A 47,209-nucleotide genomic window follows, 5' to 3' on the forward strand; every position below is an offset into this window, starting at 1 on the left:
TCTGAGACTCGGCCAGACAGACGAAAGACGCGAAAAGCAAAACGTGAAAAATCAGGCTTTTAATGGCTCTATCCTTTGCTGTTCTCGGGATCAAAGTCAGTAAGGATAGACAAAAGAAAATGACGGGGATTTCCCATAGGTTGGAGGGCTGCACTGGGCAAAAAGTCGCCGCGAAGCGGCCTACCTTGATGAAATGGACTTCAACACCACGACCGGTCAGTGCCTGAACAATCTGCCGTAAGTCATCAAGGTTTCTGGCAAGCCTGTCCATGCTATGGACATAAACAACGTCATCAGAGCGAGCAAAGGACATAAGCTCTTCCAACTGGAGGCGTTGGGCATTTTTGCCGGACGCCTGATCAGTAAAAGTGCGATCCAGATCGATACCTTCCAGCTGTCTTTCTGGATTCTGGTCATATGCACTGACTCTGATATAACCAATCCGCTGACCTTTCATTGCATTTTCCTCAAAGTGTCAGGTTAGGTTCTTTGACCCTGAACATTATCTGTAAAGAATTATATTCTCAAACCCTAAATAGGCACCTTGATCTGTATCAGACTGACGTCAGGTTAAGGTATACCCAAATATGACAAAAAATACGATCAAAGTAAGAGAACAACGGCTACGAATGAACTATTTTCACTCTTCATTTCGCATAATATAAGGATACTGAAAATGATAAAGTTACAAGTAGCACTTCTCACCTTTCTGAGTGTGATTGCAGCTTCTGGAGAAGCCAATCAACAAGCTGACCAGCAAACAATAGTATTCACCAATAGCTCTGTTTTTGTGGATGATCTGGAGATTATCCAGCCAAATGGAGGACATATTGAAACCGATATTTCTGGAGCAACAGTTTTAAGCCCTAATCGCACTGGGTGGATAAATTTTCGCCTAACTATTCATGAAGATGATAACAGCACTGTTATTCTTCCATCAGGCCAAAGCATCCCTGTATCAGACCTCTATTCCTTAACCCGCAATCAAGCATGGTTTTGGATGCATTGTGAGGGAGCCGGTTGCCCTGAAGGTGGAGATATAGGCCAGGTATTTTTTTCTCATACCCGCAAAGGTGATGAGGTACGCGAAAGACACTTTATTGCCAATCAACTGAATTTCAGTTCACACAGTCACCCGTCAGAAGAGAGCCTTCCGCTTTCTGTTATTTATATTTCGGTTCCTCATTTAGGCAAGGAGGGTCAAGATTTTTTACAAGATTGTGATAGTGAATACATATGTAGTGACTCTACAGGATTAAGTGATGATGCCCATGACATGCAGTACAAAAAGAAGGGAGCTGGTTTTCAAGCAGGCGAATTGCCATTATTTAATCAAATAGATAGAGTCGCGCAACTGCTATCCATCTCATCACCAGGTAGTGGATTCGATGGATTGCCGGTGATCAGATCACAACGAGCATCATTTGATAACTTACTCCCTTCCTACAGCAAAAGGGACTATATGGAGCAGGTTATTCATCACAGAGATCGAGTAATCCAGATTAATATGCTCTTCCTGCCCATTACCTCACCTGTGCCAGAAGGCGCTTCGCCAATAACACTCCTTCAACCAATGCAGGTGATAATGAACTGGCTTCCCGGGGAACTGCGCAACGCTAATGAGATATACGCTGTTCATTCAGGACTTTTCCGTGCCGCTGGTTTAAAAGCAACATCATTTCAAAACTTTCATTCTATTTTTATAACAGAGAATGGAGAGTTAAAAACGCAGAAACTGTTGGACTTTTGGGAGCAAAATCTTGGGGATATGTTAGCGGAAAAGCTAAAGCCTGTTTTGACTCAAATGAGATTGCAACAACCCGATCATGTAGTTAATGCTTTTCATCAGCTAGTTACAACGAAAGATATGAAAAAGGTGGAAGAAGTCGTTGTTCATTCGAGAGAATCTCATGTTCATCGTATACTGCACAACACCCACCAAGCAAGTCATGGTGGAGGGCTCGCTGATCTCGTTTCCGAAAAAACGCCAGAACTTTTTGGCACTAAAGATGGAAAGGACTTGGGAATTTTAGGTGTTGCTGTTAGCGGACCAGATGGAGGTATGTCCGTGGTCAAGAAAGACAAAGAAAGCGCCTCTAAAGTAAAAGGCTCTGTAGCAATAATCCATACTCTGGGAAGTTCTGGTGATGTTGCGATAGAACGAAGAGGAACTTATCAAAAGGACGGGAAGGAAGTGACTGCATTTGAAGACATGGCAGCACAAACCCGTGAGCATAGCCACAAAAAACCTAAAGACGATGACGAGCCTGGAGGTTTTTCATTAGGTTTTGGTGTGTCGAAATAATCTTGTCCTAGATTCGAACAGGAGGTCTGGAGCTTAGAGTAACTTTTCGTTCCATTGGGCTTCAGACCCCTATTAAAAGCAAGAAGCGCCAGCCCATTTGAAGAGAAAGTGAGAGGACTGCTCACGGTGCTGGACAGTCATTACTCAAAACTGTTGGAACATGCACTGTCTCACTACAGAGCAGTGTTACTTTTTGCCTTACTGGTGTTTTTCAGCCTGCCCTTACTGTTTCAGGTAATCTCCACCAGCTTTGCTCCGGATGAAGACCAGGGCTCTTTTCTGTTTATGGCCAGTGGCCCGAAAAACGTCAACCTCGACTATGTGGACACCTACATGCAGGAATACAGTCGCAGGGTCAGAGATATTGACGGCATTAATTCAATCCTCACTATTTCAGGGGTTCCGGCAAGCTATCAGGGCTTTGGGTTTATTATGGAAAAACCCTGGGATGAACGCGGTAAAAAGCAAAGCATGGACGCACTGATTGCCGAGGTAAAAGCCAAAACAGCCGATGTTCCGGGCATGACGCTTTCAGTATTTCCCATGCCAGCTCTGCCAGGCCCTGGTGGCGGTTACCCGCTACAAATGAGTATTAAAAGTAACAGTGATTATTTGAGCATTTATCAGTTAGCTCTACAGATTAAGGAAGCAATGGATAAGAGTGGGAAATTCTTCCTGACAGAGTTGGATCTGACCTACGATGCCGGAAAAATCATCACCAAGGTTGATCATGACAAGGCCGGCTCCTATGGCATTTCCATGCAGGAGATTGCCGACACCCTTTCAACCTTGCTGGCCGACGACAACATCAACTACATCAATGTTGACGGCAGAAGCTACAAGGTTATCCCACAAACTGAACGACAGCATCGACTGACCCCGGAAATGTTAAGCGGCTACTATGTGCGAACGAACGATGCCGCGTCTGGTAAAAACAGGGAGGTACCGCTTTCCAACCTGATCACCTACAAAGTGGTAGGCGACACCCCTTCCCTCAAACAGATGGATCAGGCCAATGCCATTACAATAGGTGCAGTCCCACTGCCCAGTGTCCCTATTGGTGACGCCATCAAGATTGCTGAATCGGCCGCAAACTCAATATTGCCAAAAGGTTTCATTTACGACTTTCAGGGAGAGTCCCGGCAATTTATCTATGAAGGGTCTTCTTTATACTTCTCATTCGCCCTGGCACTGATCATCGTCTTTCTGGTGCTCAGCATGCAATTCGAAAGCTTTCGGGATCCTTTGGTAATTATGTTTTCTGTACCACTGGCGCTCTCAGGCGCACTCACTGTCATGGCCTGGGGGGCAGCCACCATGAACATTTACACCCAGGTAGGCCTGCTAACCCTGATGGGATTGATTACCAAGCATGGAATACTGATCTGTGAAGTGGCCAAAGTGAGACAGATAACCCTTAACGAAGATAAAAGAGAGGCTGTATTCCAAGCCGCAAGAATTCGCCTCCGCCCTATTCCATGACCACACTGGCCATGATGGCAGGGGTTGTACCTTTGATCACCGCGAGCGGTGCAGGTGCTGTATCACGAATGAATATTGGAGTGGTGATCTTTGCAGGCCTTGGTTTGGGGACCCTGTTCACCCTGTTCGTGCTCCCGACGGTTTATACCATCCTTGGTGCAGAACATAAGCCAGTCAGAGAGTATCAAGAGCCTAACCCGGATATTTCATAAACGTGCTCCCGGTCTCGATTGCCCTTTGCCGCTCTAAGAAAGTTTGGCTCGGTCGACCGTACTCCCCGGTACGGCGCTCCCTCGCAAAATTCCTTAGAGCGACAAAGTTCTGCGTGAGACTCGGGGCAGTTTATGAAATATCCGGGCTAAGAAGATTCAACCGAGATAAATCCACACTTTATTGCCGTTTGAGCCAATTAATACTATTATTTGACTCATATGATGAGCCGAATAGGCTCAGTATTTGGCTCATTTTTGTACGGAAGCATACAAATGACCGATTATTCATCGAATAAGTGGATCTGGCAAAATAGTGACTGGCCTGAATTCTACTGGCAAGAAGAAGCTGTTTTCCCTCTGCTCAGAAATGTTCGTTTCAGCCTGGGAATATTATTAGGCAAAGCCAGTACCACTCAGGGAGAAAAAGAAGAGGCTTCTGCGCTCAATACGCTTCTGGAAAACATCATAACCTCTTCAGCTATCGAAGGTGAGCGTCTTAATGCTCAGTCCGTTCGATCCTCATTAGCCAAAAGGTTAAATCTGGAAGGTACTGAGGATGCGGCCTACCCCACTTCAGAGAGGACTGAAGGTCTGGCAGAAATGATGCTGGATGCCACCAGCAATCTGGATACCCCTCTCAGCCTGAATCGCCTTTATCAATGGCACCACTGGCTGTTTCCAAATACTGAGTTCTCTCTTAATACGGTGCAAGCAGGTCAATTAAGAGGAGAGGAACCCATGCAGGTGGTATCTGGGCGCATTGATCGTCCGACGGTTCATTTTGAAGCACCGCCCAGAAACCTATTGCAACCTGAATTGTCGCAATTCTTTAACTGGTTCAATGACAGTAAAAACGACCCAAAATGCGACCCATTGCTTCGTGCTGCAATCAGTCATTTCTGGTTTGTAACACTGCATCCCTTTGATGATGGTAATGGACGATTAACCCGGGCTATCACCGACCTTGCTCTGGCGCAGGCCGATGCCCAGAGTATCCGGTTATATACCATGTCACGCGTGATCCTGGAAAACAGGAAGGCGTATTACCATATATTGGAAAAGTCTCAGCGCGGGGATATGGACATTACCCATTGGCTGCTCTGGTTTTTACAAATGCTCGAAGAGACCATCCAGGTATCTTTGACAAAAATAGATCGAACACTGCAGAAAACACGATTCTGGCAACAGTTTCATGGTGCAGGACTCTCGGATGAACAGGTTAAAGTACTCAACCGATTACTGGACGGCGGTCAAAATGGTTTTGAGTCAGGTATCAGTGCGTCCCAATATCAAAAGGTGGCCAAAGTCAGCAAGGCAACGGCTACCCGACACCTGTCCGACTTATTAAACAAAGGTTGCATTGAAAAACTTCCAGGGGGTGGGCGAAGCACCCGGTATCAGGTGATTAGCAAGTAAATCAATTCGGCTGCTGAGCATACTGAACTGTGCGATTATCAGGAACAATAACCCTCTTGCCAAAAGGTACCTTTTAAGGTCTATAATTAAGTACCTTAAAAGGTACAATATAAGGATACTTTTATGCGAATGGATCAAATAAAGCCGGTCAGCTATTTGAAGAAAAACACCTCGGCGGTGATCAACGAGGTTCGAGAGAACCGCCAACCTATGGTTATAACCCAAAATGGTGAAGCCAGCGCAGTCATTCTTGATGCGGACAGTTACCAGCAACAACAAGAACTGCTGGCACTGCTAAAAATTCTGGCTACCGGTCAACAACAAGTTGAACAGGGCGACACCTCTTCAGCTGATGACTTTTTCAACAAGCTGAAACAACAGATAGAGTCAGGCGAGTTATAGCCTATGGAAAAGCCAAAGCAGGAGTCTGGTCACCCATTATATTCTGTTCACCTCACCCGATGGGCACAACAAGACTTACAAGATATCAGCAAATTTCTACTTAACAGAATCGGAAATCCTGGCCAAGTCCTTGCATGGCTGGATGACTTGCACAGTACCATAAGAACACTAAAGACTATGCCAGATCGAGGGCACTGGGTCCCAGAAATGCTTGCTGCAGGCATGAAAACCCACCGAGAGTTATCACACCCTCCCTATCGAATTATTTATCAGATTCAAGCTAAAGCAGTGTTTATATTTACAGTCATTGACAGCCGCAGAGATTTGCAAAGCTTGCTAAAGAAACGACTACTGGAATGGCACTGATAGACAATTCACAGCCCAAAACCTTTTAAACAGTTAGCGTGCCTATCTGATTTGTTAGCAGCACCCTGCAATATTCAACATAAAGAAGTGTCTAACAGTCAAACCTTCGATACTAGCCAATTGGACCGAGATGGAATATGGATATCAGGCAGGCTGTAACCCCCCCCTTCACAACAAGGAAATCAAAACCTTGCTAATGCAGGCTCTAGCACTGCTCGCAGATGCTTTGATCGTATCGTCCACTGCTTACGTTCACAGTCTTGCATTCGCCACCAGGAAGCATCGGAATCTGGCCCAAATACTGTTACCCCTTCGCAGGTTGACCCCATTGAAGTCTCACCTCATTTACTCATTCCGAAGTTACCTTTGTATTTAGATATGACCCAAACGGTTATTTCATATCCCAATGAAGACACGGAGGAAGTTGAACACTACGCTCTTCAAATTCATGGCCGGACATTTACAAGAATTGATGGCAACCAAAAAGATGAAGAACTGTCAGCTTTATTGCTGGAAAGACCAGAATCCATAGAGCTCTGTGTTCAAACGAATTCAGGCCTCATTCAATTTACTCCCGACGAAGCACTCCAAACCCGATTGCGTCTATTAATCAATGAAGGTCTGGATGGTCGTATCCCCATGCGATTCTCAACCAAAACCTGGTCAGTTCCTAAGCCCGGATGCCTGGAGATGGCAAGATTTCTGAAGTATGGCTATACAGCCAGCCCCCATAAGATTTATGAAAAACAACCATGGAACCGATCAGAATCGTTGACTGAAAATCAGATGGTCTACCTGTTTGACGCTGACGAAAAATTTGTACACGCCTATATCCACTTAAAGGAAGGACTGTGTGTCAGCAAATTCGGTCAGGGGAATGCCTACTTCCATAATATTGACCAGGCTAAGGAGTACTATGAGAAAGCCACGGGAAAGGCTCTCTCTGAATGGTTACCGGTTCCTGTGGTTTTTATGCGGCCAAAGGCCTCATCCTCCCCCCCCTTCTAGTATGATTATGTTAAATATTTTTCGCGACCACTGTCATTGAATAACTATTTAATATATGTCTAATGTCGGATATTATCATGTGGAGTCTTAAATCACCGTCATAAGCCCTTAGTCAGTATAAAAAACGCTTTTGTTAAGTGATCTAACTCAGTATAAATGGCACAATTTAGTCACATAATTTCTAGATTAAGCTTTCAATGTTACTACTCTGAGACTGTCGCCAGTTCAGCTTTCATTCCGCTTTTAGAGTCTAGGGCGGTAGCGTGTTTGCGATTAAATTAGACCATACCAACGAGCCATGTGCTTATGAAGCTCCGACAACTATTAGCGCCACTATCCAGGTCATCGGCCGAAGCAGTGAGAACGCTTGGTAATTCCACAGGGAATCCTGTTAAAGATTACCTGTATATCAAAACCCCCATTGAGACCGATTTTCAGCGATACGTTGAAAGCTCAAACTCCCCGGAAACCATCATTTTCTTATGTGGTTCCAGTGGTGATGGAAAGTCAGAAATTCTGACCAAATTTTATGACCAATACGAACAGGAGTTTCGATTCCATCTGGATGCCACCCATAGCTTTCAGCCAGATATGAACGCGATTCAGACTCTGGATAATCAGTTTTCTCTCCATAAGTCGGAAGGCAAACCCATCATTGTCGGCATTAATGTTGGTATGCTCGGAAACTACGCTGAAGAAGGTACAGAAGAACATCTAGATATTATTCAGTCCATAAAAGCGTTTCTGAACGATGATAAAGACAGCCTGTACCCTCATCATATCTTCCTTAATTTTGAAGACTACCCGAAATTCAGGCCTGAAGAAGATGGTGTTACTGCTGATTTTATCGAGAAGCTGCTGGTTAAGCTGACTCAACCTACGGATAAAAATGATTTTTATCAGGCCTGGCTCAAAGAGAAAGATCATTACCCAGAGACACTGCATGCCAACTATGAAATGTTGCAGATGCCGGAAGTGCAAAAAGTTATTGTTCAGAGCCTGCTAAAAGTACGCCTTAAATATGATCAGTTCCTCACAGCACGAACGCTGCTTGATTTTATCTACTCAGCCCTGACCGGACCCGGTTATCTTTTCGATAATATTTTCACCAATACAGCGACAGAGCTAACCAGCGCACTGGTCCATTTTGACCCTTGCACCATTCGCTCCAAAGATATCGACATTTTTCTGATCCAGAGGTCAATGAAGGTCAAGGACGATGAATTTAACTGCTTTAAAGATGATATCCGGCATTTGATCAATGAGGACAATATGGATATTGGCTCCTGGATACGCTGCTTCTATTTGCTTCAGGAAAAGCCCCTAGGTAATAACTACCACCATCAGTTCAGATCAAGCTTTGCCCAGGAGCTTTATCAAAAATACATAGAAATATGGCGGTTGCATGATCAGTTTGATATTAAAGATAAGAATCACCAAAATACATTGCGGAACTTCTACCTGAAAGATTTGCTGGAAGCTATTTTCCGCTTTGCCAACCGTCTTGCTCCTGAGCTTAGACAAAAACAGTGGTATTTGGCTGATTACAATGGATACTGCCTGTCTACCCGTGCAGTCATCAAAGATAATCTGAAAGCCCTGCCACATAACCGCTCCAAGCGATTGGGGCACTTCAATGCTATGTTGATGCTGGACGAAAAACCTCTAGAGCAACCGCTGCAAATCAGTTCCAACTTCCTGGAACTGATTATGAAAATCAACAGTGGCTACCGTCCGAACAAGCACGATAAAAACAACATTGTGATTCTGGAAGAGTTTATTGATTACATTACCGGCCTACTCAGAGCTACAAATAAGATTAAAATCCATACTTCCGAAGAGCATTGGTATCTATCAAAAGATGAAGATTACATCACCGTAGAGGAGGATTACTAATGAGTATTGCTAGTCGTTTAGTAGCCCTCGGTGAGATTGACCAAAGCAATATTGGTGATAACAACCTGAGCAACTATCTGCCCATTCGCAGTAAGAAAAACGTCCTCAATTACGACACCGTAGCGGGCAATGTTCTGGGCTTGTTGCTTGGTAAAAAGCTTCATGAATTTGATCAGACTGAATTCGAGGAAACCTGTCTGGATGAGCTATCCAGCAAACTCTCTGATGCAAGCATTCTGGAACACTTCAAAAGCATTTACTTCCATAATAATGCCCTGCTGAAAGTATCACCTGAATTTTTGTTACTCGGTCGTCAGGGCGCTGAAACCAAAGCCAGTGGACATCTTAGTGAAATTTTTCGCAATTTTCTGGCTCAGCAAGATCACCGCTGTGAGATTAAATCCAAAGCGAACTTTATCGAGCAAATCTTCTGGAAAGTTATGCAGAGGAATCTGAAGCCAGTCAAACAGGAAGCTTCCAAGGTAGAACCTTACCTGCCTTACGTTGCTGATTTGTTCGCCAAGGATATTCAGTTTCTGTGCAGTAAGTCCGAGTACTTGTTAAGTCATCTGGAAAGCTTTCTGGAGCTTTACAACTTTATTTACTGCTCTCAATTGGCGTTGAACATTAAGAACTTTAAGTTTGAAGTTCCACAAAATCGTCCGCTCTACTTTATTCTCGATACTGAAAAAGCCAGCCAGGAGCGCACACATATTCAGGATGATGGGTATCAGCACCTGTTCTCGTCATTTGGTACGGTCTTCCCTACCCTTTCGATGCTGGAAAACATCAACAAAGCGGGAAAAGAAGGTAAGAAAGGCAAAGTAGTTCCCCTGTGGCAATACACTCAGGCTTTGGAGTCTACAGATGTTACTGCTGAAGAGACCGCTGCAGCCATTCAACGCTTTGCCAATAACTTTCAGGAAAAAAGAAAAATTAAAGCTCGGGGTGCCGTCGATTTAACACCAAGAGTCCAGCTAAATCAGCTATTCCAGTATGCACTCGACCAGTTTGAGATCAAAAGGTACGACGCTGATGCCAGCCGACATGAGATCAGGGACGCTTACCAGAAACAGTTTGTTGAGCATATCGGCAAGCATTTTATCCAGAGTAGGGGTCGATCAGGGCGTGTACTGGTCATCAACCAAGACTTCCTACTTCTGCTGACCAATATTGCAATTGGCGACAATCGGCAGCTTCGCTTCCAGGAACTGCTTCAGGAATTCCGTCAGCGAGGTGTATATTTTGATAAACAATCCGAACAAACTCTGGTCGCTTTTTATGAGCGTGTGGGCAATGTAGACCGTATGAGTGATAGTGGAGATGCCGTCTATGTACGCAGTACAATTTGAACATTTTGCTGTAGAGCGTATTAAAGGCTGGCTCGACCAGAACGTTCAGGCCGGAGAGAAGTACCAGCTTCGCTCCACTAACCTGAATAATACCCAGCGGATATACGATGAAATCTGCAAATGTACCCAGTCATTCCTCTACAAGAGCCCAGAATACAAGGGCACAGATTACAAGGGCACAGAACTTCACTATTTTATGGTGAGCGGGATAAAAATCATCTTTGCCGCACACTTTGACGAGCAGGAAGCACCTGATCATTCTTTCAATGAAAACTACATTTCTCACTTAAGAGACTGCGTATCTGAAAAAACCGGGAAATTTGAAAATACAGCACTCTTTTTTATCCATAACAGCACATTAGATACGCTGGTCAAAAACGCCATTGATCTGGCTCATGGCGATATGCCATGGTCCGCACAAAGCATTGAGAAGCAGTTAGCAGAACTAATAGATGGTCAGCCACAGAACAATGCGGTTTTGGGTCATCTTCTGAAGATTAAAGCTGAACAGCTTAAAGAAGATGGCGGAAGTATGTTTGGCTTTATCCAGCTGTACGCTGCTATGACCTCCGGTGGCACGCCAGACCTGACTGAACTGGGTTTTCTACCCGATAAAGGTCTTTGGGAACTGAGTAAGCCTGCTCAAATAGAAAACCGCCTGAAAGACAACAAAGAGTTCCACGACAAGCTGGAACGAACCCTACAAAACCATCCAGAAGAAATCCATGATCGGATTCCTGAACTGGGTGAAGAGTTTATTAAAGATCATTTCTCCGATACATCCAACGATGAGTGGCGCACCCAGTTGGATATGGGCGATGTGATTACTGAGCGGCAAAAGCAGAAAGAAAACATCGTCAGCTTTTCCTCTGCCAGCTCAGAAGGTGCCAAGCTTACAGGCCCTCGAACAAAATCCGAGAAAGGTGCTGGCAAACGGGAAAGCCATATTATTCTTGAAGTCCCAAAAGGGAGCGAAACCTTTGACTTACGGCTGACTTTCGATGGTAACGATCTGAAAAAAGAACAGCTACAGCTGATTAATAACACAGAGCTGCGTAGGCTGAAAAATAGCCTTATCAAGGTTGCGGGTTCCGTTCAACGCCATGTTACAGTAAATGCGCCTTTTGATGGCTCTCCTACCTTCTTCACCCTGAAGGTAAAACGAACCAACAATAATGAGTGCTTCACCTTTCAGGTTCTGGTACTAGAAAAAGATAATTTCCATCTACCAGCCATTGAAAACAAATTTTTGGTCAAACCCAATCAAAGTGGCTTGATTCTGCAGACTGAAGATATGAGTCTGGAGCTGGCAGAGCAATCGGGCCCAGAGTTTGTACTGTCTGAAAATGATGAAGTTGTTGATGCCGGCGCATATAGCACTCTGAATTACCAGCAGGTCTACGAAGAATCTGAAGTTGTCTCCTTTAATGTTCAAAACAATGGACATTTGGTGAAATTCACCATTGAGGGGGAAGCCAGCCCGGTAACCCTGACATTGCCGATTCTGTTAGACACCGACCGTTTCAATGAACTGTTTAAAGACGATCGCTACGGACAGTTTATCAACGCCAAGGGCAAGGTCGTTATCGACCATAAGGAATCCAAGGTTCCGGGTATCCGATTACCCCTATTACGCCAGGAAGAAGAGTTCCTAACTGAGGGATTGATCTCTATTGGTCCTGATGCCGTAAAAGTAGAGCAGTTGGAGATCATTGCCCCTGAGTTATATGCCGTCTGGACAGCACTTTCCGACTATTTGAAAGAAAGAAAATCTCTACTATCTCTGGAATTCTGGGGAGACAAACTGACAGAACTGGTTAGAAACTATGTGCAAACATCGCTGAATTATCTCAATGCCATCCCAATGGAAAGCACCCTAAGCGATGACAACCGCATTGTTCTTGCGATGGGTATGGCAGAGTTTGAAGGTAAAAAATATCTCTCTCCTTACCACCCATTAATCCTGAGCTATTACCTGCAACTGGTCGATGAGATTCAGGCTGACAGCCAGCACAAATCTTTCCGTAATCTTCCGCCAGTCACTCTGGAAAGATTGAACCCCAAAGGTCTGCTGCCCTATGTCTACAGCAAAGGCAACCAGTTTAGTTATACCCAGAAAGTAAAAGAGAATCCTCTCTGGCTTGAAATTGTTCCCCAGCAGGAAACCAGCTACAGCTATGTCAGCACTCTGGTAAAGGAAAAGTCTGAAGAGTTTATCAAAACCTTCAGTGAGCTGTTCAAGCAGGTGGATGACGCGCCACTGATTATCAACTCCGTAAACAATAGCGATAACCGTGAAGTGTTTATGGGGCTGCTGGCCTATTTCAAAAAGAACCTGGCTGAATGTCATCCGGTTCACGTTAACCTGTATGACGATCAGTTCTGTGAAACAGAGTTCGATATCTTCGCAGAGATGAGTTCCCACGAAGAAATAAAACAGCGATATTCTCTGGATAAAGGTTCAGCCCGGGAACAATCAGAATATATTACCGACCTGCTCCGCACAAAACTGTCGTTTTCAAAGTTCAAACACAAAGATGTAGCTGAGCAGAACTACGCCCATCTGAGCTTCTTTAAGAACAACCAGAAGGTGACCACCTTCGAAAGCGATATCGACAAATTTACTTCCGGTATAGCTTGTCATGGGTTACTGAGTGGCGAAGCCTCTGTCTGTGAAAATAAAACCTTCCAGACAGCCTACGGCCTCAACAAAATCGATACTGATGGTCAACACCATCTGGAAATGTCTCGTCTTTATGGCCGGTTGCTTAAGCCATGCGTAGAGCCTAATCAGCAATACCACGCTCATTCCTCTATTGGTATCGCCGTCAGCGATTCCTTCAAGGAGCAGCTGGAACGTTCCTACGATAGTTCCATCTGGGCCACGATTATTGATCCTAAAGTGACCCTGGACTTTTTCCAGCAGGAACAAGACCTGATTCTGATTCACTATTCAGATCAGTACACCAACTCTGCTGGCTACGATGCAATTACCGTTACCCGTCAGTCCAAGTTGTATAAAAAAATGCTGAGTCAGCAGGGCGATCAGCTGATTGAAGAGTTTAATGCCTTCAATGGTGAGTGGCTGCTGAAAATGGTCACTGATCCGGAAAAAGAGAAGAAAGGTAAACTGGGCGTTGTTGCCAGCTGGAAGCTGGTGAGTGCCATGCTGTCACAGTCTGATCTTACCTGGATTCCGATTTCTATCGCTGAAATGGTCAGGGTGTCTGGCAATATCGGTCTGAAGATGGATAAACATGATTTTGCTGTTTTCCATAACAAAGATGGCTATAGCGGCAAGATGTCTGACGATATTCTGTTTGCAGGCTTTAAAGATAATAAGCTCACCCTTCTGCCCGTCGAGGTAAAAGCCGGCGAACATGGCAGCACCTCTCTGGAAAAAGCCAGAGAACAGGCTGACAAACTGCGAGCTTATCTAGTTGAACGTATTCTGGGGCCAAAAACTCTCGAAGGTCGTATCTACCGCAGCCTGTTTATCCGCCAAGTGCTGATGCAGATTGAAAAGTATCAACTCTATGAAGTGTTTGAGACTGATTATTTCAAGAAATTCCTGAATGATCGCGAGCAATGGCTGACGGGTGACTATGAGCTGGGAACCATTGAAGACTTCCCTGAAAAGATGGTTGTGGCACACCTGACCAGCCCAACCACCTTTCATACTAAGGAAACCTTCGAAGATGGCTTGTTGCAGCTGGAGATTCCTGATTATCAGGATCATTTAATCAGCACGCCCTATCAGAAACTGCTGCCCTGGGTACTTGAGCAAAATGTTCTTAGTATTTCTGAGCAATGGTTCCTTGGGCAAAATACCAAGGTCTCCCCTATTCCAGCCGCTAAAGCAGATGATTCAGTAACGACCATCGAACCAGATGAAGAAGCTGAAACTGTCACGGTAGAGCCTACCAAGACGACTGAAGCTGAAAACAAACCAGCAGTCATCGTCACAACGGAAACAGAAGCAAAATCGGGTAGAGTTCTGTTTGGCCGAGAGGAAATGACTCATCAACCCATTTACTGGGAGTTTAACCATGAGAAATTGCCAAACCGTCACTTGCTGATATTTGGTCGTTCCGGTCAGGGTAAAACGTACTGCATTCAGGGTATTCTGCAGGAACTAGCGAAAGCTGAGTGCAACTCCATGGTGGTGGATTACACCAATGGCTTTTTGCCGGATCATCTTGAGCCAGAGTTTCAGGCAGCTGTTAATCCGAAAACCCACTTGGTGGCGCACTCTCCACTGGCGATCAATCCATTCAGAAAGCAAAAGCAGCTGATTGCTGGAACTGAACTGGAAGATAAACCTCATGTAGTGGCAGGACGAGTTGCCTCAGTATTCAACTCTGTTTACTCCACCATCGGTGAGCAACAGTTGGCAACACTGAACAATGTGATTGAGAGCGGCGTTCAATGCTTTGGTGAAGACTACACCTTCCAGCAGTTGCTGACTCACCTGACAGAGGAGAGCAAAGTCGGTGAAGCTCTAGCAAACAAACTGTCCACAATGGTGAAAAGCAACCTGTTTGATACCCGTGCTGAAGGTGGCTGGGATGCTATTTATAACAGCACAGACTGTCATTCTCATATGATTCAACTGGCCAGTATTCCAAACGATGTTCAGCGACTGGCAACAGAATTTGTTCTCTGGGACCTGTATGCCCATGCATGCAGCACAGGCAACAAGCATAATCCTCTGCCAGTCGTTCTGGACGAGGTGCAGAACCTGAATCATCGACTGGATAGCCCTCTGGGCAAAATGCTGACTGAAGGCCGTAAATATGGTCTGTCTCTGATTCTTGCAACCCAGACCCTCAGCAACCTCTCCAAAGATGAGCAGGATCGCTTATTCCAGGCGGCTCATAAGCTGTTCTTTGCTCCAGCGGAAACAGAGATCAAGAAATATGCTGAGATTTTGGAAGTGACGGTTCAGGGTTCCAAGCGACAGCATTGGATTGAGCAGTTGAGCAAGCTTAAGAAAGGGCAGTGTCTGTCGGTTGGACAGCACTTGAATCAATACGGTGAGTTAGAACTCAGCGTGAAAAAAATTAATATTAGTAGCTTGGGAGAGCGGTAATATACTGCTCTTTGAATAACTGTAATAATTCGTCATGAAAAGTAATTATCGAAATTTTACGACACCATGACAAATAACACTTTTAGTTGGATTTAACTAATGCATTGATATCTATGCTGTAAATTATCAACCCCTTTAGTTTTAGCTACTATAAGAAGCATACAATCAAAATTTATTGGAGACATCAATGTCGCAAATATATGAGTTCATCGATCTCGAGCGTTTAAGATTAGATCACTACAACCCGAGACTACCTACAAGCCTTCATGAAAAAAGTGAAGACATCGTCATCAATTGGATGTTAACTGACGCATCTCTTGTAGAGTTAATGCTTGCTATAGGAAACAACGGTTTTTTCCCTGGTGAGCCACTTTTAATCATAAAGGAAGATGATGACTATATAGTTGTAGAAGGTAATAGAAGGCTTGCATCACTAAAATTGCTACAAGATCCATCAATTGCCGAAACGCAAAAGAAAAAAGTAAAAACTGTAGCAGAAGAAACAACTGAAAAACCAACCAAAATACCATGTATTATTTTTAATGAAAGGTCTGAAGTTAATAAGTACTTAGGTTATCGCCATATCACTGGAATTAAAGAATGGGATCTACTCTCAAAAGCTAGATACCTTAAAACACTATCTGATGATATAACATCTGAAGAACCAAAAAAAATGAAAAGCACTCTAGCCAAGGCAATAGGTAGTAAACCAGACTATGTTAACAGGCTCCTTATAGCTTACGACCTTTTCTTAGAAATAGAAAAAAACTCCTTCTTTCAAATAAGAAGTTTGAATGAAGAAACCATACACTTCAATTACCTTCTTGACTCTCTCAGGAGAACAAACATAAGAGACTTCATCGGTGTTGATATAAAAAGCAATCACCCTATAGAGGAATTAACGAATAACACTGACAAGAAAAACAACTTCAAGCAATTAATCCACTGGTTCTTTGATACTGCTGGAAGAATTAAAGTAGCCATCCGTGGTGATAGTGAAAGCTTAACTAAACTTGATGCGATTCTTGCGGATAAAATTGCAACGCAATATCTTTTTAGATCAGAAGATCTAGAGGAATCTTATGAGAAATTAAACAAAACATATGATTCATTTAATCACAACTTGTCTCTTGCAAAGAAAAATATTACTGCTGCTCTTAATCAACTTCCGAGCATAAAGGAACAGCATAGTATAGATATTGAGACCGCATCGGAAATTAGAGAAACAGCTCAAATGATAGTACTCAAACTTCAGGCAATAACCCCAGATCAGTGCGAGGGTTAAGATGTTTGATTTATCAACAGCTCCATCAGTATCCAGACGACTAAAACCATATTTTGTAGACTTTATTGAGATGCTTGCCTTAGTGCAAGATGAAGATGGAATATCAAAAGATGATGTAACAGAAAGGATATTAGATGAAGGAGAAGATGAAGAAGAACAAGATCAGCTCTTCATCAACGATTGCTATGAGCTTCTAGAGTGTCGTGCTGAAATTTATGGGGAAAGTTATCCCTTTTCTATCGAGCGAAATCAAACCATAAAAGTTAAAGACAACATATCAAATATTAATAGATACTATATATTTTTACTCTTGTGCTCGTATAGCTCAAAAGTAGATGATAACGCTTCTTTACGTCGGGATTTTGAACAAGTATGCGCTACTGCATTACAAGGTTATTTACCTCCATTGGCAGAGTGTCACGTATTTGGAAAATCAGGACTAGAAATTGAACGATATTCTGGTCATATTTCTCAAAAGCTCGAAAAGTTAGCTAGAGACTTGGGTGTAAATATTGATTTTGAGGAAGATGACTTCTCTCCCTATAATACAGGAGATAATGGTTTAGATGTTGTAGCTTGGCTGCATATTCCAGGAGATTCTTACAAAAAATACTCCCAAATTTATTTTGCTCAATGTGCCACGGGAAAGGAGTGGCCAAATAAACAAGGGGAACCCTTAAAAATTGGTAATTTATTGAGGTTAAACAATAATTTCTCAACAATTATATGCATACCATACGACACAAGAAAAATTAGCGGCAAACCAATTGATCACAATGATATTACTGCCTCAGTATATTTAGATCGCTATAGGATCATAACCCTTTTGGAAAGAGGTCATCAAATTGATGGTTTGCAATGTAATCAAACACATATTCAGAGGGCGTTAGATTATGAAGAGCCTTTTTACGAATAAATAAAGAAAAGTGGCTCATGCCACTTTTCCATTACATTTCAAAACCAAATCCGAAAGATCATTAACCCCGGAAAAGACCCCAAGTCCATCATCAACAAGCTGAGCCACAGCTTTGGAAATTTCAATATCCTGAGATTGCTGACGTATAAGCATGGCATAAACATCAGCCTGCTCGCCAAGCAAGGTATTGGTATTAAATTCCTGACCGTCTAGCTCAGTTTTAACCTTCTTCCTCAGGCTGCCCGTTTCCAGAGAATGGGCGATAGCCAGTCGAGCCAGAATATTGGGCGTCAGTCCGGTATTACCCTTCATCCTTGCCAGCAGGTCTGTAGCCTTTTTGGATATACGAATTCTATTAGGCAACATCTTCAGCCAGCTCCTGCTCTTTAATTTCAGTATCTTCAGTCATCTTGAAGCCGAAATAATGTTTTCTCAGATACTCGGAATTGCCCTCTTTCGGGAAGTATTCCACTTCATAGACATGAGAAATATTTGGTGACAGTTGTTTGAAGTAATTCTGGTCAATCTCGGTATCCGTAGAAAGGATAATTACTTGATGACTGGCTGTTGGGAAGTAATTTTCCACCAGCTTGCCACGGTGTTTACTATCTAGCCTACCCAATGGCGTATCGATAATGATAGGCAGTTTTCTACCGGATGTTCGAGCCAAAGCTTCCAGGATAGAAATCGCAAAAATCTGTTTCTCACCAGCAGAAAGCTGCTGTTTATTGATTTCATTACCCTGCTTGTCCAGCAGTTTAACGTCAAAACTTTTTGGGTCAATCTGTGCCTGCAGGCTGATATCTTCCTTACGTGCCAGCTTTCTGAAGGATTTAACAAATTCTTCTTCCAGTTGCTTCACTTTATTGACGGTTGTTTTTGATGCAAAGTCATTTAGTAGCTCTCTGGAACGCTGAGCCATCTGGTAGGCACGGTTGCTTGAGAAGTTAGCACTGAATTCCTGCTCTTTCTTCTGCATCTGACGCATGAGATCCATAGCTTCACGCAAGGCTCTTTTGGCATCATCTTTTGCAACAGCCATTTTGTTGTTCTCGGCTGTTCTCTTCTCATTCAGCTCACGAAGCTGTTCAAGCTCATCCTTAAGGAAAGCTTCATCTGGTGCACGTTGCAGGTTTTCACTGGCATGATCCAGTTGATTTTGAATATCAGCAAGCTGCTTGCCCATATCCAGCATCAGCTGTCTTGAAGCAGGTATAATATTTTCCAGCAATAGTTGAACGCGGTTGAACTGGCGTTCAGAGCAATCGTGGACAATATCAATCTGTTCTATTTCATCAAACAGCTCAGCGAAAGCATTACTGATTGCGCTTTCAACCGCTTGCTTGTCATTGAGTGACTGCAATAGCGAACTTTTCAGCAGTTCTACCTTCTGGTCAAGGCTAGCCTTGAGAATGGATTGCTTTTTAAAATCCTGTTCTTTTTCAAGCTGGGTCAGCAAATTCTTAACACAGCCAATAGCCAGTACCAGAGGGAAACCTGCCCCCATAGCTGTTCGAATCTGTTCTTCAAGATATTTCTTTTCTGCTATCAGTTGTTCCAGTCTTACCTGTTCTTCATTTCTTGAGCGTGCCCAAGCCCCACCCTTGCTGGAAATATAAGACTCAGATCGCTTGATATCGATGTCGATTGCTACAACCTGACGCACAGCTTCGCTTTGCTCATTCAATGCAGCTTCATACGCAGCATAGGCAACATCATATTCTTCTTTAAGAGTACTGATTATTTGCTGATGCTGTTCTGGCATAGACGCGGTGTTTTTTTCCCGCAGGTAAATGGCCAGGTCATCACGCATGCGGTTTATGACATCCAAACCAAGCAACTTCCTAATGGCAGTACCTAAAGCCCGACCAGTCGTATCTTCTGCTAGTTCAGCAATTTTTTCACCGTCGAAGAAAAACAGATCAGATACGCCAATAGGAATCAGCTCGTTCAGGAAACCCTGACACTGGTCATAAGTAAGACTCAGTATTTTTCCATCTTTCTCAATCTTGAGGATTTCATGGACTTTGCTGCCATTAGCTGTCCACTCTCGCTTAATGGTATAGAGAGATACTTCGCCACGGGTTGCATAGCTAAAAGTCAGATGAATTTTTGCAGCGTTTTTCTGTATCTTGGCCTTTTTGCTCTTATGAATAGAATCTTTCAGGTACTCGTGATATTCCCGAATAGAAACACTACTACCCAAGCTGTGCTTGCCATACAGAGCCAGACGAACAGCCGTCAGCGTTGTGGTTTTACCTGCACCATTTAGCCCACCAAATAATACGATGGGGCGTTTGCGACCATCACGCACCTGCGGAGCCAAGCTGATGGTTTCTTCATTGCTGATAACTCTAAAGTCACAGATCTTCAGCTCTTCAAGAATCATGACTGAACCTCTGACTTAGTAAGGTCTTCATATCTTTCTCGCAATGCATTTAACTCAGTTTTATAACCATCTAATTTTGTAACTACATCTTTGCGATGCGAAAGAGCTTCTTCTTCAACCCAGTCCTGTCGTAAAAGACTATCTAATTTACCCATTAACCCCTTCCGCCGACTAAGCCCTTCCATAGACAACTCGAGTTCAATTAATTTCATAACCAACTCAGCAGGAACGTCATGCTTCTGTTCGAGTTCACGAAGTAAATCAGAATCTGGCTTAGTAAATGCACCGGCATCATTTTCAACCCAATCTAGATCTTTTCCATATATCTCACGATATATAGAAGGCAATTGATCAGACCAATCTGGCTCAAGAGGGTCGTGTAACCATTCGTTGCGAATTGCATGTAACTCAGGCCGAGTTATAAGTTCGATATCATGCCCTTGCTGCCTAATACTTCTCTCAATCTCTAAAAGTTCTTTCAACCATTGCTGGCGATATTCAAGAAGGTAGGGACCAAAGGAACGTTTAATCTCATTTTTACCATCTTCATTAATCTTTCCACTTGAGACATATGAGATATAACCATTACGGCGACGCTTATTACGTATGCTTTCTTTATTTTCAGGTCTCGTTGTATCCCATAGTTTTTGCCTGAATTCCAGCATAGGCTGCATCCAGGTCGCACCATTCTCAATCAAACCTTCAATCGCTTTATCTTTGGTAACAACTGTGCAAGTCCAGCAGCCAAAACGAGAGCTACCGCAAGAAGGTGTACTCGTATCTATAACCAGAGGACATTCACCAGCGTTAGAACCTTTATAGAGATCAAACAGCTCGCGATTGGTTCCACCCCATGGCGCATAAGTTGCCAGCAGATACATCCAGACTTCATCATGAGTCCAGTCTTCGATTGGCATGTAGGTATATGCACCTGGCAATGACGTATGGCGTGCCAATAAACTACCGTCAATCTTATGCTTGGCAATAACTTGAGCACGAGACGAACTTTCCTGACTACGAGAGCCAAGAATTACAATTACTTCACCAAAGTGAGCGACTTTATCCATAATAAAGTCGCTCACTGGATCGATTTTCATCCGTTCTGTACACCAACGAAAAGAAGTAGTTGGTGCTGGATAGCCTTTACCAAGCAGATTTGACCAAAATGTCTGATCGGTTTTTGGGAACACCTGATGAGCGGTCATAGGGAGACCATGCTCTTTAGCTCCCTCGTTTATAGCAACAATGACATGCTTAATCTGGTCAACAACTACAGGCGTTTCCACCAGCGTATCAGAAGAAACAACATATACGTGCTTGTTCAGTTCTTCTGGCTTCAGTTTGAGAAGTGCTGTGTATACCAGTGATAAAATCGTTGTTGAATCTTTACCGCCAGAAAAACCAATCACCCAGGGCTTATCGTCATGACGATACAGCTCCTGGATTTCATGTAACAGGTCTTTCAGTGGACGACCCGCATAAGGGCTGTCCACGTCTTCCAACATTTCATCGATGCTGGAATATAAAAGGGTTTCTTCGGTCATGATATAAATGTCTCTTCAAGAGACTCGTCTGATGGACTGAGCATTACACCCAGAGCCTTACGAATTACGTTTGCCGTCAAAGCTACATTGGTTCGTGCCTTGCTCAGCTTGCCGTGCAGCAGAGCCCGTCCTTCCCATAGTTCCTTGTTTGCTCTGGACCAGTCAATAGTATTCAGCTCTTGCAATCGGGATTTCCAGCTTTCTGGATGTTGGCTTAGCAAATCAGCGCCAGCACACCCTAAAGCGTGGAGAGTCACTCCGTGAGCATGTACAAAATTCGTTCTGAGTTCTGCTGAAGATACTTTACGACTCTCAGCATCTTTCCAGTCAGGCATCGCCTCAGTAACTGCTTCCCAATATTCGGTTGCAAGGAGCATTTCTTCCTGGCTGATACTGTCTTTCAGTCCTTTTCTCAACAAGCTGCGACTGGCCAGCTTTACACTGCTCAATGTAAATAGCTTGATACTTCGGTTGGAAATGCTCGATTTTTCAAGCTCAGTCAACTTTTTAAAGCATGAAACATTATCAACAATGTAACGAGCCATATTTGAGCTTGGATCACGATGATCATACAAAGTACTCAGTGACTCACTAGGGCGTACGGCATGTTTGTTGAGATCCGCAAACATTTGCTGACTACGCCTCAAGCCTTCATCTATGAAAAAAAGAACGGGAATGTTGTCATGCCCAAGTTCACTGTTTTCTCTGATGGCATCCTCGATAGCTGCCCTGCGGTGCTGGCCATCGTTAATGAGAATTTGAGCATCCATAGGCACTGATAGAAGACCAAGGTTAACTGCTACCCCAGTATCAGCTAGAGGCTCGAAATGAACCTGATCGTTAATGGAAGCCGTGATTGCAGAAAGGGTGTAATCCTCTCTGTTGCCAATAAGGTATCTTGCCATTTCAGGAATACGAGAGCGATTCAGAGTACGCTGAGCCCGAAGTTCAGGTGGAACTTCTTCTTCGTCAAAGACAAAGATCTTAGGGATAAGACGCATGGGACACATGGCAATGTAGCATGGTCGACCGGATTGTATCCCTCTTACCGCCGGAAAGGTATGGTTAAATTCACGTAAATGATTGGAGCTCATGCTGGCATCTGTATGTAAAAAATACATTGTACATCTATACACTGGAAGTGAAAATAGTAAGATAATGACAAACAAGCCAAGACTTACGTGTTATATAAAATGTCCGTATCAGAACTCGTAGATAACTATCGAATTGACCACACCCTTGATGCACAAGGGCTAAACTGTCCTGAGCCTGTCATGATGCTTCATAACACAGTCAGGAAAATGAAGGCAGGTGAAATTTTGGAAGTGATTGCTACAGATCCATCGACCCAAAGGGATATTCCCAAGTTTTGTTCGTTCTTGGGACATGAACTGTTAGATCACAAAGAAATTGATGGTAAATTTTTTTATCACTTGAAGAAGGGGGAGTAATTCTTCCTTGATCTCAAGATAAGTGGAGTCGGTATGGAGAATCCAGTTCAAGCTGTTCAGCTAAAATACTCTAGGGAGCCTGTTGTTAAGATGCAGTTTTCTTCGGAAGGAGGCTGCATACTCCCAAAAGCTTTTTCAGCTCTTTTTAGTGAACTGAGCAGTGTTCTATCAAAGGATGAATTTCAACTTCTTGAGCTCAAAGCCAACAACACTCCGTACCGAACTATAGCTGTCGAGTTTGACTCGACAGCCTACGCCGTTCGCAGACAACTCGATGCTCTGCTTTCAAGGGTGTCAAGACAGCACTCCGCTGATCTTTTTGAATTTGCCTGGGTTTTAGACCTGGCTCTTGATGATTATAATGGTGAGAGTGATTTCAAAAGCATGCTCCGTCGCTTGAACCTCAAGAGGCCCCAGATTAAGTTCCTGATATTGCTCACCAGAAATTTTGTAAAGCATCCTGTTGAGCACTATAAAAATCGTATTTTTCGTATCAAGCTAGGACTCAGCTATCTACCTTGAAAAAACGATACCCCCTTATCTCAACACCATGCACTTCCTTCAACGCCTTGGTCAGATCATTCATGACTGGACCAAAATTCTTGTTTTCTTCAAGCAACCGCATCTCTTGCAGCCTTTGGTCAAAAGATAATTGCTTTTTACAATCAGCAAAGCAGTCATCAATAAGCTTAGATTTCCAGTACAACGGTTGAGGCTCATACTCGCCATACCCATAGTCAAAAAACTCTATCCGCCCTGCCCGCATATTGATCTTGATCCGTTCTCGCAGCATGGGTAAAGGCTGGGTTTCAAAGCCATCGTAGGCCATGAGTGTCAGCTTTCCTGAGCGAATATGGATTTTTATCAGGTCTATCTCTTCTATTTCTCCATAGAGCTGAGTCGCACAACCAATGTAGAGTTGTAACTCTATGGGAAGCTGGTCAATAAAACGGGTATGCAGGATTAGAGAATGTCTGATATTTAAAATACTGGCTGGTAGAGACTGGTAAGCTTTTTCACATTTCTGGTCAATTAAATCGGGCTGAGCAAGGGAGAAAAGCAGATTTTTAGATTCCTCTGTAGCTAAGCGGTAATTTCCAAAGAATGCTTTGATATCCCTTTTTAGCTGTTCAGGCATGCTATTGTAGGGGCGGCGCTTGCTGAAGAGTTGCAGGGCAAAATAGATCAGTAACTCCTCTTTCCTTTGCTGCTCTGAACGGAAGAAGTCATCCTGATCATATTTAAGGCAAGCCAGCTTAAAAGCCTGTTTGGGTGACCCCAGGCACACCTTTATTTCATCGCTGGCATCAAGCTCTTCCTGTGCAGGAAGTCGCCCAAGCTCAAGGCACCTTTCCCAAAATGACTGAACTAACATAGAATATTGCTCCAGAACTTGCTGGGCTTTGGGAACTCGTATAGTTTTCTGAGACAATTGCTGCCATCGCTGCCGACCTTTGTTAGCAAGGTATAGTTGTTCTTCCTCTTTATCCTTGAATACGTAAAATACGCCGGGGCCTACAGCTATCGGTTCTTCCTCGAGAACTTGCTCAATAAAACTTTGCAGTTCAGATTGACTGTAGTATTTCTGGAATGTGTTCCTTGAAGTAATCACTCCATCTTTATAAGCTTTGAACTTGCTAATGTGGGCGTCAGTTCCCAACATAGCAGCAATGACCAGTAATTTATCAGTGAGCCTCCATGCCCCTAAAAGAGCATCCACCCGCTCTTCAATATCTTCAATTACATTGATAACAAACCCTAGATTCACCAGGTCTGCATTGACTTTGTCGCCTTCTGGACGCCAGTTTGGGTCCCAGCCTTGCGCGGTGATGCCATGTGCTTCCAGCTCTCTGAGATCGTCACCATGCCCACAGCCGTAATCGAACACAGACATTCTGCCATCCAAATAGCCATGATTAGCCAGTGATTTCATCGGAGTGGACAGGTCATCTCTGGATAATGCGGTCTTATGCCTGTCGATCGATTTTGTTTCGGATGAATCAACAGCCGCCGAACGAAATAACCGACCATCAACCAGCACATAGCCTTTACTTTCCAGAAGGCTTTCCCAAGTACGTTTAAATCCTATGGCTTTACTATTTTCGTATAACCCTGCGAGCTCACCTTCCTGAGTAATAAGGCAAAAATCTTCATAGTGGGGTGATTCAGCCTGCAGCATTAATTCTTTGCGGTGCAGTATGGGTGGATTGTCTGTCTTCTGATAACAAGTCTCTTTACACCGTTGCTTGGTAAGATCAATGCTGATGCTTTTTTTTAAGGCTGGATAAGCATCCGAAAAAAACGTGGGGTAGCTAAGAAGGGTAAGTTTGAAGCTGTCTCTATGAAACTTGAGGATATCCCAATCATGTTCCTCAAGCCCTATTACTGACACCTGAATAAGAGCAAAGCTTCTGAGCTGCTCGTCAATATCGGGCAGTGCCGACTTATGAAGGTAGACAGCTTTAGGCAGCTTTTTACCAATGGCTAAATCATTCACACACTCATGATATTGATCAGGGTTCATATCTTGATAGCTGTTCAAGGAAGCCTTCAACAGTGTAGCGATATGGCTGCCGCCTGCCAAATCGAGGCCCTTTCAGCCAACATACCTCTCGGCTTGGACAATCGGAGTAACTGACATGGATAGGTAAACGAGCGCCATAATAGTAAAGCCGGTCAAATGGGCAATGCTGAACCAACCAGCGTGCAACATCTGTAGATGGGATATCAGGCACCAAAAAATCGCAGGCTTGCCCACCTCTCTCACAGACTCGTTCACCCTTGCTGTTTAACTCATAACCCGCATGTTGATCCAGCTTTGGCGCAATACGTGGAGGACTGTTTTTCGCAATGGCTAAACTCAACTTGCGACTGCAAAAAGCATAGGTAAGCTCTATGTCACCAAACTGCCCAACCACTGGATCAAGAACGTGCCTGGCAAGCTTTGAAATAGCTTCCCAGCTCTCCTCCTGCAGAGGGAGATTATCAATATTCTCACGTGCAAAAGTCTCACCACAGCAGATTAGCGTTCTATAGCTGAAGTGTCGGCTGCACATTTGGCTGAGTCTTTGATTGATGATCCAGCTCCCCACCGCTATAGCTTTAATGATCAGCACTATAGCCAAAGATACCAGCCTCAAGGAACATTAACGATATAGAACTAGGATACTTGCTCAAACATTAGTCCAGTTAACTCCGACTCTTGGACAAGCTCAACAAACCTCTCACTGCAATAGAGGTATGAGAAATGACCAAAGGCAGAAGTCCAAACGGTTTGCCCCTCAATATCACTGGTTTTGAATGCAATTTTCTCTACCTGACTGAACTCGTTTTGATAGCTTTTGCTCTCATCGGCATCAATAGCATTTAGCACATTCAAAAAACACCAATCAGCCCCCTGGTAAGAAACCGGTAAAACCTCCCCAACACCCACCAATAATGGCTTAAGCGCTTTATAGGCTCTCTCCGAGAGCATTAACTCATTCACCTGAAGCCTGCAAATATCACCGCGTTCAAGGTCATCTTCTACAATACCTTCACATTTTACCCAGAACTCTGCCAATGACTCCCCTTCATCCATGGCCATAGCCAGCTCTGAAGGCTGCTTACTTAGAGCGATGATGGTTTCAACATCTGGGAAAAGCTCACCAAACTGATCATCACTAACTATTTTGAAGAAGGTCATAATTCAACTCTTCCTTAATGTTGGGGGGGATATCGCCTGTTTCGAGTTTCAGACCCAGGTTTTCCAGTTTTTGCTTGAGGGCTTCTTGATTATTCAGCGGTCTGACTTCCAGTTGTATCCACTGATAATAACTCTTTCTATGGATTCGACTATGAGGTACAGCTCCGGGTTAATGCCCAAAATCGGATGAGAACAGAATACCGTTTAGACCGTTTAACTCGATAATATCCTTAAACTTCTCGGTACAATAAAGGTGGCTAAAGCGGTCAAAGCTTGTTTTGAATAGAATTTGAGTACCTACTGCCTCAGGCCTAAATGATAATGATGAGACTCCAGCAAATACACCGTTATTGGATAGGATATTCGACTCTGAGGGGGCTGGCTCAATCACACTGTGTACAGAAAAGACATAATATTCTTCGTCACGGCATTCAAAAGGTAGAAACTCACCCAACAGGTTCAGTACTGGGGAAAGTAGCTCTTTAGCTCTTGGTGAGAGTACAAGAAATACATCCATCCATCCATAGATACACATCCGGGAGTTCCGTCAGCTCTTTAGCTTCCTCAGAAAATATTTCATAAAATCCGCCATGACTTTGTGGCCACTTGTCGGCAATGGGTTGCTGAATAGAGCGGATTTTCCGGTATTTAACAATACCGAATGCAGCCATAAGCTCTTCAGTATTAAAAATTTCCAACGAGCCATAGGCTGCTGTGTCTGAGGACACCTTGTATAACTTCATGCTATTTTTCTCAGGCCATTAAGTGAGAAAAAATGCTTCCTCACCATTTAATCATGCAGTCTAAAAAACGACCGTTTTTTCAGACTGCATGATTGTTAAACTATTTCTAGGTTTTAATGTTGATCTCATCACTCCGCAAAGGAGAAAAACGTTTCCGATAATCCCTGGGGGTAAGACCGGTGATCGCTTGAAATACCCTGCGAAAAGCACTGGCATCCTCATAACCCACTTGCCAGGCGATTTCTTCAATATTCATGCGAGACAACTCCATTAGCTCCCGTGCTTTGCTTACTCGCAGCTGTTGCAGGTATTTCGATGGTGTTAATCGTGTCGCGGTCTGAAAGCGTCGGATAAACGTTCTCCCCTCCAGACAGGCTTCTTTCGCCATCATGGGGACTGTCAGCGGTTCATTAAAATGTTTTTGCAGCCAGTGCTGGGCTTTTAGAATGGCAGCGTCCCCATGTCCGAAACTGGGTGAAAAACTGCTGTAATACTTTTGTTCCCGCCCTCCGGGATCCACTAGAAAGAATCGAGCTGTGGTCAGCATAGTCGCAGACCCCATAAATCGTTCTACCAGCCTTAAACCTAGATCGACCCAGGCCATCAGGCCTCCGGCGGTAATGATATCGCCATCGTCTATGAGCAGTTTGTCGATATTAAGCTGAACCTGGGGATGCCGGCCAAGAAACTCTTCTTCAAGACTCCAGTGCGTGGTGGCCGGGCGATTATCCAGCAATCCGGATTGAGCCAGGTAAAGTGCACCCGCACAGACTGAGCAGATCAGAGCCCCTTTTTGATGACAGAGCGTCAGAAGGCCCGGCCATGAGGCAGACTCTGTCGGCATACTCCCAAGACAGGGAGGAATAATCACGACACTGCTAGTGTATGAATCACTCTGTCCCAGCGACTCCGACTCAACCTCTTTTGTGATCACATTGAAGACACATTCAGCTGACCCCTCACCCCGATCGCGCTGATAAAAATCATTAGCCTTATTCAGCAGATCCATCAAACCATAAATGGCTGCCTTCTGAGCATGAGGATAGGTGAGGATTGAAACGCTGATTCGTTCTTTCTGAGAGTGTACTTCTTTAATCATGTGACAAATATTGCACGAATTATGTCAAATTTGCCAAGTTTCAAAAGAATCACAACCTCATAAACTAGGGCCACTATCAACAAGGAGATACTTCTCATGAGCCAACGCGCACTGCTTGTCATTGACCTTCAAAATGATTATTACCCTGGCGGACTGTGGCCACTGCACGATATAGCGCAGGCATCAAGAAATGCTCGTACTGTATTGGACTCTGTCCGTAACAGCGAAGACCTGGTTGTCCATGTCAGGCATGAGTTTGAAGATAATAATGCCCCGTTCTTCCTGGCTGGTTCCACTGGGGCAGAAATTCATTCCGATATGCTGCCGCTGGACAACGAAACGGTTGTTCTCAAGCATGCAGTTAATTCATTCCATCAAACCAACCTCAAAGCGTTACTTGATCAACACAACATAAAAGACCTGGTGCTTGTAGGGGCTATGAGTCATATGTGTATAGATGCCGCTACGCGTGCAGCTGGTGATTTTGGCTATAACGTTACTGTTATAGAAGATGCCTGCGCGTCAAAGGATGTTGAGTTTAATGGCAGGAACGTAGCGGCAGAAGATGTTCATGCTGCATTTATGTCCGCTCTGAGCTTTGCCTATGCCGATGTGGTTTCAACCCAACAGTGGCTCGAACAGCAGATATAAAAGTCTATCCTCAACCGGATACATGTGTACAGCACTGGCAGTTGTTGCTTTGTTACAACAGCTACATCTCTATTTAGGAGCCTGACCGTGAATAGACAGCCCGGCTTGAAGCTCAGAAAGAACGGACGCAATTCTTGGTCAGACGCCTAACTCTTCATCAGTTAAATACGGAGTAATTGGCGTTAAGAATGGGTTTGTCTCGCTCAAACCGATCTGCCAGCGGGTCCAGCTGGCATGGCGCTATTCCCAGTATTATTTCAACAACCCTCTATTCTCCTTCCAGCATTCATTCAGCTGCCTGGCAATCAGCTTCTTCGTGCTTGGCCTAACGTCGAAATCTGCCGCAAGCTCTGGCCAATCCTGTAATGCATCCAGTACACGCTCAATGACTTGTTTAGCCTGATTCCAGGTTGCGATATTGGCCTGCTTGGCTAATTTCTGAACTGCTTTGACGGGAGGCTCTGAGCCATAACCCAGGTAAGCCATCATGTGCTGGTTGTAAGGTGAGGGACTGAAAGTAACATCGTAGAAAGGAGCCAATGACCACTGGCCCAAATCATCCATTAGGAATGACCAGTTTTTGGTGTGATCGTCCTGATTAAGGCCAAACAAATTGAACATGGATCGGGTAAACTGTTCCTGAGCAACAGCCGGGTTCTGGCAAAGCACCTGGCTCACTTTCAAGAGATCATCATAATCCATAGAAGGCTTTCTAAAATCTGCATTCATAAGCCCACATAAAGTATGCATATGCAAACGGCCTTGCTCAGGCTGTTCTTGAGAGCAGTCAAATCGTTGCAGGGCCAGCCAGGCAATCGATTCTGATCCGCCAGTTTCATGTATCAACTGCCATTTAGGTACCGTTAACCCGGCCTTGCCTGCCATTGTCAACCAGGCTGCTTCACAAAGGCCTTCTTCATGGCCCAGGGGTAAACTTTTGGACGTAAATTTTACCAGCCAAGGCGATAAACCCTGTTTAGCCAGGGTGCTGACTTTGTAGGGATTATCAGGATCAATCCATACAGACGCCTTTGGCCTCGCACCACCGGAGCCGCCAGCCTGAGCCAGAGCAGGCAGGATATCGTCTGTCTCACCTTCGAATATCTGCTGAGCCTCCAGCCCAAGCATTGCAATATCGGTGAGTCTCTCATCTTGCTCTGTTTCATACTCTGTAGCAGGCAAATAACTCAGTGACCCCGTCCCCCTTTGGCCAATAAAAGCCAAACGATCCAGGGGAGTGACCTGATGAGGAAGAATACCCTTCTGACGAAATACTCGATCCATCAGAAGAAGGCCCCAACCATCCGGTAAAGAATCAGCAAACACTCCCTGCAAACCTTGATGAGGCTCATGCGGTCCCCGATGCAGGGATGCATCAAACGGTACCGTGAATGGAGAAAGACTATGAAACTGATCGAGATAGGTTTTGTCGTATTGAAAAAAAATACCTTGCTGGTTCTGAGCCAACTCCCCTACTTTCTGTTCAGCACCCTGGCTAAAACGACGGTGTACGCTGAGTTTGCGAACCTTCATTGTCTCAGTACTTCATCAATACTGGAGGGGAGTACTTCATCTTCTTTCGTCAGGGCATAGAGATTCTCAAGCTGATCGACACATTGCCAGAGCAGGATGAACTGTCTGAGTGATATTTGACCGGTAGTTTCAAACTTTTTAATGGTGGGTGCGGGAACGCCACTGCGTTCTGCAAGTGACTGACGTGACCAGCCTTTAACTTTTCGTTTGGCCATAACCGTTGCAGCCAGCTGTTCCTGGACCTCGGAAGGTGTCAATAATGAGAGTAAGCTCATAGCTATCCAATGGCTTATATATAGATATTATTGTAGCCATTATCCCCATAATTACCAATTATTAGATACTATGATGTCTTTTATTGGAATTCTATCAACCACCATGCCATGCTTGAGAAAAATACCCACATCGGTGAAACAACGATTGATCTCCGGAAAAATAGCTCGACCTAGATGATGCTTTTCTAAAAGGTAGGATATGTTCATCTGCCCTTGCCTCCAAAATACGATAATCGATAGCGTTCCTTCTTCCAGTTGCTATAGAAGCAGCCTAACTTCAAGGTCAGCAGACTCAACACGACTCAATCATTGATAGCTAGAAATATTATTTTGGCATATAGCATAGGAGCTACATTCCTGGATACAAGGGTGACCCAACACCCCCCATGAAAGGATAAAGGGATAGAATTGTAATCGTATAGAGAGTCCTATAATAAAAACTCGTTGCCTTTGTCAGGCTCCGCATACAGCCTGGACTGAAGCTGCTTAAATAACTCATGAAGAGTAATGTCCAGGTAGCCCAAGAACTTGTCTTTCGCTAATGTTCGATCATAGACGTCTGTTGGAATAAATCGCTTCATTTCTGACTCCAACTCACCACTGGCCAGTATTTTGGAAAACGATTCTATCCGCTCAGTCAAAGCTTGTTCAAAGTCGGTTAACTGGTAATCCTTTATTTTTCTAGCTACCAACTTTTCATCCAAAACAGCCCCCTGCTGCTTCAGCCAGATCAGGTCCCAAAAGTCACGATAGCGGACATAGCGCCGGGTGGCAGGTAAAGCAATTAATTTGTCCGCCATAATTTCATTGAGTGTTTCAACATAGATCAGCGTGTCTTCATAACCGTCCGGCAGAAAATCATAATTTTTTAACAGTGACTGTGTCGTGCGGGTATAGGCAGGGATATTGGCTACTTCAAGCTTGATACGCTGCCTGGGAACGTCTTTTCGATCAGGAGCGGTCACTATGGAAATCTGCCATTTGTCGACTTTAAGTTCAGCGTACTGTGGATCAGATTTGAGGCTAGCCGGTTCTTTGATAAAAACTTCCAGCCCATAGCGCTTACCAAGGTAATCTTCGATACAGGCTTTCATTGAAGATAATTGCTTTGAAGAAAAGTCGGTTCCTCCAGCAAAACCCAGATCTTCACTGAACCGTTTACCTCCATAACAGAGTCTTAGGGCAGTCCCCCCCTGAAAAACCAATTTATCCAGCAGTCCTTCCTGATCCAGACAAAATAGAATGTCATAATGAAGGAGCTCCTTCTCTATAACAGGTCGCATATTAGCTAACTGCTCGTTAGTTAATGCTCTGTCTACCAGGTAACTGAAGTCAGCCGGATCAATCTTCATAAAGAACCTGCTCATCAACAAGGTGTGTATTTCTTCCTACCCGCTTTAAATCTCTCCAGGCAGCTTCTTTGGTGGCCATTCGAAGTGGCTTTCCTGTAACAAGCATGCTGTTAACGATCTGAGCCATGGTGCGTTTTGTATGAGTAAATTCGATGGTACCAAAGGGCGTTTTGTACTCACCTTTTCGCCCTGTTGTCATAATCGTTAAGCGATCAATGGGAATCTGCGAAATAGCGCCATAATCTGACAATGCAGACTCAAGGCTAACATAGCTATATTCTCCACGCCGCATGGCTTTGGCAATAAGTTCAAGAGTGTCCTTCCCCTTGTCCCTGGCCAGGGCAAATACAAAAATCCCTTTACCTGCACGAATCAGTAGATTTTGCTTCACCAGGCGATTCAAACCAGCCTGAAGGGCACGAGGGCTGCTTCAGAGAAAATTTTTGCCAAATCTCTGGCTGTGAAAACATAGCGGCCTTTCTTATCTAATTCAGACAGCCTCTGCATAGCTGTAGACTGGTTCATCTTTATAAGTAGACTCCAAAAACACATAAAGTTGTCTTTTCTATCTACATAATTGCATCCACATTAAGTCTACACAAAAGACACTCTTTAAAGGCTTTTATGTACACTTAAAGCCTGCCTCTAACCATCACGCAATCTTGCCCTGCTTTGTCGACGATAATCTGCCTGATCACCTTATGTCACAACCAAGAGACCAGGCTAACACTTCAAAGTGTGATGACTTTATCCGGTTACAAGAAAGCTCTTCGAATGCTCTGCCTAATACTGAGAAAAGCTCACCATTAGCATTTGTTATTCTTTTGTATGGAGGTCGCCCGAGAGCATTAGGAAATGCTAATTGTCGATATTCTGGAAAGGATGAAACAACATACGACAACAAGTGAATATTGTGTGGAATATTTATAGTAGATATAAAAAAAGGCTATCGAATCATCGATAGCCTTTCTGTATGGTGCCCGGAGCCGGAATCGAACCGGCACGACTGTTAGGTCGGCAGATTTTAAGTCTGCTGTGTCTACCAATTTCACCACCCGGGCGACACGAATAGTCTACCTATTCGAGCCGTAAAAAAACAGGCGCTTAGCCTGTTCTTTCAAGGTTTGGAGGCGAGTACCGGAGTCGAACCGGTCTAAATGGAGTTGCAGTCCACTGCATAACCGCTTTGCTAACTCGCCTTTAATTTGGATCGGGATATTAGACTCGCCCTTGTTATAAAAAGACGACTCCAACCTTCTCGTTCCACACAGATCACTCTGCGTTCAAACTGGAGCGGGAAACGAGACTCGAACTCGCGACCCCAACCTTGGCAAGTTTGTGCTCTACCAACTGAGCTATTCCCGCATTGAAGATAATTTAAGACTTCTTCAAAGTCCGTAGCAGGAAACGAGACTCACTCTTTAACTCTGAGGCGACCCCAACCTTGGCAAGGTTGTGCTCTACCCACTGAGCTATTCCCGCATTGAAGATAATTTAAGACTTCTTCAAAGTCCGTAGCAGGAAACGAGACTCACTCTTTAACTCTGAGGCGACCCCAACCTTGGTAAGGTTGTATTCTACTCACTGAGCTATTCCTGCGCTCATCTTCGTCAGTGCCTGACCCGCTTGGGCTTCGTGTCCGTCGAAGATGCTGCGTAGTTTAAGAATTTTTCGTCTGCTGTCAATAGATTACGGCAACGAATTAGTTTTCAGCCTTAGAGAATGGGGTCAGATCCGGCCATGCGGCACGCAGGTACACATACATGGACCAAAGTGTCAGGATGGAGGAAATGTAAAGCAGCGCCAATCCTGCATACCCAATTATGGATTCCAGAGGCACCGGCGCAAACAACAGCAAGGTAATCGCCATCATTTGGCCAGCCGTTTTTAATTTACCGATCATGTTCACAGCAACACTGGTACGCTTGCCCAACTCTGCCATCCATTCACGTAATGCAGAGATGACGATTTCACGACCGATAATGATCATGGCAGGAATGGTCATCCAGACCGCCCGGAACTCTTCGACCAACAGACAAAGCGCTGTTGCCACCATAATTTTATCCGCTACAGGGTCAAAGAAAGCACCAAAAGGCGTTGTTTGATCCCAGCGTCTGGCCAGGTAGCCATCGAACCAGTCGGTGACTGCGGCTACTGCAAAGATGCCGGCACAGAGGGTGTAACGCATCTCAAGAGGCAGATAAAAAATCAAAACAAGAAATGGAACAAGAACAATGCGCAGCAATGTCAGAATATTGGGAATATTCATAGCAAAAGATTACTAACCATGATGACGGGCAGGAGAAGCCTTAAAGTCTGCAGATGTTTCACTGAACCCGAGCTTAACCTTCTCCAACCCTTTGTATTCGTGTGTGAAAAACAGTCCGGTACGATCATACCGCTACTCTCTTGATCTAAAAAAGCGCAGGCATTGAGGGAGTCGGTACAGGCTGTCATTAAAAATTTATTACAGGCGCATAAGTTACACAGTCAAGGGGCAGAGTACAAACTATGATCCATGCAAGTGAGTATGAATCTGTTCTGCCAGTTTCTGGCTGATTCCTTCTACCTTAGCCAGTTCATCGACCGGTGCATTGATCACGCCATGGCGACCACCAAAAAATTTGAGTAATGCAGACCGCCGCTTTGCACCTACACCGGGAATATCTTCCAGTGTTGAACGTTTTCTGGCCGCATTGCGCTTTTGCCTATGACCGGTAATGGCAAAGCGATGTGCCTCGTCGCGAATGTGCTGAATGAGCAGCAGTGCCCCATCCTTTTCCATAGCAGGCAGTTCTTTACCCTGATAGATCAGGGTTTCCAAGCCCGGCTTTCTGGATACCCCTTTTGCCACGCCTAATAAAGGAATATGTTGCAGCGAAAGCTCATACATGACCTCTTCAGCCATACTCAGCTGGCCTTTACCCCCATCGATGAGAATCAGGTCCGGTGTGTTTTCCGGATGCTCCGCCAGGCTCTGATAGCGCTTATGCAGGGCTTTTTTCATGGCCGCGTAATCATCGCCCGGAGTAATACCGGTAATGTTAAAGCGCCGATACTGACTTTTATCCGGGCCTTCCTGATTGAATACGACACACGAAGCCACCGTAGCCTCACCCATGGTGTGACTGATGTCGAAACACTCGAAGCGCTTGAGCGGCTCTTTTATCTTCAACAACTGACCCAGTTGCTCGGTTCGCTTGCGTTGATGGGTTTTACCCGCCAGTTCGGTCTGCAAACTCATCACCGCATTTTTTTCTGCCAGTTTCAGCCAGTCCTGACGCTCACCCCGAACTTTATTTTTTACTTTTACGTTTTTACCTGACACCTGACTGATAGCCTGCTCCAGAACACCTTCGTCGGTCATGACCATCGGCAGAATAATTTCGGACGGAAAGTTTCGGCTATGAGCCAGCTTGATGTAGAACTGAGCAAGAAACTCTGAAAGATTGTCCTCTGCCTGGTTATCCAATCTGAAGTTAGGAAAATAACTTTTGTGTCCGAGCAATTGACCGTCTCGCACAAACAACACGGCAAAACAGCTTTTTCCCATCTGCTGGCTGTATCCGACAATATCCGCATCGCCCGTACTACGTGTGACTGACTGCTGCTCCTGTACATGCCTGAGCTGGCTGATTTGATCACGAATTTCAGCCGCTTGTTCAAACCTGAGTTCTTCCGATTCTTTTTCCATTCTTTTGATCAGACGTCGAATCAACTGCTGACTTTTGCCTTCCAGAAACTGCCGGGTATCCTGCACGTCCTGTAAATATTCTTCTTCGTTGACCAGATTCACGCAGGGCGCTTTACATCGATGAATCTGATGCTGCAAACAGGGACGACTCCGATTGCGAAAATAACTGTTCTCGCACTGCCTGACCTTGAAGACTTTTTGCAGTAAATTCAGGCTTTCCTTCACTGCACCGCCGCTGGGGTAAGGCCCAAAGAACAACCCTTTTTTGCTTTTGCTGCGGCCTCTTTGATAATCAACGCGAGGGTATTCATCTTCAACGGACAGATAAATAAACGGGTAAGACTTGTCGTCTCTCAGGAGAATATTGTAGGGAGGTTTCCGGTCTTTAATCAGATTCTGTTCCAGCAGTAAGGCCTCCAACTCCGAGTTGGTGATGGTGACCTCTATACTGTGAATCTTGCTGACCAGTGCCATAGTTTTGGTGGTCAGACCAGTAGGACGAAAATAGCTGGACAGGCGATTTTTGAGATTTTTCGCCTTCCCTATATAAAGGGTATTACCCAGTTCGTCTCTCATGTCATAGACACCTGGTTGTTTAGGTGCCTTTTTCAGAAAAGCCTGGTGGTCGAAGCGCTCTTGATCTTCACCCTGAGCCGTTGAGCCTGTCATGAATTACAAATACTGTCGGTTGATTTCGCACAGTATACTGACAAATATGCTCTCAGACCTACTCTTTCGTCTCTTCAACCCCGTACCAGACTTCAGGCTGACACTACGTCTTGCCCGGCTTCAATCAAACTGTGACGGATTGCCAGATGCGTCAGTTCAACATCGCTGTTGATCTGCAGCTTTTCAAAAATACGATAACGATAACTGTTCACTGTTTTGGTACTCAGACATAACTTGTCAGAAATGGTCTGTACCTTTTCACAATTCACAATCATCAGGGTAATCTGCATTTCCCGGCTGGACAGTTTTTCAAAGGGGGAACCAGAAGAAGGCTGCAAGGACTTAAGGGCCATTTGTTGAGCAATATCCGGACTGATATAACGCTTACCAATGGCGACCGCTTTAATGGCACTGACCATTTCGTCGATACTGATCCCTTTGGTAACATACCCGGCTGCACCGGCTTCCATCAGCTTGGTAGGATACAACTCATCATTACAGACCGTCACAGCAATGACCTGTACATCAGGAAATGACTGACTTATCTTGCGGGTAGCCTCCAGTCCGCCAATACCTGGCATCCGGACATCCATTAATACAACCTGGGGCTGCAAGCTACGACACTTCTCTATCGCCTCTTCCCCACTGCAGGCTTCACCAACGATGATCAGTTCCTGTATATCAGAGAGCATACGGGATAAACCCGTTCTCACCAGATCATGATCGTCTGCAATCAGTACGCGAATCATGACAAACTCCAACCTGCATCTTTATGGTTATTATTTTCCTAACCCATCTTGTACCGGGTACATATTACTTCCCTGATGGTAAATCACTCCAATGTGATCACTCAGAAAAAAGCCTGTCGACGATAAGAATCAGACTACAGGCTTGTCAGCTACCGACCAGACGTCAATCAGGCCGATAGCAATACATCACTCTATTATCAGAGCTTGCCTTCCAGTTCAGGAACGGCTTCGAACAGATCTGCTACCAGACCATAGTCGGCTACCTGGAAGATAGGAGCTTCTTCATCTTTGTTGATAGCAACAATGACTTTAGAGTCTTTCATACCTGCCAGATGCTGAATGGCACCGGAAATACCTACAGCAACATACAGATTAGGAGCGACAATCTTACCTGTCTGACCTACCTGCATATCGTTAGGTACAAAGCCTGCATCGACAGCAGCGCGGGATGCACCCACTGCAGCGCCCAGTTTGTCGGCCAGCTTGTACAGGATTTCGAAGTTTTCTCCGTTCCCCATACCACGGCCACCGGAAACTACAATTTCAGCACCACCCAGCTCAGGACGGTCAGACTTCGCCATTTCTTCACTCACAAAGGAAGAAATACCGGCATCATGAGCACCGTCCAGCTGTTCTACCACTGCACTGCCACCGGTAGCGGCGACAGGATCAAAACCCGTACTACGAACAGTGATAACCTTAACCGGCGCACTGCTCTGTACGGTAGCAATAGCGTTACCGGCATAGATTGGGCGGGCAAAAGTATCAGGGCTGTCTACACGAATGATGTCAGAGATCTGATCAACATCCAGCAGAGCCGCTACACGAGGCAGGTAGTTTTTGCCACTGGTGCTGGCAGAAGTCAGGATGTGGCTATAGCCTTTACCCAGCTCAGCCACCAACAGGCTGACATTTTCAGCCAGTTGATGGTCGTAAGCTGCGTTGTCGGCGACCAGAACCTTGCTGACACCTTCAACGGCTGCAGCAGCTTCTGCTACAGAGCCGCAACCAGAACCTACTACCAGCAGGTGAACGTCATCACCCATCTGGCGAGCTGCAGCTACGGTATTCAGAGTGGCTGCGCCCAGGGCTGCATTATCATGTTCTGCAACTACGAGAATAGCCATTAGATTACCTTCGCTTCAGTTTTCAGTTTTTCGATCAGCTCATCAACACTGCCCACTTTGATACCAGCGCTGCGTTCTGCAGGCGGTACAACTTTGAGAGTGGTCAGACTGGAAGCTACTTCAACACCTAGATCAGCGGGGTTCTTGGTGACCAGAGGCTTACGCTTGGCCTTCATGATGTTGGGCAGGGAAGCATAACGAGGCTCGTTCAAGCGCAGGTCCGTAGTAACAATGGCTGGCAATGACAGGGAAACTGTCTGCAAACCGCCGTCTACTTCACGGGTCACACTGGCCTTGCCGTCTTCGACGGTCAGCTCAGAAGCAAATGTTCCTTGTGGTAGACCAGCCAGAGCGGCCAGCATTTGTCCGGTCTGATTGTTGTCACTGTCGATGGCCTGCTTACCCAGGATCACCAGGTCAGGTTTTTCTTCATCAACAATGGCTTTCAGAAGTTTGGCTACAGTAAGAGAACCGAGTTTTTCATCTGTTTCAACAAGAATGCCACGGTCAGCGCCCAGAGCCAGAGCGGTACGTATCTGCTCCTGACACTCTTTGGTACCGAGGGAAACAGCAACGATTTCAGTGGCGACACCTTTCTCTTTCAGTCTCACTGCTTCTTCAACAGCGATTTCACAGAAAGGGTTGATGGCCATTTTTACGTTCGTCAGATCGACATCACTATGGTCCGCCTTTACACGAACCTTGACGTTATAGTCGATGACTCTCTTGACTGCTACAAGTATTTTCATGGGTTCGCAGCCTTCCTTATTTATACTATGACTGGATACTTGGTTGTGAAGCAGGGCATGAAATCTCCGAAAACATCGCGCGGAGCATCAATTGTTATCATTGTTTCACAGCGCTGCGTGTGGGCAGTCTACCAGCACGTCAATAAGGGTTCAAACCTATGTTTAAGATTGATGATTATCAAATAGGCGTAACGAACTATGTGTCTGACCAGTGCCTTTCATTAGAATATCCAACCATTACGGAGCCCTGGGTATCTGTGAGTGCAAGTCATGATACCGATAAAACACTGGCTATTTTTTTGTAGAATGCAGTGGCATCGTTAATTTCCTTGCTTAGATTCTCGAAAAAAAAGCCTGGAAAAAACAGGTGTCTTATTTGCGATAAACGTTTCTGCCAGGAGCCTGACTCGACTTAATTGCCCGGATCACACTGGCTCCAATACAGCGAATACTGGCCATTTCCGTTTGAGCCGGTATAATGCAGAAAAAATTCAAACAACTGTTTGATTTCCATACCAAAAGATTCTTCTGCATTTTATGCCCTGAATGATGAGAATAATGGGGCCTGAGATGTTCAGAATAAAGAACATTGTATGAAAATCTTCATGTGATAACCCGGCTGAGGGAGGGGATCCATCATGGAACGCGAGTCTATGCCATTTGACGTGGTCATTGTGGGTGCTGGACCATCTGGTTTGTCTGCCGCATGTCGTCTTATGCAGCTGTCACAGGAAACAGGTCAAGAACTCTCTGTCTGTGTCGTCGAAAAAGGTTCTGAAGTCGGAGCCCATATTCTTTCCGGTGCTGTTTTCGAGCCCACCGCACTGAATGAACTGTTTCCGGATTGGAAAGAGAAAGGCGCACCACTTAATACCGAAGTCGTATCCGATGATATTTATTGGCTGAGTTCCCAGGAAAAAGCCATGAAAGTGCCTGGTGCTTTTGTACCTAAGACCATGCACAACGAAGGCAACTACATCATCAGTCTGGGCAATCTTTGTCGCTGGCTGGCTGAACAGGCAGAAAGTCTGGGCGTAGAAGTTTTCCCTGGCTTTGCTGCCAACGAAGTGCTTTTTAACGAAGACGGTAGCGTGAAAGGCATTGCTACGGGTGATATGGGTATCTCTGCCGACGGCGAGAAGAAAGACAGTTACATGCCCGGTATGGAACTGCATGCCAAGTACACCCTATTCTCTGAAGGTTGCCGTGGCCAGCTAGGTAAAGAGTTGATCAGTCGTTTTAATCTGGACGAAGGCAAAGATCCCCAGCACTACGGCATTGGCATCAAGGAACTCTGGGATATTGCTCCGGAAAATCACTCCGAAGGTCTGGTAGTTCATACTGCTGGTTGGCCTCTGACGGAAAGTGGTTCAACCGGTGGCGGCTTCCTTTACCATATTGAAAACAATCAGGTCGCTCTGGGTCTGATTACCGATTTGAGTTACTCCAACCCGCACGTCAGCCCTTTTGAAGAGCTCCAGCGTTACAAGCAGAGCCCAACCATCAAAAAGTACCTTGAAGGTGGCAAGCGTGTTTCTTACGGTGCCCGTGCTCTGGCCAAAGGTGGCCCGCAATCTTTACCGAAAATGACCTTTGTAGGCGGAATGCTGATTGGTTGTGATGCCGGTACTATGAACGGTGCAAAGATTAAGGGTTCTCACACGGCCATGAAGTCAGGCATGCTGGCTGCCGAAGAAGTCTTTAAATCCATCAGCAGTGGTTCTGAAGGCGGCGAAGATCTCACTTCATACGCTCAGGCCTTTGAAAACTCCTGGCTGGGTGCTGAGCTGCAGGCCCAGAGAAACTTTGGCCCGGCTATGCATAAATGGGGCAACTTTATTGGCGCCGGTTTTGCCTTTGTTGACCAGAATATCTTTGGTGGCAAACTGCCGTTTACCCTGCGCGATAAAACACCGGATTACGCCACACTGAAGCCCGCATCGCAGAGTAAAAAAATCGATTATCCCAAACCAGACGGTGTCATCAGCTTTGATCGTTTAGGTTCCGTGTTTTTGTCCAACACCAACCATGAAGAAGATCAGCCTTGCCACCTGAAACTGGCAGATGCTTCCATTCCACTGAAAGATAATCTGTCCCAATACGATGAGCCTGCTCAACGTTACTGCCCGGCTGGTGTCTATGAAATTGTGGAAGACGAAACATCGGGTGAACAGCGCTTCCAGATCAACAGTCAAAACTGTGTTCACTGTAAGACCTGTGACATTAAGGACCCTGCCCAAAACATTACCTGGGTAGCTCCAGAAGGTACTGGTGGACCCAACTACCCGAACATGTAATCTTGTAGACTGTAAAAAAGGAGCCTTATTGGCTCCTTTTTTATGGGATAGACCTGATGTCTGTGTATGCCCCTTTTCTAAGCCGACCGTTTCAGTCATAGCGTTTTTCATCTGAGATACTTGAACAGAATGACAAGGAGGAAGTTCTATACACTTTTTTGAATCATTTAGACGTAAACGGTCAGGTAAAGTCAGTGGAATGGGCGTCACCACTTCTTATCTTGGGGTCACGCTCCTATACAACCATTTTGGAACAAGCTACTACACACTCTATGCTGTCATGTCGATTGTCACTACTTCTGTAATAGTCGGCATCGTGATATTCAGAGAATCATTGAATATCTGGCACATCTTTGCCTCAATAGCGGCCGTTGCTGCTATTTTTCTTTTTCATCTCGGAAGCAAAGTAAACGGTCGATTCTAGTGTTGAATCGACATGACTGGCATGCAGAAGATTAGAGTGACTGGATACGGTTTTTTAACAAAGCCAAGAAACCATCGACGTTCACATCCGTCAAACTCAGAACCTTGCCGTCCTCCTTCCATTCAGGCACCGATTGCCCTTCCCTGTCGCCACAGACTTCCACCCTGACATCACAACGTTTTTCGGTAAACAGCTCAGGGGCAATCAGCCAGGCAACAATACAGGGATCGTGCAACCCTCCTCCACTACCTGAGCGATAGGCACTCAGCATTTCATAGACCGCTTTACAGACCGGAGTGTCCAGACTTCGAATAGCGTCCAGCCAGGATGCTACCACCTCAGTCTGTCTGGTCACATCCAAAGGGCTCATTACTATGGGTAAGCCAGAATCAAAGACTTTGGCTGCAGCATGAGGATCCGTGTAAAAATTAAACTCTGCAACCGGAGATGTATTGCCACTGCTTTCCAGAGCCCCTCCCATCAAAACCACCTGCTTTATTCCCTCTTTGATCTCTGGGCACAGGATCAGTGCGGTAGCAAGATTAGTCAACGGACCCAGCATACACAGAGTCATGGGCGAGTTTTTATGATTCAGCGCCTGCTCAATGATAAAGTCGACACTGTGCTGGGTACTTTTTGGAACATCCACTCTGGGCCAGCTCATCCCAAGTCCATCACGACCATGAATGGAATGAGTCACCTGCAAAGGTTTCAGGATCGGGGCTGAACAACCCGAATAAATCGGGGTCATCCTGCTGGCCAGTTGTCTGAGACGATGAGCATTCAAATAGCACTGCTCAAGTTCCACGTTGCCAGCCACTGTCGTAATACCCAAAACATTGAGTTCAGGGCTCGCCCAGGCGAGCAACAAAGCAACGGCATCATCAATCCCGGGGTCGGTATCGATAATGACTGACAAGGGTTTGGCCATCAGTGATCTCCAAGGGTACCCAAAGAAAATGACTGCCCCTGACTGTTGATAGTCAGCTCAACACCCTTATCTGTTGATTTTTCTTCAGCCATTTCTATTAACTGGTAGAAAACATTGCGGTGGACAAGGGCATCCAGCTGAGCTCTGACCCTGATATAAGGAGAAGGCTCTCCGGTTGACGGGTCAACCTCTACCCATAAAGGATGTTCCTGATCGAGAACCACTTCATCGCCAACATTGGTCATGAATATCAGCCCATCGCCTTTGTGTTCCACCGAAACGGCAACAAAGGGGGCGTCTTCCACCTGAATTCTAACTTTCTCAACCGGCGTCACCAGGTAAAAACAGTTGTCATCATCATGTCTGAGAATGGTTGAAAAAAGTTTAACCATGGATTCTCTGGCTATAGGTGACCCCATATACAGCCAGCTGCCATCCCGGCATATTTTCATATCAAGATCCCCGCAGAAGTCGGGGTTCCACAAATGGATAGGAGGCAATCCCTTCTGCTTGTGGAGAGGCTTGAGGCTCTCGGCCAGCTTTGTGGGTGAAACGGGTTGATCACTCATAATTCGGACCCTCTGCCTGTTGTCATTGTTCTGGCGAAAAATCGGCGGTGCGATGAAACATTGGTGCAACACAGCCATTATATCGTCTGTATAAGGAGACCGCTGATTTATCTCTATCCAGTGCTGAATGGATTCAGTGTAAGAATAGAGCCTGTAGCGAGCCACCGATCATCTTATCAGGGATATGGCCGATGTTACTCTTTATAGGAAAATCGTTTGAAAATGTCATTATCTCAGGATACCGGGCATTTTCAGGATCCAGGGAGAGCGGCAGTTTCCGCTTAAAGCTGTTTGAGACAGTTAAAGACCAACAGGGAAGAATCATGCAGCTCGTCAAGTCACTCGCTGGCTTACTCACCAACTGGCTCATGCAAGAGCCCGAAGACAGCCCACGTCATCTTTGTGATTTCGAACGTATCCGCCACGAACTCAAACCCTGTGACGTCATACTCGTTGAAGGAAAATCACGAGTCAGCAATGTGATCAAGCAGATTACCCAGAGTCCCTGGTCCCATGCCATGTTATATATTGGCCGTCTGCATGATATAGAAGATGACCGCATTCGCCAGACCGTAAAAGAATCTTATCAGGGTTCCCCTGACGATCAGTTAATCATAGAAAGCGAACTGGGCTTCGGAACTGTTGTGCACCCTTTAAGCCGCTATGAAGGCGAACACCTGAGAATCTGTCGTCCCAACGGTCTGAATTATTCTGACAGCCAACAAGTTATTCATTACGCAGTCAGCCGACTGGGACTGGATTATAACGTTCGCCATGTTCTGGATCTGGCTCGGTTCTTTTTCCCCTACTCCATTATGCCCAGACGCTGGCGATCCTCTCTTTTTCAACACTCGCCGGGGGATGAGACCAAAACAGTCTGCTCCAGCATGATTGCTGAAGCTTTCAGCTTTATACACTTCCCTATTCTACCGCTGGTAAAACTGGATGGAGAAAACGGTGTTCAGTTATTTCAGCGCAACCCCAAGCTTTGTACCCCCAGTGACTTTGACTATTCCCCCTACTTTCAGATCATTAAATACCCCTTCCTGGATTACACCCACCACTCGGATTACAAGTTACTTCCCTGGCATGGCCATGGTGCACTCGAAGGCCGCGAAGGCGATCTTTACATCACCCCTGATAAGATGAAAGAGCTGCAGCAGATGGGATTAAACGGTGGGGTCGATTCCGAAAACCTGGGCAATCGAAACACTCTGAACTGATGCAGGGGTCGCTAAAACCCGATCAAAACTGTCATCGAGCGTAACAGTAAATCTGATTATTCTGAATTGATCTTATAACTCAGTGGACGCATTAAGATTCTGCACCATAATTACACGTGCTGATTCGGTCGACTTCCCCCTACGGCCAATCAGCCTGGGTCAGTAATATGACCTTGGTACTTGGATTGTGTACCTATGTTTCACTCCTAATGGTCTTAGCCCGCGCACTCTTCCCCCAGAGGCGCGGGTTTCTTTTTGCTTGTAATTTCTTTGTACGCCACGACTATCAAGGTTTTTGTCAGTATTGAAGTCACTGGCACGCATGTTTATACCTTGAGCATTGGGTGGCATATAGTCGCCAATTTTGTTCTCATTTCTCCCCAAATTCTCCCCATTTGACACTCACAATAAGTACCAGAAAATCCGGTGCTTAATTTGAGTACCAGTTCTGGAGGCTCTATGGCAACTTTTCAAAACAGAACCGGTGCTGATGGCACCCGAAGAGTCAAGGCTATTGCCCGAGTCTGGCTCAATGGCAAACAAGTGAACAAGATTAAAACGTTTTCTGAAAAAGACGGTGATGATTATGAACAGGAAGCCAGAGGATGGGCAGAACAGGTAGAGAACAACCTGAAAGCCGAGAAAGCCAGACTGCTCTATCAGTCAACAGCAGGTGCATCCGCTCTTGAGCAAGGCACAGAACTGAAGCTCAATATAACCCCGTTACAAGGCAAAACGCTGGGGGATTACCTGATCCAACTCAAAGAGGCAACTGAACAGCTCTACTCCCAGTTTGGGCATATAGAACTGGGTAAATCTGTGCAAATAAACACCAATCAAGTCTGGAAATACATCATGAGCCGATACGAGGTGAAGGCAAGCAAGCAGCAGATAGAGTCTGAACTTCAGCTTCTCCGGGATTTGATTCTACAGCTAAATCCCAGCCAAAAAACAGATATTGTCGGCTTGGCACTTCAGGCAGCTCAGGCGGATGGTGCAGATTTTCCGCCTGACTGACTATTACTCCTGTACTTTCGAGTCAAAACTAGAATCGTACAAGGTTCCCCTTAAAGGAAGCTTAAAGCTGTTCAAATTGTGACAACATGCCGATAAATAATTAATCGTCATAAACAGCGTGATCAATTTGCCATGAATAGCAACCATTCCGGCCTTTCAGAGCAAGAAACCCATCGACTTCATAGCATCAGCCAGAAATTACCTGATAAATCCATCGATGAGTTACGGATACTTCATAAAAATGCAGTGAGTAAACTGGAGAATCCATCATCACGGCGTATGGCCGCCGCTCTTCTGGATGCAGTGGAAAGTGAACTGGAACGCAGAAACATTCCGGGAATGATCGCTACGTTCGAAAAGCGTTATCCCGGTGGCTTCTATGGAGACCTTCAGGCTGAAGAAGAGCGGAATTACAAGGTGAATGCTTGCCAACAGTTCCAGCTGCTACTTGGCAAGCCAGAGTTTGAACAACTTATTAGCTCTGAACAGTACGATGAACTGTATGAGAGAGTCGCTCGACTGGTCAGCCTGACAAACTTTATCCAAGGTAGCTTTGAGAAACCCATACTGCTCGACACTATCAAGGAAAATCAGTCTCTGTTCATGAACGGGTTATACCAATTTTTATGGAGTGAAGACGACTTACACCATCGATTCGATCATTTTGTTTTGCTTCTTGAAAAAATGGGTTTAAAAAAATGGACATACATCACCTATTTTCTGTTTCTGTCTGATCCTGAGCAACATATGTTTGTTAAGCCAGAAATGCTAAAGAGAAGTCTGGATATTTCAGGCTACCCTGTTCGATACGACTCGACTCCTTCTTTTGAGCTGTATGACCAGATTTTAAATTTCAGTCGTTGGCTTAAGAGCAAAATCAGCGCACTAAAGCCCCGTGACATGATCGATGTTCATTCGTTTATGTGGCATATGGCTCCAACCGGAAAACATCGTCAAGAATGATCAGTTGATATGGACATTACCACGATAACGGATGCTAAAGATGCTCTGTTGAGAGCATGGCCTATGATTCAGGAAGAGTGCCTTCAGGTGCTTGGCTCTGAGCTTCACTATCAGGCTATGCTTTATCATTGCCTACGTACAGCCGGAGCGGTGCCGATTGATCAGCTTGGCATGAATGTCAAAATATGGATTTCAAACCCGGTCTCATCGCTATTTCATGGCCAATGAAAATATTATGAAGCCAATACTGCCTGTTGCCGCTGTAGCCAACGTCAGCCTGTTCAAAATGACGCCCTGTCACTTCGATTTCAGTGCCATCAAGAAATACCGGCAAGTAGTCTTT

Annotated in this window: 41 protein-coding genes and 5 tRNA genes; 20 read left to right on the forward strand and 26 right to left on the reverse strand. The window is 45.1% G+C overall.

The genetic code is table 11. From position 1 onward, the window contains the following. The coding region (locus ACR2PX_RS10135; protein ID WP_433999240.1) for a recombinase family protein at positions 1-457 on the reverse strand (457 nt) is incomplete at its 3' end. Positions 458-676: 219 nt separating this feature from the next. On the opposite strand from ACR2PX_RS10135, the gene ACR2PX_RS10140 reads away from it, so the two are divergent. The 12 genes from ACR2PX_RS10140 to ACR2PX_RS10195 all read left to right on the forward strand — a co-directional run bounded on the left by ACR2PX_RS10140 (position 677) and on the right by ACR2PX_RS10195 (position 17,732). Next, positions 677-2,305 carry a hypothetical protein gene (locus tag ACR2PX_RS10140; RefSeq protein ID WP_433999241.1) on the forward strand — a complete coding sequence of 543 codons (1,629 nt, stop codon included), beginning with the start codon at positions 677-679 and terminating at the stop codon, positions 2,303-2,305. 54 nt (positions 2,306-2,359) lie between these two features. Continuing rightward, on the forward strand, positions 2,360-3,787 hold the full coding sequence (locus ACR2PX_RS10145) for an efflux RND transporter permease subunit (RefSeq protein WP_433999242.1): 1,428 nt from the start codon (positions 2,360-2,362) through the stop codon (positions 3,785-3,787). Next, entirely contained in the window at positions 3,784-3,999 is a 216-nt protein-coding gene (locus ACR2PX_RS10150; RefSeq protein ID WP_433999243.1) for an efflux RND transporter permease subunit, read from the forward strand. Before ACR2PX_RS10145 ends, ACR2PX_RS10150 begins: the two co-directional genes overlap by 4 nt. Before the next feature lie 273 nt (positions 4,000-4,272). After that, a complete protein-coding gene (locus ACR2PX_RS10155; protein WP_433999244.1) occupies positions 4,273-5,415 on the forward strand; it encodes a Fic family protein in 1,143 nt (380 codons plus the stop codon). 129 nt (positions 5,416-5,544) lie between these two features. Further along, entirely contained in the window at positions 5,545-5,817 is a 273-nt protein-coding gene (locus tag ACR2PX_RS10160; protein ID WP_433999245.1) for a type II toxin-antitoxin system Phd/YefM family antitoxin, read from the forward strand. A gap of 3 nt (positions 5,818-5,820) precedes the next feature. Then, positions 5,821-6,183, forward strand: a complete 363-nt coding sequence (locus ACR2PX_RS10165) for a type II toxin-antitoxin system RelE/ParE family toxin (protein WP_433999246.1) — start codon at positions 5,821-5,823, stop codon at positions 6,181-6,183. 378 nt (positions 6,184-6,561) lie between these two features. Further along, positions 6,562-7,191, forward strand: coding sequence for a hypothetical protein (locus ACR2PX_RS10170; protein ID WP_433999247.1), 630 nt, complete (start codon positions 6,562-6,564; stop codon positions 7,189-7,191). Between the two features lie 306 nt (positions 7,192-7,497). Beyond that, a complete protein-coding gene (gene dptF / locus ACR2PX_RS10175; RefSeq protein ID WP_433999248.1) occupies positions 7,498-9,087 on the forward strand; it encodes a DNA phosphorothioation-dependent restriction protein DptF in 1,590 nt (529 codons plus the stop codon). Then, positions 9,087-10,439 carry a DNA phosphorothioation-dependent restriction protein DptG gene (gene dptG, locus ACR2PX_RS10180; RefSeq protein WP_433999249.1) on the forward strand — a complete coding sequence of 451 codons (1,353 nt, stop codon included), beginning with the start codon at positions 9,087-9,089 and terminating at the stop codon, positions 10,437-10,439. Before dptF ends, dptG begins: the two co-directional genes overlap by 1 nt. Then, the gene (gene dptH / locus ACR2PX_RS10185; protein WP_433999250.1) at positions 10,420-15,531 is read left to right on the forward strand and encodes a DNA phosphorothioation-dependent restriction protein DptH; all 5,112 of its coding nucleotides are present in this window, start codon (positions 10,420-10,422) and stop codon (positions 15,529-15,531) included. The genes dptG and dptH overlap by 20 nt, the downstream gene beginning before the upstream one ends. A gap of 187 nt (positions 15,532-15,718) precedes the next feature. Further along, a complete protein-coding gene (locus tag ACR2PX_RS10190) occupies positions 15,719-16,816 on the forward strand; it encodes a ParB N-terminal domain-containing protein (protein WP_433999251.1) in 1,098 nt (365 codons plus the stop codon). Position 16,817: 1 nt separating this feature from the next. After that, the gene (locus ACR2PX_RS10195) at positions 16,818-17,732 is read left to right on the forward strand and encodes a hypothetical protein (protein WP_433999252.1); all 915 of its coding nucleotides are present in this window, start codon (positions 16,818-16,820) and stop codon (positions 17,730-17,732) included. A gap of 15 nt (positions 17,733-17,747) precedes the next feature. Here ACR2PX_RS10195 and dndE read toward each other — a convergent pair whose 3' ends face one another. Genes dndE through dndB form a run of 4 tightly spaced genes read right to left on the reverse strand, consistent with a single transcriptional unit; the run spans position 17,748 to position 22,759 of the window. Further along, a complete protein-coding gene (gene dndE, locus ACR2PX_RS10200) occupies positions 17,748-18,098 on the reverse strand; it encodes a DNA sulfur modification protein DndE (RefSeq protein WP_433999253.1) in 351 nt (116 codons plus the stop codon). After that, positions 18,088-20,121, reverse strand: coding sequence for a DNA sulfur modification protein DndD (dndD, locus tag ACR2PX_RS10205; protein ID WP_433999254.1), 2,034 nt, complete (start codon positions 20,119-20,121; stop codon positions 18,088-18,090). The genes dndE and dndD overlap by 11 nt, the downstream gene beginning before the upstream one ends. Continuing rightward, a complete protein-coding gene (gene dndC / locus ACR2PX_RS10210) occupies positions 20,118-21,665 on the reverse strand; it encodes a DNA phosphorothioation system sulfurtransferase DndC (protein WP_433999255.1) in 1,548 nt (515 codons plus the stop codon). Before dndC ends, dndD begins: the two co-directional genes overlap by 4 nt. Further along, positions 21,662-22,759 (reverse strand): DNA sulfur modification protein DndB, encoded by a 1,098-nt coding sequence (gene dndB, locus ACR2PX_RS10215; RefSeq protein WP_433999256.1) that lies wholly within the window; start codon positions 22,757-22,759, stop codon positions 21,662-21,664. The genes dndC and dndB overlap by 4 nt, the downstream gene beginning before the upstream one ends. Before the next feature lie 99 nt (positions 22,760-22,858). Here dndB and tusA point away from each other — a divergent pair, with 99 nt between their 5' ends. Further along, positions 22,859-23,116: a sulfurtransferase TusA gene (tusA, locus tag ACR2PX_RS10220; protein WP_433999257.1), complete on the forward strand. Its 258-nt coding sequence runs from the start codon at positions 22,859-22,861 to the stop codon at positions 23,114-23,116. 90 nt (positions 23,117-23,206) lie between these two features. Beyond that, entirely contained in the window at positions 23,207-23,638 is a 432-nt protein-coding gene (locus ACR2PX_RS10225) for a hypothetical protein (RefSeq protein ID WP_433999258.1), read from the forward strand. Here ACR2PX_RS10225 and ACR2PX_RS10230 read toward each other — a convergent pair. The 5 genes from ACR2PX_RS10230 to ACR2PX_RS10250 all read right to left on the reverse strand — a co-directional run bounded on the left by ACR2PX_RS10230 (position 23,622) and on the right by ACR2PX_RS10250 (position 28,643). Next, positions 23,622-25,640, reverse strand: a complete 2,019-nt coding sequence (locus ACR2PX_RS10230) for a DNA phosphorothioation-associated putative methyltransferase (protein ID WP_433999259.1) — start codon at positions 25,638-25,640, stop codon at positions 23,622-23,624. The two genes, ACR2PX_RS10225 and ACR2PX_RS10230, sit on opposite strands and share 17 nt — an antisense overlap. Continuing rightward, entirely contained in the window at positions 25,630-26,241 is a 612-nt protein-coding gene (locus ACR2PX_RS10235) for a hypothetical protein (protein WP_433999260.1), read from the reverse strand. Before ACR2PX_RS10235 ends, ACR2PX_RS10230 begins: the two co-directional genes overlap by 11 nt. Positions 26,242-26,276: 35 nt before the next feature. After that, on the reverse strand, positions 26,277-26,801 hold the full coding sequence (locus ACR2PX_RS10240) for a hypothetical protein (RefSeq protein WP_433999261.1): 525 nt from the start codon (positions 26,799-26,801) through the stop codon (positions 26,277-26,279). A gap of 482 nt (positions 26,802-27,283) precedes the next feature. Continuing rightward, the gene (locus tag ACR2PX_RS10245; protein WP_433999262.1) at positions 27,284-27,544 is read right to left on the reverse strand and encodes a hypothetical protein; all 261 of its coding nucleotides are present in this window, start codon (positions 27,542-27,544) and stop codon (positions 27,284-27,286) included. 106 nt (positions 27,545-27,650) lie between these two features. Beyond that, positions 27,651-28,643, reverse strand: coding sequence for a GlxA family transcriptional regulator (locus ACR2PX_RS10250; protein ID WP_433999263.1), 993 nt, complete (start codon positions 28,641-28,643; stop codon positions 27,651-27,653). A gap of 96 nt (positions 28,644-28,739) precedes the next feature. Between ACR2PX_RS10250 and ACR2PX_RS10255 the strand changes: the two genes are divergently transcribed. Beyond that, positions 28,740-29,294 carry a cysteine hydrolase family protein gene (locus ACR2PX_RS10255; protein ID WP_433999264.1) on the forward strand — a complete coding sequence of 185 codons (555 nt, stop codon included), beginning with the start codon at positions 28,740-28,742 and terminating at the stop codon, positions 29,292-29,294. 252 nt (positions 29,295-29,546) lie between these two features. Here the strand turns inward: ACR2PX_RS10255 and ACR2PX_RS10260 are convergent, their stop codons facing one another. From ACR2PX_RS10260 to ACR2PX_RS10325, 14 genes are all read right to left on the reverse strand, one after another. Beyond that, positions 29,547-30,827 carry a type II toxin-antitoxin system HipA family toxin gene (locus tag ACR2PX_RS10260; RefSeq protein WP_433999265.1) on the reverse strand — a complete coding sequence of 427 codons (1,281 nt, stop codon included), beginning with the start codon at positions 30,825-30,827 and terminating at the stop codon, positions 29,547-29,549. Continuing rightward, on the reverse strand, positions 30,824-31,102 hold the full coding sequence (locus tag ACR2PX_RS10265; RefSeq protein ID WP_433999266.1) for a transcriptional regulator: 279 nt from the start codon (positions 31,100-31,102) through the stop codon (positions 30,824-30,826). The genes ACR2PX_RS10260 and ACR2PX_RS10265 overlap by 4 nt, the downstream gene beginning before the upstream one ends. Before the next feature lie 428 nt (positions 31,103-31,530). Continuing rightward, positions 31,531-32,454 (reverse strand): nucleotidyl transferase AbiEii/AbiGii toxin family protein, encoded by a 924-nt coding sequence (locus ACR2PX_RS10270; RefSeq protein ID WP_433999267.1) that lies wholly within the window; start codon positions 32,452-32,454, stop codon positions 31,531-31,533. Beyond that, a complete protein-coding gene (gene abiEi, locus ACR2PX_RS10275) occupies positions 32,444-32,845 on the reverse strand; it encodes a type IV toxin-antitoxin system AbiEi family antitoxin (RefSeq protein ID WP_433999268.1) in 402 nt (133 codons plus the stop codon). The genes ACR2PX_RS10270 and abiEi overlap by 11 nt, the downstream gene beginning before the upstream one ends. 583 nt (positions 32,846-33,428) lie before the next feature. Further along, a tRNA-Leu gene (locus ACR2PX_RS10280) sits at positions 33,429-33,515 on the reverse strand. 64 nt (positions 33,516-33,579) lie between these two features. Next, positions 33,580-33,653 (reverse strand) — tRNA-Cys (locus ACR2PX_RS10285). A 90-nt stretch (positions 33,654-33,743) separates the two neighbouring features. Then, a tRNA-Gly gene (locus tag ACR2PX_RS10290) sits at positions 33,744-33,819 on the reverse strand. Positions 33,820-33,853: 34 nt separating this feature from the next. After that, positions 33,854-33,936: transfer RNA gene (locus ACR2PX_RS10295), tRNA-Gly, on the reverse strand. 34 nt (positions 33,937-33,970) lie between these two features. Beyond that, a tRNA-Gly gene (locus tag ACR2PX_RS10300) sits at positions 33,971-34,053 on the reverse strand. A gap of 103 nt (positions 34,054-34,156) precedes the next feature. Further along, complete coding sequence (pgsA, locus tag ACR2PX_RS10305) at positions 34,157-34,723, reverse strand: CDP-diacylglycerol--glycerol-3-phosphate 3-phosphatidyltransferase (protein ID WP_433999269.1); 567 nt, start codon at positions 34,721-34,723, stop codon at positions 34,157-34,159. A 240-nt stretch (positions 34,724-34,963) separates the two neighbouring features. Next, positions 34,964-36,817, reverse strand: coding sequence for an excinuclease ABC subunit UvrC (uvrC, locus tag ACR2PX_RS10310; RefSeq protein WP_433999270.1), 1,854 nt, complete (start codon positions 36,815-36,817; stop codon positions 34,964-34,966). Between the two features lie 92 nt (positions 36,818-36,909). Beyond that, complete coding sequence (uvrY, locus tag ACR2PX_RS10315; protein WP_433999271.1) at positions 36,910-37,566, reverse strand: UvrY/SirA/GacA family response regulator transcription factor; 657 nt, start codon at positions 37,564-37,566, stop codon at positions 36,910-36,912. A gap of 197 nt (positions 37,567-37,763) precedes the next feature. Continuing rightward, the gene (locus ACR2PX_RS10320; RefSeq protein WP_433999272.1) at positions 37,764-38,693 is read right to left on the reverse strand and encodes an electron transfer flavoprotein subunit alpha/FixB family protein; all 930 of its coding nucleotides are present in this window, start codon (positions 38,691-38,693) and stop codon (positions 37,764-37,766) included. Continuing rightward, on the reverse strand, positions 38,693-39,442 hold the full coding sequence (locus ACR2PX_RS10325) for an electron transfer flavoprotein subunit beta/FixA family protein (protein ID WP_433999273.1): 750 nt from the start codon (positions 39,440-39,442) through the stop codon (positions 38,693-38,695). Before ACR2PX_RS10325 ends, ACR2PX_RS10320 begins: the two co-directional genes overlap by 1 nt. A 638-nt stretch (positions 39,443-40,080) precedes the next feature. On the opposite strand from ACR2PX_RS10325, the gene ACR2PX_RS10330 reads away from it, so the two are divergent. Further along, positions 40,081-41,739: an electron transfer flavoprotein-ubiquinone oxidoreductase gene (locus tag ACR2PX_RS10330; protein ID WP_433999274.1), complete on the forward strand. Its 1,659-nt coding sequence runs from the start codon at positions 40,081-40,083 to the stop codon at positions 41,737-41,739. Positions 41,740-42,194: 455 nt separating this feature from the next. Here the strand turns inward: ACR2PX_RS10330 and ACR2PX_RS10335 are convergent, their stop codons facing one another. After that, on the reverse strand, positions 42,195-43,094 hold the full coding sequence (locus ACR2PX_RS10335; protein WP_433999275.1) for a nucleoside hydrolase: 900 nt from the start codon (positions 43,092-43,094) through the stop codon (positions 42,195-42,197). Further along, positions 43,094-43,663: a DUF1285 domain-containing protein gene (locus tag ACR2PX_RS10340; RefSeq protein ID WP_433999276.1), complete on the reverse strand. Its 570-nt coding sequence runs from the start codon at positions 43,661-43,663 to the stop codon at positions 43,094-43,096. Before ACR2PX_RS10340 ends, ACR2PX_RS10335 begins: the two co-directional genes overlap by 1 nt. Before the next feature lie 323 nt (positions 43,664-43,986). Between ACR2PX_RS10340 and ACR2PX_RS10345 the strand changes: the two genes are divergently transcribed. The 4 genes from ACR2PX_RS10345 (at position 43,987) to ACR2PX_RS10360 (ending at position 47,094) form a co-directional block, all read left to right on the forward strand. Next, complete coding sequence (locus tag ACR2PX_RS10345; RefSeq protein WP_433999277.1) at positions 43,987-44,886, forward strand: YiiX/YebB-like N1pC/P60 family cysteine hydrolase; 900 nt, start codon at positions 43,987-43,989, stop codon at positions 44,884-44,886. A gap of 459 nt (positions 44,887-45,345) precedes the next feature. Next, positions 45,346-45,903 carry a hypothetical protein gene (locus ACR2PX_RS10350; protein WP_433999278.1) on the forward strand — a complete coding sequence of 186 codons (558 nt, stop codon included), beginning with the start codon at positions 45,346-45,348 and terminating at the stop codon, positions 45,901-45,903. Between the two features lie 132 nt (positions 45,904-46,035). Continuing rightward, a complete protein-coding gene (locus tag ACR2PX_RS10355) occupies positions 46,036-46,866 on the forward strand; it encodes a hypothetical protein (RefSeq protein ID WP_433999279.1) in 831 nt (276 codons plus the stop codon). A 9-nt stretch (positions 46,867-46,875) separates the two neighbouring features. Continuing rightward, entirely contained in the window at positions 46,876-47,094 is a 219-nt protein-coding gene (locus tag ACR2PX_RS10360; RefSeq protein ID WP_433999280.1) for a hypothetical protein, read from the forward strand. The last annotated feature ends 115 nt before the right edge of the window (positions 47,095-47,209 follow it).

This window comes from Endozoicomonas sp. (genome assembly GCF_051008435.1).
Classification (GTDB): Bacteria; Pseudomonadota; Gammaproteobacteria; order Pseudomonadales; family Endozoicomonadaceae; genus Endozoicomonas_A.

Bases quoted from the DNA above. Each gene is read 5' to 3' on its own strand.
- ACR2PX_RS10195 (WP_433999252.1), top strand. From the start codon at position 16,818: ATGTTTGATTTATCAACAGCTCCATCAGTATCCAGACGACTAAAACCA.
- ACR2PX_RS10245 (WP_433999262.1), bottom strand. From the start codon at position 27,544: ATGAAGTTATACAAGGTGTCCTCAGACACAGCAGCCTATGGCTCGTTG.
- ACR2PX_RS10340 (WP_433999276.1), bottom strand. From the start codon at position 43,663: ATGAGTGATCAACCCGTTTCACCCACAAAGCTGGCCGAGAGCCTCAAG.
- dptH (WP_433999250.1), top strand. From the start codon at position 10,420: ATGTACGCAGTACAATTTGAACATTTTGCTGTAGAGCGTATTAAAGGC.
- pgsA (WP_433999269.1), bottom strand. From the start codon at position 34,723: ATGAATATTCCCAATATTCTGACATTGCTGCGCATTGTTCTTGTTCCA.
- ACR2PX_RS10140 (WP_433999241.1), top strand. From the start codon at position 677: ATGATAAAGTTACAAGTAGCACTTCTCACCTTTCTGAGTGTGATTGCA.
- ACR2PX_RS10360 (WP_433999280.1), top strand. From the start codon at position 46,876: ATGGACATTACCACGATAACGGATGCTAAAGATGCTCTGTTGAGAGCA.
- dptG (WP_433999249.1), top strand. From the start codon at position 9,087: ATGAGTATTGCTAGTCGTTTAGTAGCCCTCGGTGAGATTGACCAAAGC.
- ACR2PX_RS10355 (WP_433999279.1), top strand. From the start codon at position 46,036: ATGAATAGCAACCATTCCGGCCTTTCAGAGCAAGAAACCCATCGACTT.
- ACR2PX_RS10325 (WP_433999273.1), bottom strand. From the start codon at position 39,442: ATGAAAATACTTGTAGCAGTCAAGAGAGTCATCGACTATAACGTCAAG.
- ACR2PX_RS10230 (WP_433999259.1), bottom strand. From the start codon at position 25,640: ATGAACCCTGATCAATATCATGAGTGTGTGAATGATTTAGCCATTGGT.
- ACR2PX_RS10250 (WP_433999263.1), bottom strand. From the start codon at position 28,643: ATGATTAAAGAAGTACACTCTCAGAAAGAACGAATCAGCGTTTCAATC.
- ACR2PX_RS10165 (WP_433999246.1), top strand. From the start codon at position 5,821: ATGGAAAAGCCAAAGCAGGAGTCTGGTCACCCATTATATTCTGTTCAC.
- ACR2PX_RS10240 (WP_433999261.1), bottom strand. From the start codon at position 26,801: ATGACCTTCTTCAAAATAGTTAGTGATGATCAGTTTGGTGAGCTTTTC.
- uvrC (WP_433999270.1), bottom strand. From the start codon at position 36,817: ATGACAGGCTCAACGGCTCAGGGTGAAGATCAAGAGCGCTTCGACCAC.
- ACR2PX_RS10150 (WP_433999243.1), top strand. From the start codon at position 3,784: ATGACCACACTGGCCATGATGGCAGGGGTTGTACCTTTGATCACCGCG.
- dptF (WP_433999248.1), top strand. From the start codon at position 7,498: ATGAAGCTCCGACAACTATTAGCGCCACTATCCAGGTCATCGGCCGAA.
- ACR2PX_RS10265 (WP_433999266.1), bottom strand. From the start codon at position 31,102: ATGAGCTTACTCTCATTATTGACACCTTCCGAGGTCCAGGAACAGCTG.
- dndB (WP_433999256.1), bottom strand. From the start codon at position 22,759: ATGAGCTCCAATCATTTACGTGAATTTAACCATACCTTTCCGGCGGTA.
- ACR2PX_RS10255 (WP_433999264.1), top strand. From the start codon at position 28,740: ATGAGCCAACGCGCACTGCTTGTCATTGACCTTCAAAATGATTATTAC.
- ACR2PX_RS10190 (WP_433999251.1), top strand. From the start codon at position 15,719: ATGTCGCAAATATATGAGTTCATCGATCTCGAGCGTTTAAGATTAGAT.
- dndE (WP_433999253.1), bottom strand. From the start codon at position 18,098: ATGTTGCCTAATAGAATTCGTATATCCAAAAAGGCTACAGACCTGCTG.
- ACR2PX_RS10160 (WP_433999245.1), top strand. From the start codon at position 5,545: ATGGATCAAATAAAGCCGGTCAGCTATTTGAAGAAAAACACCTCGGCG.
- uvrY (WP_433999271.1), bottom strand. From the start codon at position 37,566: ATGATTCGCGTACTGATTGCAGACGATCATGATCTGGTGAGAACGGGT.
- ACR2PX_RS10155 (WP_433999244.1), top strand. From the start codon at position 4,273: ATGACCGATTATTCATCGAATAAGTGGATCTGGCAAAATAGTGACTGG.
- ACR2PX_RS10350 (WP_433999278.1), top strand. From the start codon at position 45,346: ATGGCAACTTTTCAAAACAGAACCGGTGCTGATGGCACCCGAAGAGTC.
- dndC (WP_433999255.1), bottom strand. From the start codon at position 21,665: ATGACCGAAGAAACCCTTTTATATTCCAGCATCGATGAAATGTTGGAA.
- ACR2PX_RS10320 (WP_433999272.1), bottom strand. From the start codon at position 38,693: ATGGCTATTCTCGTAGTTGCAGAACATGATAATGCAGCCCTGGGCGCA.
- ACR2PX_RS10170 (WP_433999247.1), top strand. From the start codon at position 6,562: ATGACCCAAACGGTTATTTCATATCCCAATGAAGACACGGAGGAAGTT.
- ACR2PX_RS10345 (WP_433999277.1), top strand. From the start codon at position 43,987: ATGCAGCTCGTCAAGTCACTCGCTGGCTTACTCACCAACTGGCTCATG.
- ACR2PX_RS10225 (WP_433999258.1), top strand. From the start codon at position 23,207: ATGCAGTTTTCTTCGGAAGGAGGCTGCATACTCCCAAAAGCTTTTTCA.
- ACR2PX_RS10330 (WP_433999274.1), top strand. From the start codon at position 40,081: ATGGAACGCGAGTCTATGCCATTTGACGTGGTCATTGTGGGTGCTGGA.
- ACR2PX_RS10260 (WP_433999265.1), bottom strand. From the start codon at position 30,827: ATGAAGGTTCGCAAACTCAGCGTACACCGTCGTTTTAGCCAGGGTGCT.
- ACR2PX_RS10335 (WP_433999275.1), bottom strand. From the start codon at position 43,094: ATGGCCAAACCCTTGTCAGTCATTATCGATACCGACCCCGGGATTGAT.
- dndD (WP_433999254.1), bottom strand. From the start codon at position 20,121: ATGATTCTTGAAGAGCTGAAGATCTGTGACTTTAGAGTTATCAGCAAT.
- tusA (WP_433999257.1), top strand. From the start codon at position 22,859: ATGTCCGTATCAGAACTCGTAGATAACTATCGAATTGACCACACCCTT.
- ACR2PX_RS10270 (WP_433999267.1), bottom strand. From the start codon at position 32,454: ATGAAGATTGATCCGGCTGACTTCAGTTACCTGGTAGACAGAGCATTA.